This is a genomic window from Legionella navarrensis (assembly GCF_052527415.1).
Genome location: NZ_JBNVZR010000003.1, coordinates 172,307 through 221,945 on the forward strand (window position 1 = coordinate 172,307; position 49,639 = coordinate 221,945).

A 49,639-nucleotide genomic window follows, 5' to 3' on the forward strand; every position below is an offset into this window, starting at 1 on the left:
TGCGTCAGAGTGAAAATAAAGAGGAGCTGCATTTCGACACAGACATCGGCGCAGAGAAAGGATAAAGGGCGCTTAGTACAGGGCTGTCCCATCTTAATTTGAACTGATTTAAATTAAGATGGGACAGCCCTGCGTTGAAAATCATCTAATATAGCCATCCAGACCAAAAATCGTGTATAATGCCGTTTTTTGATATTAACCTGGAGTTAAAGATGGCTGCTGAATTTACCTTGTCAATTATTAAACCCGATGCGGTTGCAAAATCCGTGATTGGTAAAATCTACTCACGTTTTGAAGACGCTGGTCTGAACATCGTCGCCGCACGCATGGCTCAATTGACACGTGAACAGGCCGAAGGCTTTTACGCAGTACACAAGGCACGCCCATTCTTCAATGATCTCGTCACATTCATGATTTCCGGTCCGGTTATGATTCAGGTTCTGCATGGTGAAAACGCCGTCATGAAAAACCGCGATCTGATGGGCGCTACCAATCCTAAGGAAGCCGCTGCCGGTACAATTCGCGCTGATTTTGCTGACAGCATTGACGCCAATGCCGTACACGGTTCCGACAGCGCTGAAAATGCCGCTCAGGAAATCGCGTTCTTCTTCGAGCCACACGAAATCTGTGTACGATAATCTGTTGCTGCAGGATCTGTAAATGAGCGATAAAATCAACCTGTTGAATTATAACTACCAGCAAATGAGAGAACTGTTCTCTGAACTGGGTGAAAAGCCGTTTCGTGCGCAACAAGTCATGCAATGGGTTCATCAGGCTGGTTTTAGCGAATTTACACAAATGCATAATCTGGGCAAGGCTCTGCGAGAGCGTCTTTCCCAGATAGCAGAGATTCGCCTGCCTGAGATTACCAGCGTGCAGAAATCTGCAGACGGAACCTGCAAATGGCTGCTTAAACTTGATTGTGGCAATTGCATTGAAACCGTGTTTATACCTGAGGCCACACGAGGCACTCTCTGTGTTTCCTCTCAGGTCGGCTGTGCACTGAACTGCAGTTTTTGCTCCACGGCCAAGCAGGGGTTTAATCGCAATCTGACAACCGCTGAGATCATTGGCCAGGTCTGGATCGCTGTGCGTGAACTGTCCGCGCAACAGGGCGCTCACGATAAACGTGTCACCAACGTTGTGATGATGGGTATGGGCGAGCCGCTGCTTAATTTCGATAACGTAGTATCCGCCATGAATATCATGATGGATGATTTTGCATATGGCCTGTCGAAAAAGCGCGTTACGCTCAGCACCTCCGGTGTATTGCCCGACCTTGAGCGTCTGCGTGAGGTAAGTCCGGTGTCGCTGGCTGTGTCGCTGCACGCCCCCAACGATGCTCTGCGCAATGAGCTGGTGCCCATTAACAAAAAGTACCCACTTGTCGATTTAATGGCGCTGTGCAAACGATATTTTAAAGACGAACCCAAACGTAAGGTTACGTTTGAATACGTCATGCTGAAAGGTGTCAATGATCAGCCTGCCCATGCCATGCAGCTGGTTAAGCTGTTGCAGAATGTTCCTTCGAAAGTGAATCTGATTCCGTTTAACCCGTTTCCGATGACTCAGTATCAGCGTTCCTCTCAGGCTGCTATCGATGCGTTTCGCGACATTCTTATTTCGAAAGGGATTAACACTATCACCCGCAAAACTCGAGGTGATGATATCGATGCTGCCTGTGGTCAGCTGGCTGGTGAGGTTAAAGACAGAACAAGCCGGTCGCAACGATGGCAGAAAATGCATTTTATTGCACAACCTGGAGCGCAGACGGACGCTGTCATGACAGATGTAAAATAAATAATTTCGCATCACATGGGCATCTGTCTATTTTTAATAAGATCATTAACAGTTATAATGCCACCTTCGTTCTTGTACCTGAGTGAACATGTTGTTGAGATCAATGCGTTTGTTGCCAGTGCTGGGTCTGGTTCTGCTTCAGGCCTGCCAGTATAATGCCGAAGCCAAGGCCGAAAAAATCGAAAAAGCGCAAAAGAGGGATGCAACTACCTCATTAAATATTCAAATGGGTATGGGGTATTTAAAGCAGGGAGACATGCCGCGCGCAAAACGCAAGTTGCTGACCGCATTAGAGCTGGAGCCATACTCGGTCGAAGCAACCAGTGCAATGGCTTACTATCTGGAGACTACCGGAAATATACCCGAGGCCAAAACATATTATCTCAAGGCCCTCGCCCTGTCGAAAAACCAAGGGGCACAGTTAAACAATTACGGTACCTTTTTATGCCGGACAGGTCATTACCAGGAAGCCGAGACCTATTTTTTAAAGGCAGTAAATGATCCCAATTACGTCAATACGGCGGCCGCTTACGAAAATGCCGGTTTGTGTGCCACCGAAGTTCCAGATATCCAAAAGGCGGAACAATATTTTGTAAAGGCTCTGGAGCAGGATCCACGACGAAATCAATCTCTGTATGAAGTGGCAAATATTGAGATGAAACAGGATCATCCCGACAAGGCTCTAATGTATTTGCAAAAATACCAGGAGCTGTCGCTGAACGACAAAACGCTGTTAAACCTGGCAGTCAAGGCCGCCCAGGCTGAAAACAAACCGGAAGTAGAAGCATTTTACAAGCTGCGTTTGAGCAAATTGAACCAATTGACGGATGAAACCGGAGAAAAAAATGAATACGACAGCAGTAATGGATAATAACGCGAACACAGGACATGACTGTCCTGGCGCCCAGTTGGCCCGTGTGCGGGAAAAAAAAGGATTTACCCAGGAGTACGTAGCCGTCAAACTGCATTTACGAGTCAGGATTATTGAACTTTTGGAAGCAGATGATTATCTGAACCTGCCAGAGCCTGTTTTTATCAAGGGCTATTTAAGAGCCTATGCAAAATTACTCGGGGTTAATCCTGAACCTTATCTGCAGGTTTTTAATAATCATTACGCGCTGGAGAAAAAGCCGGAAAAAGCACTGTGGCAGAGCCGTCGTGAGTCTCACACCGGCGAGCGCCTGATTCGCTGGATAACCGGCCTTGTCGCAGTTTCCGCTATTGTTGTGGTGAGTTTCTGGTGGCAAAAAAACAAAGATACACAGCCAGCCGACAGCACAGATATCAGCAAGGTCAAAGAAGCAGTAACGTCCGGCAGTGCATCAGCACAACCCGCGGCAGAGCCAAAACTGTCAGCCCTGTCCCGGATGCAGTCCATGTTTACAGGCACAGGCGATGAAGCGTCTGCGGAGAAAGAACGTGGCTGAAAAAATTCAGGCAATACGCGGAATGAATGATGTGCTGCCGCAGGACAGTGCGACCTGGCGGCAACTGGAAAACGTGTTTGCAGACTGCCTGTCTCGATATGGCTACCATGAAATTCGTTTTCCCGTGGTTGAAAGTACCCACCTGTTTAAGCGAACCATTGGCGAAGTAACGGATATCGTTGAAAAGGAAATGTACACCTTTACCGATTTGAACGGCGACAGTCTGACTCTGCGGCCAGAAGGAACTGCCGGCTGTCTGCGCGCCTGCCTGGAGCACGGCCTGCTGCACAATCAGCAGCAAAAACTATGGTACCTTGGTCCGATGTTTCGCCACGAAAAGCCACAAAAGGGCCGATATCGCCAATTCCATCAGCTGGGTGTCGAGGCCCTGGGCATGGACGGCGTTGAAATTGAGCTGGAGCTGATTTCCATGTGCCGTCGTTTGTGGCGGCAACTGGGTATCGAAACATACCTGCGGCTGCAGATTAATACCATCGGCGAGCTGAGTGAACGGCAGGCTTTTCGTGAGCGTCTGGTTGCTTTTCTTACCCCCATTGCCAGTCAGCTCGATGCCGACAGTCAGCGTCGTCTGACACGTAATCCACTGCGTATTCTCGACAGTAAAAATCCGGAAGTTCAGGCTCTGCTGCGCGATGCGCCAACCCTGTCTGACTCCCTGAGCGAGGCCAGCAGACAAAAGTTTCATGCGCTGTGTCAGGGTCTTGACCGTCTGGGGATAGCCTACGACATTAATCCCCTGCTGGTACGTGGACTGGATTACTACGGTCACACGGTATTTGAATGGGTGACTGACCAGCTGGGAAGCCAGGCAACAGTATGTGCCGGCGGGCGCTATGATGTGCTGGTTGAGCAGCTGGGCGGTCAGTCTACACCGGCCATTGGGTTTGCCATGGGCCTTGAGCGTCTGCTGCTGCTAATGGAAACGCTTGATGTGCCTCTTGACAAACCCCGGTCGCCATTATTCTTCCTCGTCGCTGTCAGTGACGAAGCCAGGCAACAGGCTCTGGTCATTGCCGAAGAGTTACGGGATGCTAATCCAGCCTGGCGCGTCATCAATAACACCGCGGGAGGCAGTTTTAAAAGTCAATTCAAAAAAGCGGATAAAAGCGGGGCGGATTTCGCTCTGATCCTGGGCGACGATGAATTGCAACAGGGTAAAGTCAGTGTTAAAAACTTGCGTAGGGACGAAGAACAAGTCACTATTTATCGGCAACAACTAAGTGCCTCTTTAAAAGGCTACCTTGGAGAGTAAGAATGTCTGTTTATATGACGGAAGAAGAGCAGCTGGCAGCAATTAAAAAATGGTGGCAGCGTTATAATACCTTAATCACAGTTGTATTTTCCTGTGTGTTGCTGGCCGCATCCGGGTACAAATACTGGCAATGGCATCAGGAAAAAGTAAAATCACAGGCATCCAACGCCTATGAGTATTTAATGGTTGCCTATTCTGATCATGACAATAAGCGTGTGAAGTCCTACGCCAACCAGTTGATTAGCGAGCATAACGGAACCGTCTATGCCGATGCGGCACGTCTGATTCTGGCCAAATTATACGTGGCCCGGGAAAACTACGACAAAGCCACTGAGTCGCTGGAGTACGTAGCCAAAAACTCCCGCATGAAACCATTAAAGGAAATAGCCGCTATCCGCATAGCGCGATTGCTGGCAGCGCAAAAGCACTATGACAAGGCCCTGTCGGAACTGGCAACGGTTAACGATTCCGTTTACCTGCCTGTGGTTAATGAGCTAAAAGGCGATATTTACGCGGCCAAGGGGCAATACAAACTGGCTATCGGTTCTTATCGACAGGCGATAAATGAGGTGCGTACTCAGGGTATGGGTAATTTATATCTTGAAATGAAGACCAATGAAATGGCCGCGTTGGCGCAATCTGCTGCAGGCAGACTCGTGTCCAGCACAACAACTGCGTAAAGAGGAAAATATGACGGGTAGTAAAAAAACAGCCTTTTGTTTATTGGCCAGCATGGCGCTGGTTTCCTGCAATAAGCTGGACGACTATATGCTGGGCAAGGATAACACGCCCAGTCCCAGGGTATTGTCCCCACTTGAAAGCAAGGTCGCCCTTAAGGAAACCTGGTCGACATCCACTGGTGTATCAAAAAAAGGCAGCACCTTCTTAAAATTAAAACCCGTGATTGCTGCTAATGTTATTTACACAGCGGACGCCAGCGGTGTGGTCCAGGCCGTCAATAAAACCAATGGTACGCCGCTGTGGTCCCGCAAACTCGATTCCAGTGTGATCAGCGGTCCGGCCGTTGCTCACGGTTATGTAGTAGTGGGTACTGATTCCTCTCATGTTGTGGCTCTGAAGGAAAGTGATGGTACCGAGGTGTGGCGCAGCAGTGTATCCAGCGACGCCTTATCCAGACCGGTCATCACGCATAATAAAGTGCTTGCCAAAACCATCGACGGCAATCTGTACGCCTTTGATCTTGCCAGTGGCCGTCAGCTGTGGCTGTCGGAACACGGTGCGCCCGGATTGATTTTAAAAGCCAGTTCCTCTCCCGTTATAGTCGATAACAAAGTGGCGCTGGTTGGTTATTCCGACGGTAAAATGGACGCGGTTGATATTCAGACCGGTCAGGTACTATGGCAACGTGGTATTGCCTACGCAAGCGGTGCCAGCGACGTAGAGCGGCTGGTGGATATTGATGCTGATCCCATTGTTCAGGGTAACGTCGTGTTACTGGCCAGTTATCAGGGCTATGTGGGGGCGATGTCGCTTAATGATGGGCAGTTTCTCTGGCGCAAACCGGCCTCTACCTACACAAATATTGCTGTGAAGGGAAATACGCTGTTTATGTCCGACAGTAATGACATTGTCTGGGCTATCAACAGACAGACAGGCCAGGTTAACTGGAAACAAACGGAATTAAAAGCGCGGGGTCTCACTGAGCCAGTGCTGATGGGTGACCGTCTGATCGTAGGCGATAAAACCGGGATGCTGCACGTTCTCTCCACACAGACCGGCGAGTTTGTTGCCCGAACGCAGCTGAGCGGCGCCATTACGGTAAGCCCGAGCGTGGCCGACAATAATCTTTATGTTATGACCACTAATGGTAAATTAAGTCGTTTTTCTGTGAGCTAATCTGATGATACCTGTTGTAGCTTTGGTTGGCCGCCCCAACGTGGGCAAGTCAACCATGTTTAACCGTTTTACCCGCAGCCAGGATGCCCTGGTTGCCGATTTTCCGGGCCTGACCCGCGACCGCCAGTATGGTGACGCCGAATATGAAAACAAACCCTTTATTGTTGTTGATACCGGTGGTGTGGGTGTTGATGACTTGGCTGTAGACGAGTTGATGTCGAAGCAATCGGCCATGGCGCTGGATGAAGCGGATGTGGTTCTGTTTATGGTTGACGGGCGCTCTGGCATGACCGGAGTAGATGAGAGTATCGCGAAGCGCCTGCGCAAAACCAATAAACCGGTGTATCTGGTCGTCAATAAAAGCGAAGGTCTGGATGAAGAAATTGCCTGCGCCGAATTTCAGTCCTTTGGTTTCGAACATGTATTTGCCGTGTCAGCTGCGCATGGTCGCGGCATACAGCCTCTGCTGCACAGCCTCACCGCGGGTTTCGAAAAGCGACCGGAGAATCATCAGGAAAGTCAGTCAGTAAAAATTGCCTTTGCAGGACGTCCCAATGTTGGAAAATCGACCCTGGTAAATCGTATTCTCGGAGAAGAACGGGTTGTGGTTTATGACATGCCTGGCACAACGCGCGACAGTATTTATATCCCCTTTGAGCGCGATGAAAAAAAATACACGCTGATTGATACTGCGGGCGTTCGTCGCCGTGCCCGTGTCGATGAAAAAATTGAAAAATTCTCCGTTATTAAAACCCTGCAGGCCATTACGGAATCCCATGTCTGTCTGATGTTGATTGATGCGACAGAAGGGATCACGGATCAGGATTTACATTTGCTCGGCTTTATTATTGAATCGGGTAAGGCGCTGGTGATTGCCGTAAACAAATGGGACGGCCTCGATTCGGAGCACCGGGATCGGGTACGAAGCGAACTGGAGCGACGTCTTTTGTTTGCCAGCTTTGCTAAAATCCGCTTTATCTCTGCCTTGCATGGCAGTGGGGTAGGGAACCTGTTTAAAGACATCGACGAGGCTTATGCCTCAGCTACTCAGATGTTGTCAACGCCACGCCTCACCCGTCTGTTGCAGGATTTGGTGGCGAAGCATACGCCACCTCTGGTTCAGGGCCGGCGGATTAAATTGCGCTACGCGCACGCCGGTGGACACAATCCGCCTATCGTGGTTATTCATGGAAATCAGCTTGAGTCTTTGCCTGACAGTTATAAACGCTATTTAATGAAGGCCTTTACAGCACACTTAGGGCTGGTGGGAACGCCTTTGAAAATAGAGTTTAAAGGTGGCGACAATCCCTTTAAAGACAAAAAACACAAGCTGACCGACCGTCAAATCAAACGTAAAAAACGATTGATGCGCCATGTGAAAAGGTAAAGGATACGGCGTACTTAGCTCACCCTACTTAGCGTGGGCCAGGCCCCTCAGGGTAAGCACATCACAGGGGGCGTGGTGAGCGACTCCTTGTCCTGTGCTGCCGGGCAGGGTTGGCAGGGCACTGACGGGTTCGCTGCCAAGAATCACCAGATCGCATCCCAGTTTTTTAATATAATCAAGAATATGAGTATGTGCTGATCCAATTTCTACATGCTGGTGATCAACGGGCACATTTAAGGCTTCGCCCAGCACCGCGAGTACAGACTGCGCTTCATCCTTGACTGGCACTGACAGCTCGGCAAAGCCAAGGCTCTGCGCCCACTGCAGGGTGCTGGGTATTTCAATGACATGAAGGAAATGCAGATCAGCACCCAGAGTAGAAGCCAGTTTGACTGCTTTCTGACAAAGATCAAAATGATCTTCGCTCAAATCCGTTGCATAGAGAATAGTCTTATACATGTTGGCTCACTTAAAGAAGGGAAACACCTAACCTGAAGTTTAGAGCAAAGCAGCAGTAAACAGCAAACAAAATTCAGCAGTTCAATATGACAGTCTGATTAATGAAGGCTCCTCCTGTACTGAGGAGCCTTCAGGCGGGTCAGTCGAGTAAGCCCGGATTAACCAGGTTGGGCAGAGTTACCTTTAATAAAGGCTGTTCCTTCATCGCGCGTTTGATGGCAAATATGGCAGCGGGGTTTCTGGCCCAGCTTCGACGCGCAATACCATTGTTTACGTCCCAGAACAGCATCGATGATAATCGGCGATCGGCGTCTGGAGAGCCATCCAGCACCAGACCAAAGCCGCCGTTGATAACCTCACCCCAGCCAACGCCGCCCCCATTATGCAGAGATATCCAGGTGGCACCACGGAAGGCATCTCCGACAAAATTCTGTACCGCCATATCAGCTGTGAACTGAGAACCATCGTAAATATTGGACGTTTCCCGCCAGGGAGAGTCGGTACCAGATACGTCATGGTGATCACGCCCCAATACCACAGGTTTTGAGATTTGGCCGTTTCTGATTGCTTCGTTAAACGCCTGGGCAATTTTGACTCGACCTTCAGAATCCGCATATAAAATTCTCGCCTGTGAACCAACCACGAGCTGATTATCATTCGCAGCCTTGATCCAGCGGATATTATCCTGCATTTGTTGTTTGATTTCAGGCGGCGCTTCTTTGGCTATTTCCTCCAGAACACTGGCCGCAATCGCGTCAGTCACAGCCAGATCGCTTGCCAGCCCTGACGTACACACCCAGCGGAACGGTCCGAAACCATAGTCGAAACACATGGGGCCCATGATGTCCTGAACGTAGGAGGGATATTTGAATGTGCCATCAGCCTTGAAAACATCCGCACCGGCCCGGCCGGCTTCCAGCAGAAAGGCGTTGCCATAATCAAAGAAATACATGCCTCTGGCGCTCATTTGATTGATGGCGCGGGCGTGACGGATTAGTGTTGCGGTTACTTCCATGTGAAATCTGGCTGGATCGGCTGCCATCATTTGCTGGGATTCTGTCAGCGACAGATTGGCCGGGTAGTAGCCGCCTGACCAGGGATTATGCAGCGAGGTTTGATCCGAACCCAGCTCAACGTGAATATCCTGAGCTACCAAAGCTTCCCACAAATCAACAACATTGCCCTGGTATGCCAGCGACACCGCTTCCTTGTTGTCTCGCGCCTGCTGAATGCGTTGGAACAAGGGGAGCAGCTCAGTGAACACCTCATCAACCCAGCCCTGACTGTGGCGTTTACTGACGACCAAGGGGTTTATTTCCGCTATAACAGCAATTCCACCCGCGATGACTGCGGCTTTTGCCTGAGCACCTGACATGCCGCCGAGGCCTGCCGAAACGAATACTTTAGAGGCCAGCCCATCAGATTTCTGGTCAATGCGTCTGCCCGCATTCAACAACGTGATAGTCGTGCCATGTACAATCCCTTGAGGACCGATATACATGAATGAGCCGGCTGTCATTTGACCAAACTGCGTAACACCCAGTGCGCTGAAACGCTCGAGGTCGGCAGGTGTCGAGTAATTAGGGATCATCATACCGTTGGTGACTACGACTCTGGGAGCGTCTGGGTGAGAAGGGAAGAGCCCCATCGGATGACCGGAATACAATACCAGTGTCTGTTCATCGGTCATGGTAGCAAGGTACTGCATGCTGAGCAGATATTGTGCCCAGTTTTGAAAGACAGAGCCGTTCCCACCGTAGGTGATCAATTCATGCGGATGTTGGGCAACCTGGGGATCAAGGTTATTCTGCAGCATCATCATGATGGCGGCTGCCTGTTTCGACTGGTGTGGGTACTCGTCGATGGGCCGGGCATGAATAGCGTAATCGGGGCGGAATCGATGCATATAAATATGCCCGTATTCTGTCAGTTCGTTGGCAAATTCCTTTGCAAGTATGGCATGGTGCCTGGGATCGAAGTAGCGCAGCGCATTCTGGACAGCCAGTTTTTGATCATCAGCGCTCAGCAGGTGGCTGCGTTTTGGCGCGTGATTTACGTCAGGATCATAAGGTTTTATTGGTGGTAACGAATCAGGTATTCCTGCCAGAATCGATTGTTTAAAGCGTGACACAGTGTAGCCTCCAGCTCAGTATGTTATGATCTTTAGTTTCTCACAATCAAACGGTCAGGGCTATCATGCCATAAAACTTCCTGAGCTGCTGAATGAGCAGTACCAGGTCATGGAGTCGGTTGAATCGCTGAGCGAATACGTTTCGGGTATTTTGTCGCGGTTTTCGATTAACGCGGCCTGAATAGCGGCCTTGCTGCCCTCGCTTAGGTTTTCCTCATCGAGAAACAGGGTATGAACACAGCTTTCCTTAAGCCAGTCAACAAGAACCGTTCTACAGTGCTCTTCTGTCAGTTGATTTTCCTTTAGATTGATTTCACGGACGGTTTGTGGAATAGAAGACAAAAATTTTTCCAATGCGATGTTTGATATTGAACCCAATCCATTATCCGCCAGATTTAATGACTGGATATTAGGAGAAATGCTGGTCATGGCATGAAAGAGTCTGAACGGGGGAATGCGATGCAGGAAGTTGCCTGCTAAATTCAGCTCCGTTATGTTTTCGGAGATGCTGACCATCAATTGTGAGAGATCAAAGGTATCATAAAGACCAAATCGATTCCTCGCCAGATCCAGACGCTCAAGTTTATCGAGATTCATTATGGCCATCCCCAGCGCATTATTTTTTAATGAGCCCAGGCCATTTCCTGCCAGAGACAAGGTTTTGACGCAGGAGGGGATATTGATGCAGAGATTACTCAGTCTGAATTGATTCAGTAAATACAGGCTGTTACATGACAGATCCAGTGTCTGGGTATGCTGACTGATAGCAGATACCAGAAAAATGAGTTGCTGGTTTCTCAAATGACCAAGAAAATTTCGACTCAAATCCAGCCCGACGTCATCCAGGGGCGCAGCCGCAACAAATTCAGCCGCGATATCCAGACCCACTTGCGCAATGTTGCTTACCCGGTACGTCATATTGTGTTCCTCGCTTAGCATTACAAAGTAATTTAGGGCGGGTTATTTTTATCAGACGAGTGGTACAACAATGATTAGTTACTTGTTGAGAATACTACATAATGGCTGAAAAATACCAATTACGCAAACAGGCAAGAGCCACGATAATCGGAACCGTGGCCGCCAGGGAGCGGAAAACTTATATACCTCTATTGAATGTGAATGTGTCGTCTCGATTCATCAAGACAATAAGGCTTTTCTGACCTGTGTGTTTTACCAAACCTGCCCGTTTGAAGCGAAAAGGCACAAAATTTGTTCCTGGCGTATTGTTGTGGCGAACAACTTATGCTGTTTTTTCTCCATGCAGAGCAGTTCGGATCAGGGCTTTAATAATTGTTTTAATTCTTCGTACGGCTTTTTTGTTAATTCTAAAATTTCAGCAAAAAAACTGCTCCGACTGTGTACCGGACTGGAGGTTGCACTGGTAGAGGCTTCGGCCGGCAGGATACCTGATTCGGCATCCTTTATCCGAAAAGCCCTTGAAATATTGATCATTATTTCAACTGAATCTAACGGATTACCTTCTGTATCTGACAAAATGCTGGCATCAATTCCGAGAACCTTATGCGCTATCGACTCAATATATGATTTGATGGAATCGCCCGGTGTTAAATACTCGCCACCATCTGAGTCTTTTTGGGAGCATTTATTAAAGTCATCAACACCTGACTGCGTGCCTGCTCGCTCGTCAGCATATTGAAACAACTGTTTATTTTTTCATAATCCATTGTGGGTTTGATGCCCAATAACTCAAATGATGTTGGCATGTAAGCCTCTCCGGTAAGCATTATATGCTCTTAAAAAGAGTGACCATATCACAAAAAGATCACTGCGCGTGATTTCTGTTATTTGTGACTTAGAGTTTATCGCTTATATCAGTGCAACTGAGCCATGCACAAAAGGCGCAGCCCAGTTAAGCAGTATTACCGGGGCGTCTGATGGATGAATTCAGCTTCCTGCCTGTACACATCTGCCTGATTGATTACTACCTGAATCCAGGCTGAGTGGCGTTGCCTGAGCCCGCCCAGCTCACCCTGGCTCATAACCTCCAGGTCCTGCGCTGAAAAGGAACCAGATGCCTGTTTATCCTGATCTGTACCGTATATATGGATAAATATTTTGTCAACAGCGGCCAGCTTTGCGGTTTTTGAAAAACCACCTGCGAAACCAAACCAACGGTAACGCTCAAGAGGATTTGCCATCCGTTTCGCTCTATAGTCGAGCAAATCGTTTACCATGAGATGCGCGTTTGTCGTCAGGTCATCCCATCCGTTGGTATATTTTAATGCTCTGACTCTGTATCTATCCGTGCAATCAAAGTCACGAGACTTGTAAAAATAATCTTTTATGTCTCGGAAAAATATGGTTCCAGGCGCTAAATGCTCCACATAAGAATCCCGGCAGTGAGGCAAGACCCTTGCCGCCGTCTGGCTGTCAAGCGCGCTTACAAGTTTTATACTTTCGCTATACGGGTACTCAGGTGAGTTTATCAGGTCGCGGAGGTACGTATATCGGTTTTTTCCTCTCGGGTAATGATTAATAACGATGGGAATCAGAGCGTCCGAACCGCAGAGTAACAGGCGCGTCAACTGCTCAGGACGCTCCATCGTTATGTTTTCTAACAGACGGCGACCAATCACAACCGGATCCACTTGAACAATCGCTTGAATTTTCTCTACTGCACGGGTTTTATCTGACGTAGGCGTATGGCGATGGAGTGCGGTATTAAGTATCGGTTGCACCAGACGCACTAAATTCGCAGGACTCAGGCTTTTTATAAACTCCTGTGCTGTCTCACAGGTTTGAATATCACGATTGGCCAGAAATATCTGCATGACATCAAGAGGATACGAACCGCCACAGTGCTGCAATTGTTCTTGAAACAGTTGTTGGGCTATACGGTCAGCTTCAAGTCTGTTTTCGCGGATATACCATTGGTATAAAGCCAGGCCATCGCTGTTGGCTGCCGGGCTCAGCAGACATTTTATCAGAGCGAGCATCTCAGTTGCATTTAACTGAAGCAAGCGGTCATCGCAGACCAGTTCGTGAAATTGCGGCCCACAGGGATAACCGCCTTTGGCCATGGCAAAACGCAACAAATCATCGGTGGAGGCATCTTGAAAAGTCGCAGCGATCTCTGGTTTTTCTGTCAGAACAGGGAGGGTTCTCATACGGGTGTAGATAGCTTCCAGTGTGTTAAATTGACGATCTTCAATCAATTGCTGGATAGCCGTTTTATGATTCTCATCTTTTGTAAAAAATAAATCCTTAATCAGGTCTTTGACAATTTCATCGTCAAGGGACAGAAAAATATCCAGAAATCCGGGTAAAGAGCAGCGTAGCAGACTTCTGCGCTCTTCATCAGGCGTGTCACACACATGTGTATCAATAAGAAACTGGGCCAGAGTTTCTTTTCTCCATTCCTTAAGCGTGACGATCCTGCTGAGCCATTGCCTGGTATCGTCTGCATTGTTCAGCATCATTGACCGCAGGATTTTTATGCTTGAAAGGTAGACTGTGGATTGCAGCATTCCTTTATTATCCATCAATGAGCTCCGGATAGCCTGCAGACTGGGTTTTTGAGGAACACTGCTGTCTGCAAAGCTCTGTTGAGCTTCGATTTCCACTACCTCAGGAGAATTAAACTCTTTTTTTTCTGGTTTTTCTGGAGTTTTAGCCATTTCATCCTCTTCTCAAGTGATTTTAAGGCTCAGAGTCTAACTGCTGAACCTTAAAGCAATATTAAAATATTATGTATAAATTTATTTTCGCTCTGTACTGGGCAATTTTTTAATCTTTATATTATTTGTCGTTCCCGCGCAGGCGGGGAACTATGGTCAAATCAGCACGGAGCCAGTTCCTGGATAGATTCCCGCCAGTGCGGGAATGACAGCCCGGAGTTTTGTTCAGTAGAAAGTTATGTTCGGGCTGCCTCAAATGTCTGTTAGTAAAAGGGACATCAACGAGGAGGATCCTTGCATGGATCTGTGGGGTTCATATCGTGATGCCTGGCTGGTAAACATTCGTGGCTGGCGATCTCAAGCAGGGGGGTCAGAACGAAATCGCGCTGCATCAATCCTGGGTGAGGGATAATCAGATTATGCGTGCCTATGCGTTGCTGGCCATACAGCAATATGTCTATGTCCAGGGTTCTGGCACCCCAGCGGACTTTGCGGTAGCGGCCTTGCTCCTGCTCAATAGCCTGACAGTGCGCAAGCAATTGCCGGGGTGTCAAACGGGTCTGTATTGCGACAGCAGCGTTGTAAAAATCTGGTTGTGCTTTTCGTCCCCAGGCTTTGTTGAAATACAGGCTGGATGTTCTAAGCAGGATGGTGCCAGGCATGGCGCTTATATGCTGCATGGCACGTCTTAGCTGTCGTTGTGGATGCTTAAGGTTGCTTCCCAAAGCAAGATAACAGGGAATCATTGAGATTCAGGTGCTTTGGGTTTTCTGCGTCTGCGCGGTTTTTTGGGGCTTTGAGCATTTAATGCCGTTACCATTTTCAGTTGCTCGTCTTCGCTGGCATCCTGATAGGTCGTCCACCACTGCGCCAGCTCCATCGACTCATCACCTGCCAGAGCGCGCAGGGCGAAAAAGTCATAGGCAGCACGGAAACGCGGGTGTTGCAGCAGATTGTTTGCACGACCGCCAAAACGCTTGGAGAAGCGGAATTGCAGCAGCCACACTTCGCGCATAATCTGGGTAAATCGCTTGGGTATACCGATTACCTTATTTTGTTCTGTAATAACCAGCGACATGGCTTTTTCAAGAGCCGGCAGGGGAGCCATGCCTTCTTCTTCCTGCAGAAGAGCGGCGCGGTGTTTCAATGGAAACCAGAGCAACACAGCGAAAATAAAGGCTGGCGTGATGGGCTTACCATCGTGAATCCGGGTGTCGGTGTTTTCAAGCGCAATGCAGAGCAGAGCATTAACCGGATACTCACTGCCTATCAGTGCATTGGTCTGAGAAAAGAGTCTGGCAAACAGGCCGTGCTTCAAAAGCAGCCGATGCACAGTTTCACCTGCACCGCATTGATACAGCTTGGTCATTTCATCAAACAGGCGTGAATTGGATACGTGCAGAATGAGCGAGCTCAGCCTTTCGATGGGCTCAGCTGTTTCAGGAGCAATTTCAAATCCCAGCTTCGCGCTGAAACGAATGGCACGCAGCATGCGGACAGGATCTTCCTGATAGCGTTTTTCCGGATCGCCAATCATTCGAATCTGGCGGTCGTGAATGTCTTTAACACCACCGGTAAAATCGACTATCGAGGCGTCATCGATGTTGTAGTACAGCGAATTAACAGTGAAGTCGCGGCGCCATGCGTCTTCGTCCAGCGTTCCGTAGACGTTGTCTCGAATCAGCATGCCGCGTTCGTTGGCCTTTTGATTGTCTTCCTCGCCCTCGCTGCCCCGAAAGGTTGCCACTTCGATGATATCGCGCTGAAAAATAACGTGAACCAGTTTGAATCGCCGACCGATTATCCGCCCATTGCGAAACAGATTTTTAATCTGGTTCGGTGTTGCATTCGTCGCCACGTCAAAATCTTTCGGGACTTTGCCGAGCAGCAGATCACGCACCGAGCCGCCAACAAGGTAGGCCTGATATCCTGAACTGTTCAGACGATTCAGTACCTTGAGCGCGTTGCCGTTGATATCGGATTTGGATAATTTATGCTGATTACGGGGTATAATATGATTACCTTGCTGAGGGGTATGCTTAGCTCTGGTCCGCCGTAGCAGCTTTTTGATTAATTTAATTATTGTAGTTACTCACATGGAAATTTTTATGGACGCGTGTATTATAACCAGGATACGAGCTAATGTGAAATGTATTGATAAACATATCAAATGCAAATTCCCGGGAGAAGGTAACACATGGAACTACTGGATATTGTTTTAAGCCTGCTGGCCTTGATTGTTCTGGAAATTGTTCTGGGCATCGATAACCTGGTTTTTTTATCAATATTGACCGAAAAATTACCCAAAGAACAACGACGCAGTGCGCGGCGCTGGGGTTTGACCTTTGCCTGGGTGACGCGTCTGATGCTGCTGGCTTCGGCAGTATGGCTGGCCAGACTGACTCATCCATTGATTTCCTGGTCCGATTATTCCTTCTCGATTCGCGATTTGTTTCTGTTTGCCGGTGGCGCGTTTTTAATTGCCAAGGCCACTCAGGAAATTCATGGCGAGGTGGTTGAACGGGAAGGGCTGTATGCGCAGGATGCGTCACGACGGATTACGTTTAGAAACGTAGTGGCTCAGGTGGCGGTGATGGATATCGTGTTTTCGCTCGACAGTGTGCTGACTGCCATTGGTCTGACCACCCGTTTCTGGGTGATGGCCGTAGCCATCAGCATAGCCATTCTGGTGATGATCTACGCCAGCGAGCCTGTGAGTGAGTTTATCGACCGGCATCCTACGATTAAAATGCTGGCTTTGAGTTTTTTGATATTAATTGGGATGGTATTGGTGGCTGACGCCTTTTCCTTTCATATTCCCCGTGGCTACGTTTATTTTGCCATGGGCTTTTCATTGGCTGTCGAGGGATTGAATCACTTAAAACGCTCTCGCCAGCATCGCAGGAAATAAAACGATGTTATGGTTTAAAGCAGTTCATATTATGGCCATGGTGGCCTGGTTTGCCGGCTTGTTTTATCTGCCCCGGCTGTTTGTCTACCATGCTTCATCGCAGGATGCAGTCAGCTGTGAGCGGTTCAGGCTGATGGAGCGCCGTCTGTATTATGGCATCACCTGGCCTGCGGCCCTGCTGACTACGGCACTGGGCATCGCCTTGCTTTGTTACAATCCGGGATATTATCTTCACGCACCATGGATGCATGCGAAGCTGAGTCTGGTTGTGTTGCTTTGGGTTTATCATCTGGCCTGCGGGCACTACCTGCGCCGCTTTGCTTCCGACAGGAATGTGCGTGGACCGCTGTTTTTTAGAGTATTCAATGAAATGCCCACCCTGCTGCTGGCAGGCATTGTGATTCTGGTGGTTGTGAAACCGTTTTGATTTTACATTTCAACCATTTCAAAATCTTCTTTACCGGCGCCGCAATCAGGGCAGAACCAGTTTTCAGGAACATCTTCCCAGGCGGTTCCGGGGGGAATGCCATCATCTGGCCATCCTTCCGCTTCATTATAGATAAAACCGCAGATTACGCAGATATAACGCTTGTATTCGGGCATGTCAGGGGCCTCGGTGGATTTGAAAAGGGGTAATTTATCGTAATGGCGCCCGTATTGTAAAGCATTGATGGGTGTAATTAAGCGAGCCCCGCGCGGTTCGGTAGTCAGTTTGTTAAGGCATCTGCTATGATGATTCTTCAGGATTCTATGGAGCAGCATGGTGATCACCGCTTATTTACTATCCAATAACCTCAATCCGGTCATGATTCATGAGCATAATGCCGGGCTGTTGAACGAAGCCATCTGGATTGACCTGCTTTCGCCTGATAAAAAGGAGAAAGATCTGGTTGAGACGGCCTTGTCTCTGAACATCCCCAGCCAGGAAGAAATGCGTGAAATCGAATTGTCCAGCCGTTTGTATGCGCTCGACGATAGTTTGTTTATGACCGCCACCATGGTCGCGCAATCGGATTCGGAAAATCCCAATTACGATGCGGTGACCTTTGTGTTGACGCCCGCGCAGCTGATCACAATTCGCTACATTGAGCCGCAGTCGTTTAAGCAGTTTATTGCCAATCTTCTGAAAATAAATAACAAGTCCGCTCTGCAGGCTATTCATGTGTTTATTTTACTGCTCGATGCCGCTGTTGATCGTCTGGCCGACGTGCTGGAGTATGCCGGGCATCATCTCGATAAATATTCGCAGACGGTATTTCGTTATGGTGGCAATGTCGATACCAAAAAAAGACCGGATTATGAAGCCTTGATGCTGGAAATCGGAATTAAAAGCAACCTGAACACCAAGGCGCGGGAAAGTCTGGTGGCCTTCAGCCGTCTGGTAACCTTTTTCCGGCAGTCTACCGAGGCAAGACTCGACAAGGAATGGCAGTCGCGCATACTGACTCTGTGCTCGGACTTAAGCTCACTCAGCGACTATGCCTCCTTCATTTCCAATAAAATCAATTTTCTGCTCGACGCGACTCTGGGTATGATCAACATTGAACAAAGTGCGATTATTAAGATTTTCTCGGTTGCTGCGGTGATTTTTCTACCTCCCACCCTGATTGCCAGTGTATATGGGATGAACTTCAAGTTTATGTCTTTTCTATCGTTTCGCTGGGGTTATGAAACAGCCATTGGCATGATGTTCTTATCGGCCTGGGTGCCCTACAGATTTTTTAAGTATAAGCGCTGGTTATAGGGTATAATGCTGACATTAAAAACAGTCAGTTGAGGTTGTTATGAGTCATTCCCAGCAGTTGTTCACTCAGGCCCAGGCGGTTATTCCTGGTGGCGTTAATTCTCCCGTGCGTGCCTTCAAGGGCGTTGGTGGCGTGCCCGTTTTTTTCAAACAGGGGCGTGGTGCTTATCTGGTGGATGTTGATGACCGCGAGTACATCGATTATGTGGGTTCGTGGGGGCCACTGATTCTCGGGCATTGTCACCCACGGGTGATTGCTGCCGTGCAGGATGTTCTGCACAACGGCATGAGCTTTGGCGCGCCTACAGAGCTTGAAATTGCGCTGTCAGAGAAAATTATTTCCCTCATGCCATCGATTGAAAAAGTGAGAATGGTGAATTCCGGAACGGAGGCTACCATGACCGCTATCCGTCTCGCCCGCGGTGTCACCGGTAAAAACAAGCTTATTAAATTCAACGGCTGTTACCATGGTCACAGTGATGGCCTGCTGGTGAAGGCAGGTTCAGGCGTTTTGACGCTGGGCATTCCTTCTACGCCTGGCATTCCGGCCAGTGTTACAGAACATACGCTGACGGCTGATTACAATGATCTGGATCAGACCGCGCAGTTATTTGAAAAATATAAAGGCGATGTTGCCGCGGTTATCGTGGAGCCGGTAGCGGGCAATATGGGCTTTGTGATGCCCCAGCCCGGCTTTTTAAAGGGGCTGCGTGAACTCTGTGATGCGAACCAGGCTCTGTTGATATTTGACGAAGTCATGACAGGATTCCGCGTGGCGCTGGGAGGCGCTCAGGCTCTGTTTGGGGTTCGGCCCGACATCACCACCCTGGGCAAGGTCATCGGCGGTGGCATGCCGGTTGGGGCGCTGGGTGGCTCGGCTGCGATCATGTCCTTCCTGGCACCCGAGGGCCCTGTGTATCAGGCGGGAACCCTGTCGGGTAACCCGCTGGCGATGGCTGCCGGCCTGGCAACCCTGTCGGAACTTGAGCAGCCTGGATTTTATGATGAGCTGGGTGCTCATACACGTAATCTGGTAGCGGGCATGGCGGATGTGGCTGACACCTTTTCTGTCCCGTTCTGTGGCGCATCGCTGGGTGGCATGTTCGGTTTCTGTTTTAATGCGAAGAAGCAGGTCAAGAATGTTTCTGATGTGGCCAGTTCGGATGAAGTGCTGTTCAAGCGTTTTTATCATGGCATGCTGGACAAGGGGATTTATCTGGCGCCTTCGATGTATGAAGCAGGTTTTGTTTCCAGCGCGCACAAATCTGAAGAAATTTCTCTGACTCTTGCCGTAATGGTTGAAGTGATGGAACGCTGCCAGCAATAGGGGTGGTACGTAGCCCGGATTAGGCGAAGCCGTAATCCGGGAATGGCCTATTTCAGACTCTCCACCTTCTGTGCCATCAGCAGTTCCTCATCGCTGCGAACCACCAGTATCAGTTTCCCTCTTTTCGATATAGGGTAGCATCCGTCCTGGCTGCCCTGTGAATTTAATGCATCGTCGAGGTGAAAATCAAACTGTTGCAGCGACTGCATGGTACGTTTGCGAATCAGCGCTGAATTTTCACCGACACCGCCCGTGAAGATCAGCGCATCCAGCGACTCCAGCTGGCTCAGGTACGCACCAATGATTTTTTGAATGGCGTAAACGTACATATCAACAGCCAGAGCTGCCCGCTCATCACCCGCTTCGGCCTTGCTAAGAATTGCCCGCATGTCGTTATCGCCACCCACACCTTTCAGGCCGCTGTTTTTGTTTAACAGCTGATCGATTTCTGACGCATTCATACCCTGTTCCAGCAGATACAGGGGAATAGCCGGATCAATATCTCCACAGCGGGTGCCCATCATCAGACCGGCCAGAGGCGTCATGCCCATCGACGTGTCACAGGATTTTCCATGCCTTATCAGACATGCGCTGGCGCCATTGCCTAAATGCAGCGAAATCATGTTGCAGGCTGACAATGGCCTGTTCAGGTACCGCGCAGCCGTGATGGCCACGTACTCATGGTTAATGCCATGAAAGCCATAATGCTGAATCTGATAATGTCGGGCAGTTTCCAAATCGATAGGGTACTGGCGCACATGAGCCGGCATACTGTGATGAAATCCGCTGTCAAAGATGGCTATGTGCCTGGCATCGGGAAAATACCGCTGGGCATATTCGATTCCCAGGGCATTCACGGGATTATGCAGCGGCGCCAGTCGTGACAGCTGCCTGATGTCAGCCAGAACCTCTTCCGTGATGAGCGTTGGTTGCCAGAGCCTGTCACCGCCATGCACAACCCGATGGCCAACGGCCTCGATACGTCGCCCGTGCAGCTCCTGTTTTAACTGATTGGCCAGGGCCTCAAAAGCCTGTTGATGATCGGCAAAGCAACGCTCCTGGCTGTCATGTTGATGGCGCCAGCGTCCCTTTTTTTCACCAATTCCTTCAATCAGCCCTGAAAGCAGCGCCTTCTGATCATCGAAGAGTTTGTACTTGATGGATGAGCTGCCTGCATTGAGAGTCAGAATCAGCATGATAAATCTCCTGCCTGAATAGCAGTTACCAGGATGGTGTTGATGATATCCTGCGCCGTACAGCCGCGGCTCAGGTCATTGACGGGCTTGTTCAGACCCAGCAATACCGGACCAATTGCAAGGGCGCCTGTTTCGCGCTGCACGGCCTTGTAGGTGTTATTACCAGTATTTAAATCCGGGAATATCAAGACGTTGGCATTACCGGCCAGCCTGGAGTCAGGCAGTTTCTTTTTGGCTACGTCTGGATCGACCGCGGCATCGTACTGGATGGGCCCCTCGGCCAGCAGATCAGGTTGACTGCTGCTGAGCAATGTCATGGCACGGGAAACCTTGTCCACGCTGTCTCCCTTGCCTGAACCGCCAGACGAATAAGAGAGCAGAGCCACACGCGGTGCCAGACCCAACCGCTTCGCAATGTCGGCCGCCTGAGTAGCAATTTCAGCCAGGGTTTCGCTGTCGGGTTCGGTGTTGATTGCGCAATCCCCATAAATCAATACGCGTGTTGGCATACACATAATGAAAATAGAGGAAACACGTGATACTCCGGGTTTTGTTTTGATGATTTCCAGTGCCGGTCTGACCGTGTCGGCAGTTGTGTGGGCAGCACCCGACACCATGCCGTCGGCATCATTACAATAGACCATCATGGCGGCGTAGTAGTTGGCATCGGTCATGCGTTCGAGTGCAATAGGGTAATTCACGTTTTTATGTTGCCGCAGCTGGGCGTAGAGTGTCGCGTATCTTTCCTTTTCTGTCGATTTGTAAATATTGATGATACGCACGCCGGGGAGCTCCAGTTGCTGTCGCTTCGCCAACTGATGAATTTTGTCGGGATTACCCAGCAGGGTAATGGTGACAATGTTTCGCTTCAGCAGATAATCCGCCGCCGCCAGGATGCGCGGATCATCACCTTCTGGCAATACGATATGGCGGTTTGCTTTTTGTGCCTTACTGTTAAGCTCGTACAGAAAAATAGCCGGACTTGACTGCGAGCTTTGTTGCTTTTGCTGCATCAGCTGCAGCAACGGTGCAGTAAGATAGGGTTCCATAATGGTCAGGGCCATTTTGACTTTAGGCAGGTCGGCGGTGCTCAGGCTGTATTTGGCCGAGAAGAGCGTGGTGGCTGTTTCATAGGTTTTTCTTGACGTATGCAGTACCGGGAAAGGGTGATCGAGACCGGTGATGATTTCCATGATAACAGGACCAGGGCCTTCGTCGCCGGTTAGCACCATACCGGCTATTTTGGGATAGGTAGATGATTGATCCGCCAGGAGCGAACCGAGAAGGATGTCGAGGCGGTCATCGGGTGTGATGATAAGCATACCCTTTCTGTCACGTCGTGATTCGAGAAAATTACCGACGGTTTTTGCGGCGATGGTGATTTGATTAACTGTGCGTTGTGCCTCGTTTTCTCCGCAGAGGATACGCGCATTTAATTTGATGGCGATGTCTTTCATGGATGGGTTAGCGAGATCATCAAACTCAGGAAGAATCAGGCAGGCTGTGCTTTTGAGCTGCCTGTTGAAAAGGGCCTGTGCTTCGCTTACATCATGAATTTTGACGCGATTGATAATAACGCCAATAACTCTGGCATGGTTTTTTTTGCCCACATCAAGGGCGGTGTTAACTACCGACAGGGTATGTTGCAGGGTTCGGTCTTTCGCAGAAACCACCAGCAACACATCACAGCTGAGCTGACTGGCCAGAGTCAGGTTGAAATCGTATTCAAATACGTCGTTGTCGCTTTCAAAGTCGGTGCCTTCAAAATACACCAGGTCGCAGTCGGCTTTGGGTTTGGTCCGTGAGAGCACTTTGGCAAACAGATCATCGGGCTGATCGCGCATCATGGCAATGGCCTGATTAACCGGCATCACCGGCTTGATTTTGTTTTGCGTGATGTCTTCGAGCAGGGTAATCTGGTCGTTATCGGATTCTGAAAACAGCTTATGGCAGGTCATGTTCGCAAACTGTTCTTTCAGAAACGATGCAACACCAAGAGAAACAAAGGATTTACCGGGTTTTTTTTCGATTCCAGTGAGATAGATGCGTTTCGACACGTTGAAAATCCTGAGCGGTGGACATTATGCTTATCATAGAACAAATTACGGCGATTGTAATGCCTGTATAGCGCACCTTATGCCAATGCTCTGGACAGGTATTAAAGTACGTGGCATAGTCAAAGAGGTTTTGTTGGATGATTCATGAATCTGAGCAGGAGGGACGCCTGATATGTCAATGAATAACAGCCGTGGATCAGCCTGGAGTAAATTGCCTGACGGCGTGTTTGCCCTGTTTTGTATACAGATTTTTTCGACCCTGAGCTTCAGTGTGCTGTATTCGACTCTGGTTTTGTATATGAACGATGCGCTGAGCATCAGCACAACACTGGCTAACAGCATTATGGGGGTGTTCGTCGCTTTTAATTACGCCCTGCATCTGCTGGGTGGTTATCTCGGCGGTCGCTTTTTTTCCTATCGTTCTCTCTTCTGTATCGGCATGGCGGCCCAGGTGGTTGGCTGTGTGCTGCTGGCTACGGTCAGCTCCGCGTTCCTGTATTATGGCCTGGCGGCTTTTTTGACCGGTTCTGGTTTGAACGTGACCTGCGTCAACTGCATGCTGACTCAGCGCTTCAAAGCAGAAGACACGCGTCGCGAAAATGCATTTCTCTATAACTATGCCGGAATGAACATCGGTTTTTTTATCGGTTTCAGCCTCAGTGGTTACTTCCAGCTCCTGCACAATTATCAACGTCTGTTTTTGTTCAGCAGCGTGGGGAATCTGCTGGCCCTGTTTATCTGCCTTTATAACTGGAAGGCGCTGGCCGATGTGCAGACAACCCGTTCATACATTTCCTCTGCTCAGAAAAAGAAGTTTTTCTGGTATGGACTGGCTATCGTTGCCTGCCTGCCCGTTGCACTCAGTCATCTGCTGCACGCTGCCGACTTTGCCAACCGCCTGGTGATTTTGACCGGTATCAGTATGTTATTCGTGGTTTATGTCCTGGCCAGACAACAGGATACTCAGCAGGCAGGAAATAAATTATATGCCTTCGGTGTGCTGATGCTGGCGGGAACGGCGTTTTGGACGCTGTTTCAGATAGGACCCATGGGCCTGACCTATTTTATCGCTCACAATGTACAGCGCAGCTGGCTGACCATGACCATCCCGCCGCAGTGGTTTCAAAACATCAACACCCTTTGTATCGTGCTGGGTGGACCGGCGATGAGCTTTGTACTGACCCGCCTGCGGTCGAGAGGCATTGCCATTAACATCCCAGTACAGTTTGCCTTTGCTCTTGTACTGATTGGTCTGGCCTTTGCGCTCATGCCGCTGGGGATTGCCCGGGCCGATGCTCAGGGTCTGGTTTCGCCCATGTGGGTGGTCTTGAGTTTTGTATTGCAAAGTACGGGTGAGCTGCTGATTTCGCCCATTGGTTACGCGATGATTGGAGCGTTGGCACCCCGATCTCTGCAAGGCGTGTTGATGGGGATGTGGATGCTGTCGTCTGGAGTAGGCGCGACCCTGTCAAGCTATAGTTCAAACTGGATGACGCTGGGACAGTCTTCGGTGGATCCTTTGTTGACCAACCCGGGTTACGCCAGCGTATTCCTGAAGCTGGGTTTGATGTCCATTGCGGTGGGCCTGATGCTGTATTGCCTGGCGCCGCTGGTTAAGCGCTGGATGAGCGAAAAAAAAACGTTGTCTGAAAACGACACGGTTGCGGTGGTGCTGGAACATTGAACCGTCGTATCGTATCGGTTGAAACCTGGCATCAGGGCATTCCTGATGCCGATGAGCAGACCCGTCTTGATGCTGAGCAGCTTTTTTTTCGAGACAGTGGCCTACTGGACTGCTGGCGCGATTCTTCGTCTGATTTTGTTCTTGCGGAAACGGATTTTTCGATTGGTTTGAATACACTTCTCGCCTGTTATCATTGGCTGAAAACCCATAAGCCCGGCAGTCGCCTGCATTATTTTAGCTGCGTTTCCAAGGCCTGGCAGCATGACGATCTGGCCCGGTTATTTGCCCGCTGGCCAACACTGGCGGCCGTGGCTGATGATTTTCTTGCTGTATATCCCGTGTTAACGCCTGGTTTTCATCGCCTGTTACTGGCAGAAGGGCGCATCTGCATAAACCTGATGATGGGTAATCCGCTGGATTCACTGGCTGAACTATTATGCTGTGCCGATGCCGAACTGGAGCCTATGCTGCGGGCGCGCGGTGTGGATGCCTGGTTTGCAACAGCAGAAAATACCCCGGAACTGGTGCAGCGTATGCGTCTGTTATCCGGGCCTGAGACGCGTTTCACAGGCTTGAATTCTCTTGATAGCACCCCGGTAAAAACCACGTTAAAACGGTTCACGCCCTGGGCATTTCCCAAAGCGCGGCCCGTCAGCAGAAAACGAGCCCTGGTGCTTGGTGCCGGTCTTGCCGGCTGTTTCAGCGCGCACGCTCTTGCTGAACGTGGCTGGGAGGTTGTCTTGATCGATAGCGCATCCAGGCTGGCTGCGGGCGCATCGGGTAATCCACAGACGGTTTTGTATCCCATGCTCTCTGCCTGGCATTCGCCTCTGGCTGATTTCATGTTGACTGCGTATCTGTATGCTCATCAATGGTACCGCCGCGTCCTGTGCAACCAGTCTCTGGGCGAGTTGCGTGGCATATTGCAGCTGGCGCAGAGTCCAAAGGAAAAAAAAGCCCAGCTCGCTCTGCGTGAGCTGCTGACGACCTGTCCTGCGCTGGGTGAGCAGCTTAATGCTGAGCAGGCATCTGTCCTGGCCGGATTGCCTGTTCCCTGTGATGCCCTGTATTTGCCGTTGTCAGGCTGGATGGACACGCCGGCCTTGTGCGCCTGGCTTGTGGCGAAGAAAGGAATTCGCGTTGAGCTTAATCAGACCGCTGAGACTCTCGTTTATGAGCAAGGGCAGTGGCATGCCGGGTCGCATCAGGCTGAGGTATTGGTGCTGGCCAATGGCTATGAGGCCAGGCGATTCGAGCTGACAGCCCATTTACCCTTGATTCCAGTTGCCGGTCAGCTGACGCAGATAGCCTGCAGTGATCGCAGCACTGCCCTGGCTGTCCCTCTGTGTGCTAAAGGGCATGTGTTACCCCAGCGACATGCGCGACATTATCTTGGTGCGACCTATCATCGGAATACGATTGCCCGTGAGGCGGCAGCTGATGATGATCGCGTGAATATGGACAATCTGAAACACATGCTTTCCGATTCGCTGTGGTCGGATAAGCCAGAAGGAAACTGGTATGGGACGCGCGGCGCCACACCGGATTATCTGCCATTTGTGGGGCCAGCGCCGATAGTGGATTACTTTCAGCAACGCTTCGCACCATTGGCAACAGACAGGAAACGCTGGATTGCAGCCGCTGGAGAATATTATCCGGGCCTATACGTCTGTGCGGGTTTTGGTTCGCGTGGGCTGACCAGTATCCCCCTGTGTGCGGATTGGCTGGCTGCGCAGATTAATCAGGAGATGAATTTTTTACCCAGATCACTGGTACAGGCTATATCGCCAGCGCGCTTTGTCGTTAAAGGGATTATTGAGAAAGGTAAGGCTTAGAATAAATCCTGCGGCAGGGCCGCAGGATTAGAGGGAGAATTACGAACAGCTTTGAGTCCTGAGACCAACGGTTAACATGGAAGGCTTAAGGCTTTCTGCATCATAACCCAGATCCTTCGCTGCGCTTAACACGCCACAGGCACCTTGCTGGAAGCGGGTGTAGGGTGTCCAGTAGTCCATGTTGGCCTTGACCATGACATCAAATGCCTTGCGCACATTCCAGCCTTCCAGATTCGAGATCAGATAAAACAGGCGGTTGTATACGCCGCTGGAATAGTGAACGTCCAGACCAATGTAGTAGTCATCCGCAGAATCAATGGAACCACCGTCACGGCTGGGTACATCCATATACCGCAGTGTTTCATAGCCACTGTCTTCTTTCATGATTTCAGCGCCAATCATCCAGCTGCTGGTACCGGTTGAATAATACTCGGCTGCCATGGCGGCCATGTCAGAGAAGGATTCGTTCATACCACCGGATTGACCGTAGTACATCAGGTCGGAGTTCTGCTCTGTGAAACCGTGACTGATTTCATGTGCGCCAACACCCAGAGATACCAGTGGGTACATCATGTAGTCGCCGTCACCAAAGGTCATTTGCTGGCCATCCCAGTAGGCATTGCCATAGTCTTCGCCGTAGTGAACGCGCATAACCAGCTGCATTGGGAAGCCTTGCTCAGTGGTCAGAGCATCCACATCATACCAGTCCGAGTACATGTGTTTGATAACGTACCCAGCATACAGAGCATCGTTGGCAGGTGAGTACGCGCCATTATTTTCGTCATAACCATCGCCGTTATAGCCGGTCCATACCGTACGTCTTGACAGGCCGGGGATCAGTTCGCAGTCAAATGACATGGCCATGTTGTCAGAATCTTCCTCGTGTTTCATGTCCACAACTTTTACATCAGCCGTTTCCATGAAGCATTTGCTCAGTTCTGAGTTGCGTGTCAGATACAGCGGTGTCATGTTGCTGCCATAGGTGATTTTACCCATTTTGGTATTGCCACCAAAGCCCATCCCTCTGACCCTGACAACAGGCGATGCTGTTTTGATATTGTTCCATTGCACAAATGTGTCAAATGTTCTGGCATCAACAATAGCGGTTGGTCTTTCAGGAATTTTACCATTCTGATCGACTTTTACGCTGACCTGATAAGCCCAGTGTGCCTTATTTTTGTCATCAACATAAACCATGGGAACAACGCTTTCCTGGCTCAGTTTTTTGCCATTAAATTTTGCTTTTAATTGTTGCAGCGCTTTTTGACCATTTTTGACAAAATCCGCGTCAGGTGAACCCAGTTCATTTTCCAGGCCGTTGTAGACTGCACCGCTCAATTGAGCCTGACCGTTCTGTCCTGCCAGCAGAGATTTTGCATTCGTGTCGCCATGGCTGATGGCATAGCCACCGAATACGTTAAAACCCCGGTACTGTTGCTGCATGCGAACGTGGGTTATTTTTTTGCTGTCTGTGTGTTGTTTTAATACTTTCAGTGTATTGGGCTGTGTTGCGGTGCTTGCCTGCTTCATGCCGGGCAGGGCAATCTGAAAGCTGTGTTTCAGGCTCTCCAGAGAGGTTTTTTGTAAGGGAACAGGCTCTGCTGCCTTGGCTGATGAAGCCATGGTAAGTGCCAGGCACGCGGCCAGTGGCGACAGATAAAAATTGGGATGCATAGGTCAAGACTCCTTGTGGTTTTTTTTAAAAATCAGCATCCAAACTATCATAGTTTTTGATAATTGCAAACCACGCTGGACTAGATGTATCTCATGGCTGTAATAACTGAACCGCGACCGTCAGGGAGTGGAAATTTTACGTTATTGCCCGGCAGAAGGAGCTTCAGATGGATGCTTAAAAATTTGCGCTTCCTGACGGTCGCGGTTCGCACATATTGCCTGTGAATCTTTGCGTATTAATTCATATGAATTTGTTGTAGAATGCTTGTAATCTGAACACTTAATCTCGTTATGAAACATGATTTTTTTTCCTGAAATTACCGAAGACTCTCAACGCGCTGCTATTTCGCTACAGTCTGGCAATATTGTCGCCATTCCGACCGAAACGGTGTACGGTCTGGCTGCTAACGCGGAAGATGCCAGCGCCATAAAAAAAATATATGCCATGAAAAACAGGCCACTGACGCATCCTTTGATTATGCACGTGGCCGATGGGGCTGATTTGTCGAAGTGGGTGAGCGCTATTCCGGATTATGCTCATCAATTAATGACCGCATTCTGGCCAGGACCATTAACTCTGGTTTTTCACGCAAAACCTGGAGCGGTTAATCCCCTGGTAACCGGCGGTCAGTCTACGGTTGCCATCCGCTGCCCACAGCACCCTGTGGCGCAGGGCCTGCTGCAGCGTCTCGATTTTCCTCTGGTAGCACCTTCAGCCAACCCATTCGGTAAAATAAGTCCAACCACGGCTGAACATGTGCAGCAGAGTTTTGCTGATCAGGCCTTGCTGATTCTCGATGGTGGGCGTTGTGAAGTGGGTATTGAGTCGAGCATCGTGTCGGTTATTGATCCTGAGAACTATCAGATTCTGCGTCCGGGCATGGTTGATGAGGCAGCCATTCGGGGCGTGCTGAACCGACAGGCATCGAAAGCGGATTCAACCATTCGAGTCCCTGGCAGAATGGATACTCACTATCAACCGGAAAAACCGCTGCGTTGTTTTACCAGCCTGAGCGCCCTGCAGGATTTCTGTCGCACGGAACCCAATGCCTGGGTTTTGTCGTTTCACAAAGATCGATTGTTTTCACTCCATCCCGGCTTTCAGCTGCCGGATAATCCGGCAAAACTGGCTTTTGAGCTTTATTATCAGCTGCGACAGGCAGATCAATCGTCCAGTCCAGTGATTGCAATGGAACTGCCGCCAGTCGAAGCGCGTTGGGAAGGGGTTATTGAACGTGTGCTGAAAGCCAGCACCCGATGACGAGATAAAATAAACGCTGAGATACTCCCTTCTCAGGGTGAAGGGAGCCTGATTTGTGCCAATGAAGACTTATTACGGCAGGAAATACCAGGGATTGGGTAATTTGAACTCCCGTTTGGCATAGCCACCCATCAAATCGCTGTATTGATCGCCAATCGTGGCAATAATGGTATAACCCTGTTTGCTTATCATGGCACGCGTACGCGCTTTAAACGGCACATTGGATGCGTGCCTGTAATTATCCGGGCGCAGGTAAAGGCCGGTCCAGTTGCGGTAGCCGTCGCGCAGGAGGTTGGTTTTGGTCGCCTCCAGATCGGTATTCGGCCGTGCAGTCACAAAAAAAACGCTGACACCTTCTTTTAATGCGGCGTTGTACAAATCCAGCATGGGTTTAATAGCTGGGGCATCGGCTTTCAGTATGTCGCGATGAATCTGCTCTTTTGAGGGCATGAAATCATATTTTGCGAATTTATCGTAATTGCTGATGCAGGTTTCATCAATATCCAGAACAACCGCCAGCTTCTTCCTGACAGGCAGCTGTTGATTCTTCCGGGCCTGGGTGAGGATATAATGTTTCGCTTCCTTCGCTACCGCTGACAGCTCCTGCTGATAAATACCCGCGTCGTGGTACTGCCGCAGTTCTTTTTTCAGAATTCCCAGATTGGGTGGCTCAGCAGATACGTTGTTGATCAGCAGCAATGCACCGGCAAGGGCGAGTAGTATACGGGGGTAGAACGTCATGCCTTATTTCCAGTCAGTATGTGGAGGAGTGCGCTATTATACCTCGATGGCACCGTAATTCAATTTCGAGTGTGCATCAGGCACATTGCTGTCATTTCCTGTGTCGGGATAACGCGATAATGCAAACAGTGCCAGCGCTGCATTCTCTCTGTCTCTAACGCTCCAGCTCAACATTTAAATCACGGGCATCGGCCAGACCATGATCATCGACCACACGAATCACGTGGTGGCCTGCCCTGGCAGGCCACATGATGATGTTGTCCGGTTTTGTTTTCGTTAAAAACCTGTTGTCTATAAACCAGTAAAGTGCTGCAACATCCGCATCGGTAATAGCCGACAGGGGGATGCTGTTTTTCCCGCTGCTGTCAGCCCGGATAATATAATGCCGATCCGTTTGCGGTGATGTGATTTGCGGGCGCGACGAATGGTTGCTGGAAAAGGCACAGTCAGGTGAGAAAAAAGGCGGGATACGCCGTTGAATGCCAGCCTGACGGAAAATAGCCAGTAAATCGGATGGCCAGAATTCAAAAATTTCAAAGCGCGTGTTGTCATCGAAATGACAGGTGCGCAGGCCAGTCAAATTATCGATGGCCACTTCACGATAAATGGTATCGGTTTTAATCGGCGATTTACCGGGAATAAACCAGGTCATCTCCTGATCCTGACAATATCGTGTCGGCAGCATGCCCGAGGCCTTGCAGACCGGAATGCGTGTTAAATTCATTTTTTCCGGGTGTTTTTCCAGTCTGGGGATGGCGCCTTTTTCATGCTTAATCGCCTCGATCAGTTCAAAAAACAAAGGGGCTGCGATGTTTTTGCCAACAAAGGCCGGGTTGCTGCTGTTGTCGAAATTACCCACCCAGACAGCCAGAACATAAGGCCCGACCTGACCCACAGACCAGGCGTCACGATAACCCGATGAGGTTCCCGTTTTCCATGCTACGTCTGTACCTTCTGCATGAGGTTCCGGCTGAGGGCCGTCTTTCAGCATGTCCAGAACGAGAAAACTGGCTTCTGGGCTTAACAGGCGCTTTGTTGTGTTATGAATGACGCCCTCCTGCATGCGCAGGGGCTGCCACAATCCATCATTAACCAGCATGGCGTAAAGCCCTGCCAGTTCCTGCATGCTGAGTTCGGCACCACCCAGTGCCATCGACAGACCGTACCATGATTCTGATTTCAAATGGCTGACCTCTGCGTCGATCAGCAGCTGATACAAACCGGGACTGCTTAACTGGCTGGCCAGTTGCAGCGCAGGAATGTTTCGGCTTAAAACCAGCGCATCTCTGGCCCGCACCGGGCCGATGAAATCGTAGTCAAAATTTTCAGGATTGTAGCTGCCAAAACTGCGCGGTACGTCTTTCAATACCGTATTGGGATGAATCAGTCCCTGATCCAGAGCAAGGCCGTAGATAAATGGCTTGAGGGTCGAGCCGGGCGAGCGTTTGATTTCCGTGCCATTAATCTGGCCGCCGATACGAACATCATGAAAGCCGGCCGAGCCGAGCATGGCCCGTATGCCCATGTCGCGGGTATCAACCAGCAGGACGGCGGCGTTATATACGCCCAGCGCCTGCCTGCGCTTTATGTAGTTTTGCGTGACATGTTCCATGGTGGTCTGCAGACGCAGGTCGAGCGTGGTAACCACGTTTTTATCTGAGCCACCATGATTCTGGCGCAGGATGGTATTGACAAAATGAGGGGCTGCAAACGGAAGCGAGGAGGGACTCTGCATTTGCAGAGGGAGCTGCATGCCCGCCTGTTGAATGGCGTCTTCAGGATGCAGTTTTAGCCAGCGGTCAAACAGCCTGTCGCGGATATGTTTTAATTCCAGGTTGCGCGGGGTTCGCCGGTTTGGATTTTGCGGGATAACACTTAAGGTCAGCACATCCGGCAGACTGACATCGCCCGCTTTTTTATTGAAATAGATAAGGCTGGCCGCACCAACGCCTTCAATATTGCCGCCATAAGGTGCGAGATTAAGATACGCCTCAAGGATTTGATCTTTGCTGTAATGCCGTTCCAGCTGCAGCGCACGCGCAATTTGCTGCACTTTTCCGCTCAGGGTTTTGGAGTTTATGCCAAAACGCAAGCGGGCGACCTGCATCGTAATGGTTGACGCGCCCATTCGCCGGGAGCGCGCGCCCCACGTCTGCCACGAGGCTGTAATCAGCGCAACGGGATTGATTCCCGGATGCCAGCGAAAATACTGATCTTCCTGCAGAAGGGTGGCGGAAACCATTTGTGGTGATATGTCGGACAGCGGTGTGAACACGCGAAATTTATCGTCCTTATTGAGGGTAAGACGCAGCAATCGCCCCTGGCTGTCATACACGACAGTCGAAAAATCAAGGCCTTCAAGCAGGGGTGGCCTGGGGCAAAAAAATAATATGCCAAGACCACTGACAAACAGCCCAACAAGGATTATTCTAATGTACTTGGCAATGGAAGACATGCGTGCTGGCGTGCGTAAAAGATAAACAGCATACAGCATGGTATTAAGATGAATCAAGTGGAAGGGCGGGAATCCGCGCATGATTTATTAACCTCAATAACCTTTACTCAGGATGGAACATGAACAAGACTCCGGATTCAAAAAACTCGATTTTCGCATCGATTTTTGGAAAGCTGAACTGGAGCTGCCCTCCCTGGCTGCGCTACGTGGGCCTTAAGGCACGAACCAATCCCCTGAGTTTCTGGATACTGGTGCTGATGACTGCCGCACTGCTGGCAGCCGCCGCCTACGCCGCACACTGGTACAGTCATCTTCCCATCCCGGAGCGGGTTACTGCCGTGATAACGCCACCTAAAATTACTCCGCTTGAAGAAACCCTGGTGCCTGACAGTCTGAGCATCAGCTTTGGTGTGTCCAAGGATGAGTTTACGCCGAAATCCGTAGCACCTCTGGATCAGATTGGCAAGGACGTCAGTGACGGCGTAACCATGAGTCCAGAACTGGACGGCGAGTGGATCTGGCAGTCAGACAGCCAGCTGGTCTTCACACCCTCAACCGACTGGCCTGCCGGTCAACATTACAGCATACGTTTTGCCGACAATTTCTTTGCTCCTGGCACCCAGATGGCCTCACATGAATACAGCTTCTCTACGCTGCCATTTCAGGCCACTGTTTCCGACTTTAGCTTCTACCAGGATCCGGTCAACGTCAATGTCCGTGAAGCAGTTGCTACATTGAATTTTAATTTCCCAGTTGATCCTGCCAGCCTCGAAAAGAAATTATCTCTGGTTCAGCAGCAGAGCGCAGCTGACAAAAAAGAGGGGGCCAGCCGATCCTTCAAATTCAAACTGACCTACGATGAATTCAAGCGCGTAGCCTGGCTGCATTCCGAAAATCTGTCCATTCCCGAGGTGTCGCAGTACCTGCTGCTGACCCTGGATAAGGGCATTCAATCGGCCACACACAGCGCCGAGACCGATGTCAGCGTATCAAAAAATCTGTTGATTCCGGATGCCAGCAGTTATTTCAAGGTCCTGAACGTCAGCGCCTCGATTATTCGAAATGAAAAAGATCGTCCCGAGCAGATATTAAACATAGAAACCAGTCTTGGTGTAACCGAAGCCGTCATGAACAAATCGGTCCACGCCTATCTGCTGCCCACCACAAAGCCGGCGACCCGGTACGCGCGGGCGGAAGAAAATTACAACTGGCAGAACCCAGGGGAGGTAACGCCTCAGGTTCTAAGCCAGGCTCAGGCGTTGCCCCTGCATGCGATACCGGCTGACCGCAATTTTGCGAGCCTGCACAGCTATAGGTTTGCGACCAATACGCCTCGTTATATGTACGTCAAAATTGATAAAGGCACACGTGGATTTGGTGATTTTGCATTGACCAGAGATTACGTGGCCGTCATCAACGTGCCTGAATTACCGAAAGAAATCAGTTTTCTGCATAATGGTGCCTTACTGGCCTTGAGCAGTGAGAAAAAGCTGTCGGTGCAGGTACGCGGGCTTGCAGCGGTTCGATTTGATATTGCCCGGGTTTTGCCTGATAACGTCAACCAGCTGATCACGCAGACACAGGGTGATTTTAACAACCCATACTTTATTAATCAGAGTTTCAACCAGCAAAACATCAGCGAACTGTATGCCGAGGTCCAGACATTTGAATCAACCGATTTGACCAAGGCACAGTATAGTTTCGTTGATTTGGCTAAATATCTGAGCACCAGCGAGAATACCGGTGGTCCCCAGGGGCTGTTCCTCCTGCAGGCCAGTGGCTGGGATACGGCCAGCAACAGCCCGCTGGATATCAAGACCAGCCGCCTTATTCTGGTCACGGATCTGGGTATGCTGGTGAAAGACAATAACGATGGCAGTCATGATGTGTTTGTTCAGTCCATCACCAGCGGCCTTCCTGTAGCAGGCATCGAAGTCAGCGCTCTGGGTAAAAACGGTCTGCCGGTACTGACCCGTACAACGGATGAACAGGGACGGGCGAGCTTCCCTGGTCTGAAAGACTTTGTGGCTGATCGCGAGCCTGTCGCCTGGCTGGCGCGCCAGGGAAATGATGTTTCATTTATTCCTTATAACAATTTCAGCCGCCAGCTCAATTTTTCCCGTTTTGATATTGGTGGTATCTACACCAACCAGGATCTGCATAGTCTAAGCGCTTTTGTATTTTCAGATCGCGGCCTTTACCGTCCTGGCGATACGGCTCATTTTGGTATGATGGTGAAGCAGGCTTACGCACAGGCTCAGCCAGCCGGTCTGCCCTTGCAGGTGACTATCACCGATCCGCGCGGAAACACGGTCTATGATCAAAAATTCACCCTCGATGACAGTGGTTTGCTGACAACGGATTTCACGACCCAGGCTACGTCGCCAACCGGTCAGTATTATATCAGCCTTTATACGGTCAAAGACGATCGTGCTGAAAGCATGCTGGGTTCAGCAAACTTTCGTGTAGCAGAGTTTCAGCCCGACCGAATGCGCATCAGCGCCAGCCTGAGCCCAGTTCAGGGGGATGGCTGGGTGTCTCCACAGGGACTGACCGCTAAAATCGGTCTGTGGAATTTATATGGCAGTCCGGCAGAGGGACGGCGGGTTAGTGGCAAATTGATTCTGACTCCCAAGGCCGTGCACTTTGACGAATACCCTGATTACGTGTTTGCGGATCCACTGCTGGATGCGGCTAAAACAGCGAAAACATTTACCGATACGCTGACGGATACCACGACCAATACGCAGGGAGAGGCGCAGTTCAGCCTGAATCTTGAGCGTTTTGACCGCGCTACCTATCAGTTGACCTTTTTTGCTGAAGGATTTGAAGCCGATGGTGGACGGAGTGTCACGACTCAGGTGTCGGCACTGGTCAGCCCGCTGCCATGGTTTGTTGGTTACAAGGCAGATGGTGATTTGCGCTACATCAAATTAAACGCCGCACGTCAGATCAACTACATCGCCGTGAATCCGCAGCTCGAAAAAATGCCGATTGATGATTTGAAAATGCAGGTGCTGTCACTGCGTCCTGTGACCACTCTGGTGAAAAAAACCGATGGCACCTACCAATATCAGTCGATTATGCAAAGCTCCGTCGTGAGTACCTCTGCGTTTTCCATCAGTGGCCAGGGAAGCAGTTATGCCTTGCCAACGGATAAACCCGGTGATTACGCCCTGGTTTTGCTTGACAGCACAAACACCGAGCTGAGTCGAGTAAACTTCAGGATTGTGGGCGACAGTCAGACACCGCTGGCAAAAAATGCCGAATTGAGCGTGACCCTGAACAAAAGCGAATATCTTGCGGGCGAAGACATCGAGCTGCAAATAAGCGCACCCTATACCGGCTCTGGTCTGATTACCATTGAACGGGATAAAGTGTATGCGGTTCAGTGGTTTAAGACAGATGCCAGTAATTCCGTGCAAAGCATACATATTCCTGCAGATTTTCAGGGGAATGGGTATGTTAACGTGGCTTTTGTCCGCGACTGGAACTCACCGGAAATCTTTATAAGTCCCTTAAGCTATTCCGTGGTTCCCTTTACGATGAACAACCGTGATCACAGCATACAGATCACGCTCGACGCTCCAAAGCTGGCTCGTCCGGGTGAAAACTTCCCGATCAGCTACAGCACGGATAAGCCCGGTAAAATCATTGTCTTTGCCGTTGATGAAGGTATTTTACAGGTCAGCCGATATCTCACGCCTGATCCGCTCGCGTTCTTCTTCCAAAAACACGCACTGGAAGTGTTGACGCAGCAGACCGTTGATCAGATCCTGCCCGACTTTATTAAAGACCGGGAGCTGTCTTCTGTAGGCGGAGACGATGGAGAGGCCAGTATTGCGGGTCATTTAAACCCCTTCAAGCGTAAAACCGATTTGCCGATGGTGTATTGGTCCGGCAGCCTGGACAGCGACAGCACACCCCGCCAGCTGGCGTTTGCGATACCGGATTATTTTAATGGTGCGGTGCGGGTCATGGCTGTTGCCATCAGCAGCGATGCGGTGGGTTCGACGGAGCAGCTTTCAGAGGTACGTGGCAACTTTGTGATCAGTCCAAACGTCCCCACCTTTGTTGCTCCGGGAGACGAATTCGAGGTCAGCTCAGCGATTGCCAATAACGTGAAAGGCTCAGGCGATAACCCTGAAATCAATGTTGATTTGACCCTTTCCCCGGGGCTGGAAGTTGTTGGCGAGTCCAGCAGCAGGTTGACAATAGGTGAAGGGCATGAGAAAAGCGTTTCCTTCCGGCTGCGCGCCAAAGCTGAACCGGGTTCTGCAACGGTCACGCTGCGTGCGACACTGGGTAAGCAGTCCTCGACCCTCAGCACCAGTCTGAGTATTCGTCCGGCGAGTACCTTTATGACGTCTGTGACGAGCGGTAGCGGCAATCAGGCGTCTCAGGTGTTGCCGGTTGATCGTGTGCTTTATCCACAGTATCGTACGGTCGAGGCGGCCATGTCGTCGAGTCCTCTGATTCTGGTTGTTGGCCTGCAGCGTTTTCTGGAAGGCTATCCTTATGGCTGTACGGAGCAGTTGACCAGTAAATCCTTCCCCATTCTGGCGCTGGCAAACTATCCATGGTTTACTCAGGACAGTGAGGCTGCAACGGCTCAGGTGAATGCCAGCATTGCAATGCTGGCGCAACGGCAAATGTCCTCGGGCGCGTTCAGCTACTGGCCGGGTATGGGCGATAACGTCAATAATCCTTTTGCCTCTGTTTATGCCATGCACTTTTTAAGCAAGGCCCGTGACCGCAACTATAATGTTCCCAATGATATGTTTTATTCGGGCATTGCTTATTTACGTGAACTCGCGTCACGCAATCCGACCAGTCTGGATGATGCCAGATTGCAGGCTTATGCGATTTATGTCCTGACCCGCAATGAAATCATCACAACCAATTATCTGACCAATCTGCAGCGTTATCTAGACAGCGATAAGGATAATCTGTGGCAGAAAGATATTACCAGCGCTTATCTGGCAGCCGTATACAGGATGATGCAGAATACAGCCGAGGCAGAGCGTTTGATAGGCCTGTACTCATTCCAGCCGGGCAGCCGTTCTGACTTTTACGATGAGGGAACAGCGAACGCCCAGTATCTGTATTTGCTGGCACGTCATTTCCCAGAACTTGCCAGGCAGCGTGAGTCCCTGGTTATGCCTTTGGTAAAGGCGCTCAACAGTGGTGAAATCAATACTGTTTTCGCCAGCTATGCCACCCTGGCGCTGAGCGCTTACTCTGGTATCAGTTCCTCGATTGCAGACAGCGCATTAACGATTAGCGGCGTTTCGGCGGATGGCGGGCAGCGTTTACTGAGCACAGCCAGCAATGGCTTTGCAAAAGCGAATCTTGAGCCGGGGGTGACTAAGGCGGTGCTGGGCAACCCCGGTAAGCAAACATATTTTTACCAGTTGACTCAGGCGGGTTTTGATACGCAGGTATCTACCGAGACCATTAGTAATGGTATTGAGATTTACCGTGAATATCGTTCCCTTGACAGCAAGGACGTTATTTCCTCAACTTCGCTCGGTTCGGAAATTGAGGTTCGCATCCGGGTCAGGGCTCTGGGAGATACCTGGCTGAGCAATGTCGCGATTGTGGATTTACTGCCGGGTGGATTTGAGGTGGTGGATGATACGGTAGACCGTGAGCATGTTGAGTATTCCGATGTCCGTGAGGATCGGGTTCTGTTCTTTACTGGACTGGACGCAACGGTTAAGGAACTGGTGTACCACATCAAGGCGACCAATCAGGGTGACTTTACAGTGCCGGGGATATTTGCTCAGTCAATGTATGATCCCTCCGTGATTAGCCGCGGCGCAGCTGGGAAGATAACTGTGACTGCTGATCAGTAGAACCGTCATGGAGGGCATGTAGCTATGCTCATGCCCTCCATGGGATTGAAGGTGGAAAAGGCACTGGTGATATCATTGAGGATTGACACGTGGCTCTGTAAATTCGCCACATTTTAAACAGAATCTGGCGCGAGGCGTTTTTTTAATCGCGTTACACAGCGGACATTGATTAAGAATAAGTTCGCTTTTAAATTCCTCACTGATTCGTACAGCCTCTGCTTCTCCAAGCTTGTAAAAACGCTCTGTAAGGCCGTGATTTCTTATGAAATCTGTAGAATAACTGTCCATGTAGTGCCATAGATCGCCTCTTGGTTCCGTTGGTTCATGGGCTATAACAGGTGCTGTGGATGGGTTCTCATATTCACCATCTATAACAATCTCAATCTGTTCGTGAAACGCCTGATCTATAAAACGGCCTAAAATTAATATATCACCGCAACTATAACCAAGTGTCATGGCTGCATTTGCAACATCCGGGATGCTATCGATTTTTCTGAGCGTTTTTAACAAGGTAAATGCCGCGAATAGATATAACAGGTCTTGAGTAACTTCTATACTCAGCGACAGTGAACGCAATGCGTCTGATAATTGCGTGAACAGTTCATTAGAACCCTTGTAGTCGTAGTCAGCCTGAGCCGCCCAGTCTATTTCATTGTAATACAATGATCCATGGATACTAAAATGGCGTGCATCATCTGCCAGACAAAAATAAACGCCTTTGATGCTGTCTGGTAAAACGACATCCGGTGATTGGCCCGCCGAATCCGTCAATTCACGTAAGCCCGTAATAATGTATTCACTGAGAATTTTCTGGATGTCATCCCAAGGGAAAATTGCTATGACATCAAACGGAATGATGGCTTCATACAGCGGTGCAATTTCATTTATAAAATCTGTAAAACGATTAAGATGTGTTGCTTTTTTTACTTGTTCTTTTTCAAAAATCAGCATTCTATTTCCCTTGGATATGGTGGACCGAATCTTGTGGGCGCTTCAGATGAAGCCGGGGGCGCTTGAACGACATTCAAAGCCCGTGCAAATGTGCGAGGAAAAGTATTACTATTTTAAGTTCCTTTAAGGGTGTCTGTTTTGTTCGGTATAATAATAGTTTTTTTCTGTCTATGGAAGGATAGGGAGGGCATATGGGGCCTGTCAAAATTAAATGGTAACGGTAGTAGTACTATCTTCAAGACGATGAGTTTCACTCGAGCTTGTGGATTCATCTGCTAATGCTTCCTCCCTGGCTGCCCTGGCTTCAGGGTGACAATCTGATAATTGTCGTAGATAATCATTAATAATATCCGCTTGCTCACCAAATAAATCACTTTGTATTTTCGCCATTTCATTCAGCCTGGACGTTTGAAAATCTAATTCCATCAGGAGATGCCCGATAACAGAAGCGGTATCTTCTATCGAAGGGGTTACTACTATCCTGGAAGGTTTAATGTGACCTTGTTTTTCAATGTGTTTCAGAATAGGAATTTCCTGTTGTTCCAATGCCTCAGTAGTTAAGGGGGATGTAAATACAAACGATTTTAATTCAATATCTCTGATTCTTTTATTAGTATTAACATCGATTAATGAATAAAATGTTTTTGCACCGATCATTCTAAAATACAATGTGTATTTAAATTTTATCTCTTCATCTGATAATAAATTGAAGCTCCATATACCGTAATCGAATTTTGGTTCGTGTTTCGCATACCTGTCGTCGAATATGTTTTGGAGGCAATGATTAAATTGTTTCGGAAAAAAAGACAGGGCTATTTTAATTAAATTATCTTCAGGAGTTACTGGGGTTTTACCACCGTATATTTCACCTGCTGATTTAATTAACGAGAGTTCATCTGCACCTGAGGCGAGCAACGCACACCAAAGAGCCACAAACCTTGATGTTTCAGCGATCTCATCTTGAGTCTCACATTTTGTCTTATTGCCTGATTTACTACCGAAAAGTCCATATTCGTGTCTATGTCGAAGAGCATATGCCCGAGATTCTTTATAGCGGGAAACACTGAAAGGTATGCGAAGCTGTTTGCTTAAATATTGACTGCTTGCGGCCATCCTGACCTCACAAAAAAGTTAATGCGTCCCATAGTAACACTGTCAGACCGTTCAATCACCGGTTTTTTTGTACTGAGCCGAGGTTATTTCCGAACCCCGACGGTCACGGTTCGGAAGCTGAAAAACCGGTATAGGGTACGATGACATCAGGCATCGTCCCTTTCTGTATGAGTGTATTGTTCGATCTTTTTGATATTAACCATCACATCACGAATTTTTACCAGCTCAGCGGTCATAAGCGACAGATTTTGCCGATCTTCTTTCAGGAGGGTACTTAAAGACGCAAGATCCTGCTCGGCAGATAGCTGATCAATCAGCAATTGCCTCGACTTGAGAAAGTTTTCGGTCAGGTTTTTAAACTCATCCGGATTATCAAGTGCCGAAAGCAGGGAATCAGGCAACGACATGGTCCCACCATGTTTTAATATTGACGGCGATGGTCTGGCATTCCTGCAGGGCTTCCAGATTGTTCTTTGCGTTGGCCGTAAACAGTTGCTTTTCCAAATGCTCGTAAATATTATCCAGCTTTTCAGACAGCACCGGATCCGCATCAAAGTTCAGACAGTCACGCAGATATGACACGATTGAGCCTGCGCTGGCCAGACATTTGCATTTGATGGTTATGTTATTATTTTTCATGGCCGTTAACGACTGATTAATATCAGACAACAGCTTTTCAAGTAACATTTGTATCTGCCTGTGCCCCGGTGCACCCAATACTTCGCTGTATGCACCAATCTCATTATAAATATCCAGACGATTCATATAAAACATCCTATTTTTTGTAAATGTACTCAAGAGCTGTGATTTGTCTTTCCATGTATTCACTGATGCGCTGATAACGCTCAACAAAGTTGTTCAGCTCGGAGAATTTTGTATACAGATATTCTTCCAGTGCATCAAGTCGTGATTCTTCCCTGGTAATGCGATTATCCAGCGCATATTCCTGCCGGCCTATGATTTTTTCGCGGCTGGAAATATTACCGCCTTCGCGGGTTATTTCCGTTAATACCCCATCAATTGTCTTGATAAAACCATTGGTTGAATCGGTAAAAAATGCAGAGAGGTCATCATAGTTACCATCTATGGCTGCAGACAGGGCTTTATCGTCAATGGTCAGTTTTCCGTTTGAAGTGTACTCTACATTTTTTTGTGTATTGGGATCAATGTCTTCGCTGAATTTTCTTTCACTGGGTGCTTTTTTAATCCCAGCGTCCAGCAGACTCTGGATGGACAGGCTGCCAAGACTCTGCTCAAGGCTGTTAGTCAGTCGCATTTTGATGACGGAGTACGTACTGTCGCGCGTTAACCGGGTGGCCTGGTTTTTATCGATGGTATCAATCAGCGTGTTATACGCATTCACCATATCATTCAGAGCGCTTTTCAGGGTCTGACTGCGATTTTCAGTATCTACGGCGATACTGAGCTCCGCGCTTTGACCGGCCTTATTCAGGGTAAAGGTTATGCCATCCAGCAGATCACTGACTGTGTTATCTGGGCGGGTTACACTAAACCCATCAAATGTAAACTGGGCATCCTGCGCAGCACTGAGCTCATGGCTGAGATCCAGTGCGGGCGCGGCGGTTCCGCCAATGGTCATTTGTCTGGCCAGACCCGTGTCTTTGGATGTCAGAATCAATCGATACTCGGGGGTTCCCAGGTTAGATGTTGTTGCCAGAATAGAGGCGCTGATCCCGGGATTATTTAATGAATTATTAATGTTATCGCGAATCGTTTCCAGGCTGTCATCTGTACCAATCATCAGACTGAAAGCATCGCTGCCAATTTGAATGTCCAGGCTTCCTGCCATCGACAGTGCGGTGCCTTTGTCGGTAAAAACGGCGCTGCTGACCTTATGCGCCTGAGCCAGTTGGCTGATATTAATCTGGTGATTACCGGGCGACGTATTTTTTCCGGTCAGTACGCTGCTGACAACACTGTTATCAGATGAGCTGATTTTCCAGGCGTTGTTATCGAATATTTGACCAAGGTGGTCGAGTGAGTCAGTAAATTTTTTTATCAGGCTGCTTAGATTCGTATAATTAGACAGCTGATAATCCAGCATCGACTTGCTTTTATCCAGTCGAGCAAGCTGCAGTTTTTCGACGTCCATGGTTGCGGCAACCAAGGCGTTGATATCACCAATTCCCGTAACATTATTTGCCATAGTATCAACTTGAGTTTAAATGATAAGAAAACTCCCTGGTTGTCGAAACAACCAGGGGAGCTGATTATTAACCTTGTAACAGTTTCAGAACGATTTGGCCAGACGAGTTGGCTTGTGACAACATGGCAGCACCTGATTGTTGCAGGATTTGCAATTGAGCCAGTTTCGCGCTTTCTTCGGCAAAGTCGGCATCCATGATACGTGAACGGGATGCTTCCAGGTTAACTACGCGATCGAGGTTGCCGTTTACAGCAGCTTCAATTTTGGAGTGACTGGCACCGAGTCCGGCAAGGCCTGTGGTTACGGTTGTGATGGCATCGTCCAACAGGTCCAGAGCGGCTTGCGCGTTGGCATTCGATGTTACGTCACCTGTTACAGCCAGTGTAGCAGACGTAGAATCAATCAGGGCGATGTCGATACGATCGTTGGCTGTGTTGTTAGAACCAACCTGAACGGAAATCGTAGTGGCAGCGTTCATCAGAAAAGTGCCGTTAAAATCAAGAGTAGCGGCAACACGGTCAATTTCAGTCATCAGAGATTGATACTCTGTGTCGAGGTTAGCGAGGTCACTGGTAGTATAGGTTCCAGTAGATGCCTGAGAAGCCAGTTCACGCATACGCTGCAACAGGCTCAGTGTCTGGTTCAGGCCGCCTTCAGCTGTCTGAATCAGAGAGATCCCATCATTTCCGTTTCGGCCGCCTTGACGAACAGCACGAATCTGAGCGGTCATGCCGGCAGCAATCGCGTTACCAGCCGCATCGTCTTTAGCCTGGTTGATTCGACGACCGGTAGACAGGCGGTTAGTTGCCTGAGCCAGCTGGTCCTGAGTTCTGCCCAGACTTTGTTGCGCCATTAATGACGATGTATTGGTATTGATGGTTATAGCCATTTTTAATCCCCTTGATTGGAAAGTTAATTTTGTCTTACACCTTATCTATCGGGGGATTCGCTCGAAACTTAAATAAATTTTTTCACAGGATGATGATTAAATTCATTTATCCATCGCAATTACTTGCAAAACTGGCACGATCCATGCATATATATAGCTGGAATGTTATCAGAGCCTGGCTTCTGTATTTTGATTTAACGGACTTTTGGAATTATCAGACTTATGACTATGACAAGCTCAGCAATCAGTAAGGTAGACATTAGCGCAACGCTTGAAAAGATCAGGGCGTTAACCGGACAGGGAAAGGTATCAGGTCAATCGGAACTGACCAGTACAAAAGTTTCCAGTTTCGATCAAATCATGTCCGTAGCAAAGAATGCTTTGTCCGATATCAATAATGCTCAGTTTCAGACTGAAGCACTCAAAAAATCATACCTGAGTGGTGATCCCACGGTTTCAATCTCGCAGGTTATGATGTCAACCATGAAATCGAAGCTGGCATTTGAAGGCCTGCTGGTGGTCAGGAACAAACTCCTGGAATCCTATAAAGAAATCATGAATATGCCCGTTTAAAGGTCCGGTGAGAGTGCATGGAAAATCGAGTTGAAAATATAATACAGCAAATCAAATCCATTATTGATTTTGATGTGATGAGGCGTCTGTTTTTTCTGGGGGGCATCGCGTTAAGCGTTGCTATCGGTCTTGGCATTCATCAGTGGACCCAGGAGCCGTTATACAGCCCCCTGGACTTTCGCATGAGCGATAAAAACTTCCCCACGGTGGTTGAAACGCTTGAAAAGGCCAATATCAAATATAAATTAAACGAAGCCAGCGGTTTGATTTCAGTGCCGGCAACGGACGTTAACATGGCTCGCATTCGGCTTACATCAGCCGGTCTGTTAAATGCGGCACCGGTTAATTACGCATTTCTCAACGATAAAAACAAGCTTGGCTCCAGCCAGTTTCTCGAAAATACCCGTTATCTGCGTGCGCTTGAAGAAGACCTGGCCAAAACCATCGGTTCGATACAGGGTATTTCCAGCGCGATCGTGCACATCGCCAAGCCACAATCCAATATTTTTGCCAATGAAAATGCCAAAACCACCGCCTCTATCATTATTAATACCACGCCAGGTTATGATGGTGATAAAGAAAAGGTGCGTGCCATCATTCAACTTGTTGCGGCCAGCGTACCCGAACTGGATCCTACAAACGTAGCGATAACGGATCAGTACGGCCACTACCTGACCTCCGTAACCAACACCGATTATCTGCATAATCAGGAGCAGCTGACTTACCAGACCAACCTTGAAAACAATTATGAAAAACGTATTCAGTCCCTGATTTTTCCTTTGCTGGGCCGAAACAAAGCCAGTATCAACGTGAACGCTGATGTTGATTTTACTCAGCAGGAAGAGGCCAAGGAGGCTTACGATCCCTCGCAAAACGCCGTTCGAAGCGAGCAGACGGTCAAGGAGGATAATACCAGCTCTTCACCCAGCGGCGTACCAGGCTCTCTGGCTAATCAGCCACCATCCACCGGTCAGCAGCAGCCAACTGCTTCCAGCGGCCAGAGTCGCAGCGAGTCTGTCAAAAATTATGAGCTGGGCAAATCCACAACCTACGTCAAGACAGATACACCCAAAATCAAGCGGATTTCTGTAGCGGTTGTCCTTGATAATGAGCGTGTCTACGATAAAAAATCCAAAAAGATGCTGAGCAAGCCGATTGATAAGGAAAAGCTCGACAAGATAACCGAACTGGTCAAATCCTCGATTGGATACAACCAGTCGCGGGGAGACATGGTGACCGTTATCAACAGTGGCTTTATTGAAACCAAAGCGGAGCCTGATCGCGGCGTGGCCATGTGGGATGAACCCTGGTTCTGGGATCTCGTGAAAAAATCCACCGGCATTATTCTCGGTTTTGTGTTCCTGTTCATCATTTACAGAAAAATTTCGCCGGAACTGGTTCGCAAAAAAGACTCGGCTCAGGCTCTGAGCCTTGAGGCGACTGAAAAGCAAAATCTGATTTCGGCCGAAATGATGCGTTTAAAAAACGAACAGATTGAGATATTGAAAGAACTGGTTCAGAAAGATCCGAACAAGGTCGTGGGCGTGATTAAGAAGTGGGTTGCCAAATAAGATGGATTCTTTGAAAAATGCAGCAATTATAATATTGGGAATGGGTGAACAGTGCGCGGCTGAAGTCCTTAAAAACATGAGCCACAAGGAAGTTGAATCCATTATTGAAACCATGAACCACATGGGAGACGTTTCGGAGCAGGAGGTGATCGTTGCTCTCAATGCCTTCTTCAATGACGCTAACAATACCACTGGGATTAACGTCAGCTCCAGCGAATACATCCGTAAAACGTTTTTAACAGCCGTTGGCTCCGATAAAGCGGGAACCATTTTTGATGAAGCGTATTTATCGGAAGAACTGATGGGCGTAGAACTGCTTAAATGGCAGCCCCTGCATGTGGTGATTGATGCGCTCGAAGAAGAGCATCCACAGATCATTACGGTGGCATTGATGTGTCTGGATGGTGAGAAATCGGCACAGATACTCAAATGGCTGCCTTCTGAACAGAGCAAGGACGTTATTAATCGAATGACCAACCTCAGCCCGGTTTCCTCATACGCGATGAAAACGCTGTCCGAGTATTTACAGGAACAGTTCACCAAAACGGAAAAATTCAAACTGATCACCTCTGATGGCGTGGACATGGCCGCCAATATCATTGCCTATATGGATGGCAAGGAAGAAAGTGAAATCATGTCGTTCCTGACCAACGAAAACCTGGATGCCTGGCAAAGAATACAGGGCAAGCTGTTTCCCTTTGAGCGCCTCGCCAGACTGGATTCGAGAGGTATGCAAACAGTTATCTCAGAGATCAGTAACGAGGATCTGGTTCTCGCACTGAAAGGGACAACAGACGAAATTCGAAAGGCTTTTTTCAAATGCATGTCGTCTAAAACGGTCGATCTGCTCACCGACGATATCGATTCGACCGGTCCTAAAAAAATGGAAGACCTGATTGATGCGCAACAGCGAATCATCGATGTTGCCAAAAAGCTGGCTGAAGAACAGAAGATTATCTTACCCGGACTGAAGGGAAGCAATAAGGTTTTATAGGAGGTCACGTGAGCGAATTTCACCAACAATTGGGCGCGTTTGAAGTCTGGTCTTTTCCTTCGCTGGATGACGAACCTGATCAGATCGAATACCACAGTCCTGATACTGTCAGCCCGGTAGTGGAAGAGCCGGAACCCGAGCTTCCATCTCCTGAACTCGAGGAACAAAAGGCCGCCCTGATAGACAGCATGGCCTGTCTGCAGAGCAGGATTGATGCTCTCGATCAGATCACCGCTAAAATTAACCAGAGTCTCTCCGAAATAGATGACACGATGGTCAATAACATCATTCTGCTGATTAAAAATGCTGTAAAAAAAATCATTCATAAAGAAATACTGCTCGATGACTCGGTGATGAAAGGCATGATCAATGAATCACTCGATACCCTGAAGGAAGGCAGCGAGGCCTGCATAGTGTATGTATCAGAAGAGGACTATCATGTTCTGCATCACGATATGTCCCTGTCTCAACTTGATATCCGCTGCGATCATCTTCTTCAGCGGGGTGATTTTGTTATCAAAACCAAATTAAGCGAAGTGGAAGCCATTCTTGAACAGAGACTGCAATCTTTGTTTGGATTATAAAATGAGCGTGATTGCCAGTTTGAAGCGAACGCTTCATCGTTTGAATGATGGAGTGGATCGGGCGCAGGACGTTATCGCCTATGGCACCGTGGTACGTATTTCCGGATTTATGCTGGAGGCCGCAGGGCTTCACGTTTCGGTTGGTACGGTATGTCGTATATATCTGACCGGCAGCGATCGCAACGTCATGGCCGAGGTGATTGGTTTTTCTGATGACTGCACCTATCTGATGGCTTATGAGGAAATCAACGGCATATTGCCGGGCAGCAAGATTGCCTGTGTGGCCAAATCTCTGCGCGTACCGGTTGGAAAAATGCTGCGTGGGCGGGTGCTGAACGGTCTGTGTGAGCCCATTGACAACAAAGGGCCACTGCATGCCTCTCTCTTTTACGAGCTGCAGGCTCAGACTCTCAATCCGATTGAACGCACCCGCATTTCCCAACCCATTGATGTGGGTGTGCGCGCAATTAACGCCCTGATCAGCGTAGGTCAGGGGCAACGCCTGGGTGTTTTTGCCGGCAGCGGTGTGGGCAAAAGTGTTTTGCTGGGTATGATCACCCGGTTTACGCAGGCGGATGTGGTGGTTGTGGGGCTGATTGGTGAGCGCGGCCGCGAAGTCAAAGAGTTTATCGAGGAAAATATTGGTCTGGATAATCTGGAAAAAACGGTCATTGTCGCAGCACCGGTTGATACCTCACCGCTGATGCGCGCCAACGGCGCCATGGTTGCGACCACCATCGCTGAATATTATCGCGATCAGGGTCTGAATGTGCTGCTGATTATCGACTCACTGACCCGCTACGCTCAGGCCTTGCGCCAGGTGTATCTCACTCTGGGTGAAATGCCGTCGGCCAAGGGCTTTTCTCCGTCCGTGTTCTCAAAAATTTCTCAGCTGGTTGAGCGCACAGGTAACGGCTCGGAAGGCCAGGGATCGATTACCGCATTTTATACGGTATTGACCGAAGGCGATGATATGAATGATCCGGTTGCCGATCATGCACGATCCATTCTCGATGGCCATGTTGTTTTGTCGCGCAGACTGGCTGACTCGGGGCATTATCCCGCCATCGACATCAGCAGCTCTATCAGCCGTGTGATGACCTCGATTATGGACGACGAGCATCTGGAGCGGGTGCAGCGCTTTAAGCGTCTGTACAGCGCCTGGCAGCAAAATCAGGACCTCATCAAAATGGGCATGTATCACCCCGGCTCAGACCGAGTGGTAGATGAGTCCATCACCTATCATGATCGCATGCTTGCCTATCTGACCCAGGGAATCAACGAGCAGGCCAATATGGCGCGTGATCTGGCTGAACTGGCAGGGTTGTTTCGATGAGTCAGGCGACACGCAATCCGGCTCAGATTGAGCTGATGATCAAATCATTCAGCCTGCGTAAAAACGCCGTAAAAAATCAAATCATGCAGCTGAACGCCACCATTGCGAAAAAAAAACAATCCATCGAAACCTTACAGAACTATGCGGCTTCCTATGAAAAAAGGACGGATACACTCTTGAATCAAAGCGCGCAGATTATCAAAAACAACCTGGCTTTTTATCAGCAGCTGGCTCATGTGATCCATCTGGAAAAAACAGAGCTGGAAAAGCTGGACAAAATTAAACAGGATTTGACGGCAAACTATCATGAGCTCAACAACAGGCTCGATGCCGTGAGCAGTATACGGGATGATATTGGTCTTGCAATGGCCGCTGCCATGGACAAGAGGGATGACAGTGATTTGTCGGATTTATCGATTGTGGTGTCAGCCAGGGAGCGTGAATGGAACCTTTAACGATTATGTCGGCCCTGCAGCATATGCTGATGGTGACCATGCTGGCCGTGTGCATTATTACGGTACCGGTTTTGATTGTCGGGGTGGTGATTTCCATCGTTCAGGCCGCTACTCAGATTAATGAAATGACGATCACCTTTATACCTAAGTTAATCGTCATGTTTCTGATTTTGCTGTCATTAATGCCCTGGCTGTTGGAAAAGCTGGTGATGATGACTCAGCAATATATGATTAATCTGCCGGCGTATATTCGGTAGGGCTTTGTCACAATTGAATCCTTAGGCAGGGTGG

The 49,639-nt window shown here is 49.1% G+C and carries 43 protein-coding genes (1 of these 43 only partly in view); 24 read left to right on the forward strand and 19 right to left on the reverse strand.

What is annotated here, in order from left to right; translation table 11 throughout:
• The 9 genes from ACQUTA_RS03480 to der all read left to right on the forward strand — a co-directional run.
• Positions 1-65, forward strand: partial view of a hypothetical protein gene (locus tag ACQUTA_RS03480; RefSeq protein WP_444986809.1) — the final stretch only. The gene continues 811 nt to the left of window position 1, outside the view; only the last 65 of its 876 coding nucleotides appear in the window; the start codon falls outside the window, past its left edge; the stop codon is at positions 63-65.
• Between the two features lie 147 nt (positions 66-212).
• Complete coding sequence (gene ndk / locus ACQUTA_RS03485) at positions 213-638, forward strand: nucleoside-diphosphate kinase (RefSeq protein ID WP_444986810.1); 426 nt, start codon at positions 213-215, stop codon at positions 636-638.
• Between the two features lie 22 nt (positions 639-660).
• Positions 661-1,800, forward strand: coding sequence for a dual-specificity RNA methyltransferase RlmN (rlmN, locus tag ACQUTA_RS03490; RefSeq protein ID WP_444986811.1), 1,140 nt, complete (start codon positions 661-663; stop codon positions 1,798-1,800).
• A gap of 88 nt (positions 1,801-1,888) precedes the next feature.
• Positions 1,889-2,671, forward strand: coding sequence for a type IV pilus biogenesis/stability protein PilW (gene pilW, locus ACQUTA_RS03495; RefSeq protein ID WP_444986812.1), 783 nt, complete (start codon positions 1,889-1,891; stop codon positions 2,669-2,671).
• The gene (locus ACQUTA_RS03500) at positions 2,646-3,227 is read left to right on the forward strand and encodes a helix-turn-helix domain-containing protein (RefSeq protein ID WP_444986813.1); all 582 of its coding nucleotides are present in this window, start codon (positions 2,646-2,648) and stop codon (positions 3,225-3,227) included. The genes pilW and ACQUTA_RS03500 overlap by 26 nt, the downstream gene beginning before the upstream one ends.
• The gene (gene hisS, locus ACQUTA_RS03505; RefSeq protein ID WP_444986814.1) at positions 3,220-4,500 is read left to right on the forward strand and encodes a histidine--tRNA ligase; all 1,281 of its coding nucleotides are present in this window, start codon (positions 3,220-3,222) and stop codon (positions 4,498-4,500) included. Before ACQUTA_RS03500 ends, hisS begins: the two co-directional genes overlap by 8 nt.
• 2 nt (positions 4,501-4,502) lie before the next feature.
• A complete protein-coding gene (locus ACQUTA_RS03510; protein WP_444986815.1) occupies positions 4,503-5,180 on the forward strand; it encodes a YfgM family protein in 678 nt (225 codons plus the stop codon).
• The gene (gene bamB / locus ACQUTA_RS03515) at positions 5,116-6,357 is read left to right on the forward strand and encodes an outer membrane protein assembly factor BamB (protein WP_444986816.1); all 1,242 of its coding nucleotides are present in this window, start codon (positions 5,116-5,118) and stop codon (positions 6,355-6,357) included. Before ACQUTA_RS03510 ends, bamB begins: the two co-directional genes overlap by 65 nt.
• 4 nt (positions 6,358-6,361) lie before the next feature.
• Positions 6,362-7,744, forward strand: coding sequence for a ribosome biogenesis GTPase Der (gene der / locus ACQUTA_RS03520; RefSeq protein WP_444986817.1), 1,383 nt, complete (start codon positions 6,362-6,364; stop codon positions 7,742-7,744).
• Positions 7,745-7,768: 24 nt separating this feature from the next.
• Here the strand turns inward: der and ACQUTA_RS03525 are convergent, their stop codons facing one another.
• The 7 genes from ACQUTA_RS03525 to pcnB form a co-directional block, all read right to left on the reverse strand.
• A complete protein-coding gene (locus ACQUTA_RS03525) occupies positions 7,769-8,203 on the reverse strand; it encodes a universal stress protein (RefSeq protein WP_444986818.1) in 435 nt (144 codons plus the stop codon).
• Between the two features lie 139 nt (positions 8,204-8,342).
• Positions 8,343-10,334, reverse strand: coding sequence for a urocanate hydratase (gene hutU, locus ACQUTA_RS03530; protein WP_444986819.1), 1,992 nt, complete (start codon positions 10,332-10,334; stop codon positions 8,343-8,345).
• Between the two features lie 63 nt (positions 10,335-10,397).
• Positions 10,398-11,252, reverse strand: coding sequence for a leucine-rich repeat domain-containing protein (locus ACQUTA_RS03535; RefSeq protein WP_444986820.1), 855 nt, complete (start codon positions 11,250-11,252; stop codon positions 10,398-10,400).
• 357 nt (positions 11,253-11,609) lie between these two features.
• Positions 11,610-11,996 carry a hypothetical protein gene (locus ACQUTA_RS03540; RefSeq protein WP_444986821.1) on the reverse strand — a complete coding sequence of 129 codons (387 nt, stop codon included), beginning with the start codon at positions 11,994-11,996 and terminating at the stop codon, positions 11,610-11,612.
• 218 nt (positions 11,997-12,214) lie between these two features.
• Complete coding sequence (locus ACQUTA_RS03545) at positions 12,215-13,972, reverse strand: hypothetical protein (protein WP_444986822.1); 1,758 nt, start codon at positions 13,970-13,972, stop codon at positions 12,215-12,217.
• Between the two features lie 278 nt (positions 13,973-14,250).
• Positions 14,251-14,718: a 2-amino-4-hydroxy-6-hydroxymethyldihydropteridine diphosphokinase gene (gene folK, locus ACQUTA_RS03550; protein ID WP_444986823.1), complete on the reverse strand. Its 468-nt coding sequence runs from the start codon at positions 14,716-14,718 to the stop codon at positions 14,251-14,253.
• Complete coding sequence (gene pcnB / locus ACQUTA_RS03555; RefSeq protein WP_444986857.1) at positions 14,715-16,034, reverse strand: polynucleotide adenylyltransferase PcnB; 1,320 nt, start codon at positions 16,032-16,034, stop codon at positions 14,715-14,717. The genes folK and pcnB overlap by 4 nt, the downstream gene beginning before the upstream one ends.
• A gap of 135 nt (positions 16,035-16,169) precedes the next feature.
• On the opposite strand from pcnB, the gene ACQUTA_RS03560 reads away from it, so the two are divergent.
• Together ACQUTA_RS03560 and hemJ are read left to right on the forward strand one after the other, a co-directional pair.
• Positions 16,170-16,883, forward strand: coding sequence for a TerC family protein (locus ACQUTA_RS03560; RefSeq protein ID WP_444986824.1), 714 nt, complete (start codon positions 16,170-16,172; stop codon positions 16,881-16,883).
• Positions 16,884-16,887: 4 nt separating this feature from the next.
• On the forward strand, positions 16,888-17,310 hold the full coding sequence (gene hemJ / locus ACQUTA_RS03565) for a protoporphyrinogen oxidase HemJ (protein ID WP_444986825.1): 423 nt from the start codon (positions 16,888-16,890) through the stop codon (positions 17,308-17,310).
• 2 nt (positions 17,311-17,312) lie between these two features.
• Here hemJ and ACQUTA_RS03570 read toward each other — a convergent pair whose 3' ends face one another.
• Entirely contained in the window at positions 17,313-17,486 is a 174-nt protein-coding gene (locus ACQUTA_RS03570; RefSeq protein WP_444986826.1) for a rubredoxin, read from the reverse strand.
• Between the two features lie 157 nt (positions 17,487-17,643).
• Between ACQUTA_RS03570 and ACQUTA_RS03575 the strand changes: the two genes are divergently transcribed.
• Positions 17,644-18,627: a magnesium transporter CorA family protein gene (locus ACQUTA_RS03575; RefSeq protein ID WP_444986827.1), complete on the forward strand. Its 984-nt coding sequence runs from the start codon at positions 17,644-17,646 to the stop codon at positions 18,625-18,627.
• 40 nt (positions 18,628-18,667) lie between these two features.
• Positions 18,668-19,954: a glutamate-1-semialdehyde 2,1-aminomutase gene (gene hemL, locus ACQUTA_RS03580; RefSeq protein ID WP_444986828.1), complete on the forward strand. Its 1,287-nt coding sequence runs from the start codon at positions 18,668-18,670 to the stop codon at positions 19,952-19,954.
• A gap of 47 nt (positions 19,955-20,001) precedes the next feature.
• Here hemL and ACQUTA_RS03585 read toward each other — a convergent pair whose 3' ends face one another.
• Both ACQUTA_RS03585 and pta read right to left on the reverse strand, forming a co-directional pair.
• A complete protein-coding gene (locus ACQUTA_RS03585; RefSeq protein ID WP_444986829.1) occupies positions 20,002-21,150 on the reverse strand; it encodes an acetate/propionate family kinase in 1,149 nt (382 codons plus the stop codon).
• On the reverse strand, positions 21,144-23,207 hold the full coding sequence (gene pta, locus ACQUTA_RS03590; protein WP_444986830.1) for a phosphate acetyltransferase: 2,064 nt from the start codon (positions 23,205-23,207) through the stop codon (positions 21,144-21,146). The genes ACQUTA_RS03585 and pta overlap by 7 nt, the downstream gene beginning before the upstream one ends.
• A 172-nt stretch (positions 23,208-23,379) precedes the next feature.
• On the opposite strand from pta, the gene ACQUTA_RS03595 reads away from it, so the two are divergent.
• The gene (locus ACQUTA_RS03595) at positions 23,380-24,891 is read left to right on the forward strand and encodes a peptide MFS transporter (protein WP_444986831.1); all 1,512 of its coding nucleotides are present in this window, start codon (positions 23,380-23,382) and stop codon (positions 24,889-24,891) included.
• Entirely contained in the window at positions 24,888-26,726 is a 1,839-nt protein-coding gene (gene mnmC1, locus ACQUTA_RS03600; protein WP_444986832.1) for an FAD-dependent 5-carboxymethylaminomethyl-2-thiouridine(34) oxidoreductase MnmC1, read from the forward strand. Before ACQUTA_RS03595 ends, mnmC1 begins: the two co-directional genes overlap by 4 nt.
• Before the next feature lie 39 nt (positions 26,727-26,765).
• Here mnmC1 and proA read toward each other — a convergent pair whose 3' ends face one another.
• Positions 26,766-28,400, reverse strand: coding sequence for a zinc metalloprotease ProA (gene proA, locus ACQUTA_RS03605; protein ID WP_444986833.1), 1,635 nt, complete (start codon positions 28,398-28,400; stop codon positions 26,766-26,768).
• Positions 28,401-28,698: 298 nt separating this feature from the next.
• Here proA and ACQUTA_RS03610 point away from each other — a divergent pair, with 298 nt between their 5' ends.
• Positions 28,699-29,661, forward strand: coding sequence for an L-threonylcarbamoyladenylate synthase (locus ACQUTA_RS03610; RefSeq protein ID WP_444986834.1), 963 nt, complete (start codon positions 28,699-28,701; stop codon positions 29,659-29,661).
• A 72-nt stretch (positions 29,662-29,733) separates the two neighbouring features.
• Here the strand turns inward: ACQUTA_RS03610 and ACQUTA_RS03615 are convergent, their stop codons facing one another.
• On the reverse strand, positions 29,734-30,402 hold the full coding sequence (locus tag ACQUTA_RS03615; protein WP_444986835.1) for an HAD family acid phosphatase: 669 nt from the start codon (positions 30,400-30,402) through the stop codon (positions 29,734-29,736).
• Between the two features lie 154 nt (positions 30,403-30,556).
• Entirely contained in the window at positions 30,557-32,938 is a 2,382-nt protein-coding gene (pbpC, locus tag ACQUTA_RS03620) for a penicillin-binding protein 1C (RefSeq protein ID WP_510175183.1), read from the reverse strand.
• Between the two features lie 38 nt (positions 32,939-32,976).
• On the opposite strand from pbpC, the gene ACQUTA_RS03625 reads away from it, so the two are divergent.
• Entirely contained in the window at positions 32,977-38,715 is a 5,739-nt protein-coding gene (locus tag ACQUTA_RS03625; RefSeq protein ID WP_444986836.1) for an alpha-2-macroglobulin family protein, read from the forward strand.
• Positions 38,716-38,787: 72 nt separating this feature from the next.
• On the opposite strand, the gene ACQUTA_RS03630 is transcribed toward ACQUTA_RS03625, so the two are convergent.
• The 6 genes from ACQUTA_RS03630 to ACQUTA_RS03655 form a co-directional block, all read right to left on the reverse strand.
• Positions 38,788-39,666: a hypothetical protein gene (locus tag ACQUTA_RS03630; protein WP_444986837.1), complete on the reverse strand. Its 879-nt coding sequence runs from the start codon at positions 39,664-39,666 to the stop codon at positions 38,788-38,790.
• Between the two features lie 207 nt (positions 39,667-39,873).
• Complete coding sequence (locus ACQUTA_RS03635; protein ID WP_444986838.1) at positions 39,874-40,779, reverse strand: hypothetical protein; 906 nt, start codon at positions 40,777-40,779, stop codon at positions 39,874-39,876.
• A gap of 146 nt (positions 40,780-40,925) precedes the next feature.
• Positions 40,926-41,186: a hypothetical protein gene (locus ACQUTA_RS03640; protein WP_444986839.1), complete on the reverse strand. Its 261-nt coding sequence runs from the start codon at positions 41,184-41,186 to the stop codon at positions 40,926-40,928.
• Positions 41,173-41,544 (reverse strand): flagellar export chaperone FliS, encoded by a 372-nt coding sequence (locus ACQUTA_RS03645; protein ID WP_444986840.1) that lies wholly within the window; start codon positions 41,542-41,544, stop codon positions 41,173-41,175. Before ACQUTA_RS03645 ends, ACQUTA_RS03640 begins: the two co-directional genes overlap by 14 nt.
• Before the next feature lie 10 nt (positions 41,545-41,554).
• The gene (fliD, locus tag ACQUTA_RS03650) at positions 41,555-42,946 is read right to left on the reverse strand and encodes a flagellar filament capping protein FliD (protein ID WP_444986841.1); all 1,392 of its coding nucleotides are present in this window, start codon (positions 42,944-42,946) and stop codon (positions 41,555-41,557) included.
• A 67-nt stretch (positions 42,947-43,013) separates the two neighbouring features.
• A complete protein-coding gene (locus ACQUTA_RS03655; protein WP_444986842.1) occupies positions 43,014-43,835 on the reverse strand; it encodes a flagellin N-terminal helical domain-containing protein in 822 nt (273 codons plus the stop codon).
• A 222-nt stretch (positions 43,836-44,057) separates the two neighbouring features.
• Between ACQUTA_RS03655 and fliE the strand changes: the two genes are divergently transcribed.
• The 7 genes from fliE to ACQUTA_RS03690 are packed head-to-tail and all read left to right on the forward strand — an operon-like array spanning position 44,058 to position 49,605.
• Positions 44,058-44,408 (forward strand): flagellar hook-basal body complex protein FliE, encoded by a 351-nt coding sequence (fliE, locus tag ACQUTA_RS03660; RefSeq protein WP_444986843.1) that lies wholly within the window; start codon positions 44,058-44,060, stop codon positions 44,406-44,408.
• Between the two features lie 17 nt (positions 44,409-44,425).
• Complete coding sequence (gene fliF / locus ACQUTA_RS03665) at positions 44,426-45,979, forward strand: flagellar basal-body MS-ring/collar protein FliF (protein WP_444986844.1); 1,554 nt, start codon at positions 44,426-44,428, stop codon at positions 45,977-45,979.
• Between the two features lies 1 nt (position 45,980).
• On the forward strand, positions 45,981-46,973 hold the full coding sequence (locus ACQUTA_RS03670) for a flagellar motor switch protein FliG (protein ID WP_444986845.1): 993 nt from the start codon (positions 45,981-45,983) through the stop codon (positions 46,971-46,973).
• 8 nt (positions 46,974-46,981) lie between these two features.
• On the forward strand, positions 46,982-47,557 hold the full coding sequence (locus ACQUTA_RS03675; RefSeq protein WP_444986846.1) for a FliH/SctL family protein: 576 nt from the start codon (positions 46,982-46,984) through the stop codon (positions 47,555-47,557).
• Position 47,558: 1 nt separating this feature from the next.
• Positions 47,559-48,893 carry a FliI/YscN family ATPase gene (locus tag ACQUTA_RS03680; RefSeq protein ID WP_444986847.1) on the forward strand — a complete coding sequence of 445 codons (1,335 nt, stop codon included), beginning with the start codon at positions 47,559-47,561 and terminating at the stop codon, positions 48,891-48,893.
• The gene (locus ACQUTA_RS03685) at positions 48,890-49,348 is read left to right on the forward strand and encodes a flagellar FliJ family protein (RefSeq protein ID WP_444986848.1); all 459 of its coding nucleotides are present in this window, start codon (positions 48,890-48,892) and stop codon (positions 49,346-49,348) included. Before ACQUTA_RS03680 ends, ACQUTA_RS03685 begins: the two co-directional genes overlap by 4 nt.
• Positions 49,336-49,605, forward strand: a complete 270-nt coding sequence (locus tag ACQUTA_RS03690) for a flagellar biosynthetic protein FliQ (protein ID WP_444986849.1) — start codon at positions 49,336-49,338, stop codon at positions 49,603-49,605. The genes ACQUTA_RS03685 and ACQUTA_RS03690 overlap by 13 nt, the downstream gene beginning before the upstream one ends.
• Positions 49,606-49,639 lie beyond the last annotated feature (34 nt).

What these genes read in the sequence shown, in the direction of transcription:
- ACQUTA_RS03670 (WP_444986845.1), top strand. Translation starts at nt 45,981, where the DNA reads ATGGATTCTTTGAAAAATGCAGCAATTATAATATTGGGAATGGGTGAA.
- fliE (WP_444986843.1), top strand. Translation starts at nt 44,058, where the DNA reads ATGACTATGACAAGCTCAGCAATCAGTAAGGTAGACATTAGCGCAACG.
- pilW (WP_444986812.1), top strand. Translation starts at nt 1,889, where the DNA reads ATGTTGTTGAGATCAATGCGTTTGTTGCCAGTGCTGGGTCTGGTTCTG.
- ACQUTA_RS03635 (WP_444986838.1), bottom strand. Translation starts at nt 40,779, where the DNA reads ATGGCCGCAAGCAGTCAATATTTAAGCAAACAGCTTCGCATACCTTTC.
- hemL (WP_444986828.1), top strand. Translation starts at nt 18,668, where the DNA reads ATGAGTCATTCCCAGCAGTTGTTCACTCAGGCCCAGGCGGTTATTCCT.
- ACQUTA_RS03630 (WP_444986837.1), bottom strand. Translation starts at nt 39,666, where the DNA reads ATGCTGATTTTTGAAAAAGAACAAGTAAAAAAAGCAACACATCTTAAT.
- fliF (WP_444986844.1), top strand. Translation starts at nt 44,426, where the DNA reads ATGGAAAATCGAGTTGAAAATATAATACAGCAAATCAAATCCATTATT.
- ACQUTA_RS03655 (WP_444986842.1), bottom strand. Translation starts at nt 43,835, where the DNA reads ATGGCTATAACCATCAATACCAATACATCGTCATTAATGGCGCAACAA.
- fliD (WP_444986841.1), bottom strand. Translation starts at nt 42,946, where the DNA reads ATGGCAAATAATGTTACGGGAATTGGTGATATCAACGCCTTGGTTGCC.
- ACQUTA_RS03610 (WP_444986834.1), top strand. Translation starts at nt 28,699, where the DNA reads ATGATTTTTTTTCCTGAAATTACCGAAGACTCTCAACGCGCTGCTATT.
- ACQUTA_RS03595 (WP_444986831.1), top strand. Translation starts at nt 23,380, where the DNA reads ATGTCAATGAATAACAGCCGTGGATCAGCCTGGAGTAAATTGCCTGAC.
- pbpC (WP_510175183.1), bottom strand. Translation starts at nt 32,938, where the DNA reads ATGCGCGGATTCCCGCCCTTCCACTTGATTCATCTTAATACCATGCTG.
- ndk (WP_444986810.1), top strand. Translation starts at nt 213, where the DNA reads ATGGCTGCTGAATTTACCTTGTCAATTATTAAACCCGATGCGGTTGCA.
- hemJ (WP_444986825.1), top strand. Translation starts at nt 16,888, where the DNA reads ATGTTATGGTTTAAAGCAGTTCATATTATGGCCATGGTGGCCTGGTTT.
- ACQUTA_RS03640 (WP_444986839.1), bottom strand. Translation starts at nt 41,186, where the DNA reads ATGTCGTTGCCTGATTCCCTGCTTTCGGCACTTGATAATCCGGATGAG.
- proA (WP_444986833.1), bottom strand. Translation starts at nt 28,400, where the DNA reads ATGCATCCCAATTTTTATCTGTCGCCACTGGCCGCGTGCCTGGCACTT.
- ACQUTA_RS03545 (WP_444986822.1), bottom strand. Translation starts at nt 13,972, where the DNA reads ATGGCTAAAACTCCAGAAAAACCAGAAAAAAAAGAGTTTAATTCTCCT.
- ACQUTA_RS03575 (WP_444986827.1), top strand. Translation starts at nt 17,644, where the DNA reads ATGGTGATCACCGCTTATTTACTATCCAATAACCTCAATCCGGTCATG.
- ACQUTA_RS03500 (WP_444986813.1), top strand. Translation starts at nt 2,646, where the DNA reads ATGAATACGACAGCAGTAATGGATAATAACGCGAACACAGGACATGAC.
- ACQUTA_RS03510 (WP_444986815.1), top strand. Translation starts at nt 4,503, where the DNA reads ATGTCTGTTTATATGACGGAAGAAGAGCAGCTGGCAGCAATTAAAAAA.
- ACQUTA_RS03525 (WP_444986818.1), bottom strand. Translation starts at nt 8,203, where the DNA reads ATGTATAAGACTATTCTCTATGCAACGGATTTGAGCGAAGATCATTTT.
- rlmN (WP_444986811.1), top strand. Translation starts at nt 661, where the DNA reads ATGAGCGATAAAATCAACCTGTTGAATTATAACTACCAGCAAATGAGA.
- ACQUTA_RS03680 (WP_444986847.1), top strand. Translation starts at nt 47,559, where the DNA reads ATGAGCGTGATTGCCAGTTTGAAGCGAACGCTTCATCGTTTGAATGAT.
- ACQUTA_RS03625 (WP_444986836.1), top strand. Translation starts at nt 32,977, where the DNA reads ATGAACAAGACTCCGGATTCAAAAAACTCGATTTTCGCATCGATTTTT.
- ACQUTA_RS03615 (WP_444986835.1), bottom strand. Translation starts at nt 30,402, where the DNA reads ATGACGTTCTACCCCCGTATACTACTCGCCCTTGCCGGTGCATTGCTG.
- folK (WP_444986823.1), bottom strand. Translation starts at nt 14,718, where the DNA reads ATGATTCCCTGTTATCTTGCTTTGGGAAGCAACCTTAAGCATCCACAA.
- ACQUTA_RS03560 (WP_444986824.1), top strand. Translation starts at nt 16,170, where the DNA reads ATGGAACTACTGGATATTGTTTTAAGCCTGCTGGCCTTGATTGTTCTG.
- ACQUTA_RS03535 (WP_444986820.1), bottom strand. Translation starts at nt 11,252, where the DNA reads ATGACGTACCGGGTAAGCAACATTGCGCAAGTGGGTCTGGATATCGCG.
- ACQUTA_RS03585 (WP_444986829.1), bottom strand. Translation starts at nt 21,150, where the DNA reads ATGCTGATTCTGACTCTCAATGCAGGCAGCTCATCCATCAAGTACAAA.
- ACQUTA_RS03645 (WP_444986840.1), bottom strand. Translation starts at nt 41,544, where the DNA reads ATGAATCGTCTGGATATTTATAATGAGATTGGTGCATACAGCGAAGTA.
- ACQUTA_RS03685 (WP_444986848.1), top strand. Translation starts at nt 48,890, where the DNA reads ATGAGTCAGGCGACACGCAATCCGGCTCAGATTGAGCTGATGATCAAA.
- bamB (WP_444986816.1), top strand. Translation starts at nt 5,116, where the DNA reads ATGAAATGGCCGCGTTGGCGCAATCTGCTGCAGGCAGACTCGTGTCCA.
- der (WP_444986817.1), top strand. Translation starts at nt 6,362, where the DNA reads ATGATACCTGTTGTAGCTTTGGTTGGCCGCCCCAACGTGGGCAAGTCA.
- ACQUTA_RS03570 (WP_444986826.1), bottom strand. Translation starts at nt 17,486, where the DNA reads ATGCCCGAATACAAGCGTTATATCTGCGTAATCTGCGGTTTTATCTAT.
- ACQUTA_RS03690 (WP_444986849.1), top strand. Translation starts at nt 49,336, where the DNA reads ATGGAACCTTTAACGATTATGTCGGCCCTGCAGCATATGCTGATGGTG.